This window comes from Aminobacter sp. GW821-FHT11F06 (assembly GCF_058808215.1).
Genome location: NZ_JBXARL010000005.1, coordinates 1 through 57671 on the forward strand (window position 1 = coordinate 1; position 57671 = coordinate 57671).

Consider the following 57671-nt stretch of genomic DNA (forward strand, 5'->3'; position numbering starts at 1 on the left):
CCCATGAAGAACCTGGCCCATAGCGCATCCCTTGATTCGAACGATAAGGATGCCCCATCAAAGCCTGGGATCAAACACCTAGGCTGCCTGCGAAACGTTCCGCCAGGCGATGACGGCGAAATTCCTCGGCAATGAAGTCGACGAAGACTCGTGTCTTGGCGGGCAGCAGCGTGCGGCTTGCATAGTAGATCGAGATCGGTCCGCTGTCAGCATACCATTGTGGCACGACGCGCACGAGCGTGCCGCGCTCGAGATGGGGCAGGGCGTGGGGGACCGCGATCAGCGTCACCCCGAGACCGAGCAGTGCCGCCCGGCACATCGCCTCGGGATCGTCGAATACGATCGTCTCCTTCAGCGTCGCTTGGAGTTCTGTACCAGCAGCGTTGCGCATTGTACGTTCCCGAATTCGTCCTGTCCGTAAGGAGCGCATGACAATGCCGTCGAAGACGGTGAGCTCTGAGGGATCGACGGCCTGCTTCTGGCCTTTCAGATAGGCCGGCGATGCGACGGCGATGATGTGCAAAGGTGCAAGTGTGCGTGTCACCAAGCCTGGTGCTAAGTCGATGCCGCCACCAATCGCAGCGTCGTATCCCTCGGCGATCAGATCGACTTGTCTGCTCTCGAAGCGCCAGTCAGGGCGGATGTTGGGATAGCGCGCAAGGAAGGTGGGCAGCATCGGCAGGATGTAGTCTGCGCCAAACGTCAGCCCCATGGAGACCTTGAGAACTCCGGCGGGCTCGCCGCGATCAGTGGCAGTGTCCGAAATGGCCGCCTGAAGTCCCTCCAAATGATCCTGCATTGCGAGCAGGAAGCGCTCGCCAGCCTCGGTCAGGGTCAACTTGCGCGTCGTTCGCTGAAACAGTCGGACGCCGAGATTGTGCTCCAGCATCGCGACATTGCGGCTGACCGCGGCAGGTGTCAGGGAAAGCCTTCGCGCCGCAACAGAGAAGCTGCGCGCTTCCGCGCTACGGGCGAAGGATTCGAGGTTGGCCAAAGTCTCCATGCGTCTTTCTTCAAGTGATGCTTGTAAGATTTGCCGGTTATTACAGGCTAATTATAGGCCAATAAAAGGGCGATAGCTACGTGGCAGACGATGAAGCGCCAACCGGAGATGACGCCCATGGCCACTCAGTCCAACGCCCCAAAGAACGGTCTCAATGCCCTGCTGACCCCTGAAGAGTCGGTGCTGGTGCTGATTGATCACCAGCCGTTTCAATTCGCCAATCTGCACAGCCACGAACCCACGATGATCATGAACAACGTCATCGCGCTGGCTAAGACGGCCAAGGTCTTCGGCGTGCCTACGATCCTGACCACCGTCCTCGAGGACCGTGGCGGCAAGCTGATCAAAGGCCTGCAGGATGTCTTCCCAGACCAGAAGCCGATCGACCGCACCTTCATCAACACCTGGGAAGATGCGCGCGTCGTCGACGCGGTGAGGAAGACTGGCCGCAAGAAGATCATCATGGCGGCGCTCTGGTCGGAAATCTGTCTTGCCATGCCGGCCATCCAGGCTGCGGGCGAAGGCTATGAGGTCTACGCAGTCACCGACGCGTCAGGCGGCGTGAGCGCGGAAGCGCACGACATGGCGGTGCGCCGCATGGGGATGGCTGGCGTCGTTCCAATCACCTGGATGGCGGTGGCCGGTGAGTTGCAGCGCGACTGGGCCCGCGAAGAGACAGCCAGGATGGGGGCTGGGACATGGCTTGAACATGGCGGTGGTACGGGTATCGCGCTTGCCTGGGAGCTGCAGCTGCTCGGCCAGAATGCGGGCGGCGGCGCGTGAGCGGCCGTCGTAACTGACAGAACGCAGGAGCATGCCCCGGGCGTTCCATCACATCCAGTTCCAACTCTGAAAGGATAAGCAAATGACCATTGGCATCATTGGCGCGGGCGCGATTGGCACCGCCTTCGCCCAGACGCTGAGCCGGGCGGGTGTCGAGGCCACCATCTCGAACAGCCGTGGCCCGGATTCACTCAAGGATCTGGTCCCCAAGCTCGGGCCATCCATCAAGGCGGGCACGCGCGAGGAAGCGGCACGCGCCGACATCGTCTTCGTGGCCGTGAACTGGTCAAAGCTCCCGGCGGCGATGACAGGCCTTCCAGACTGGGAGGGGCGCATTGTCATCGATGCCAACAACGCGATCGAAGCACCGCTGTTCAAGCCCGTGGACCTTGGCGAGCGCGCATCGAGCGATGTGTTTGCGGATCTCGTGCCCGGAGCTCGTGTCGTGAAGGCGTTCAACCACCTCCGCGCAGAGCTGCTGGCCACTGATCCGCGCTCGGATGGCGGAAGCCGCGTGCTGTTTTATTCCGGCAACGACACCGCTGCCAAGGCAGAGGTCGCATCCCTGATCGAGCGGATCGGATTCGCGGGGATCGATCTTGGCTCGCCGGCGATCGGCGGCAAGCTCGCTCAATTTCCTGGCGGCCCCTTTCCGAATCTGAATCTCGTCAAGTTCGGTTGAACGTAGGCCAGTCAAGATTTGCGCGGCGACAGAGCCACGACGTTTGTCGGGCGCAGCCGGGCACCCTCTTTCCCAATTGGGAATTCTGATGCCTTGTCATCGACACCGGCGTCGCTTGCGCGCTCGATATCCGACCAGGTCGCGGACGAGGTGATCATTTCAAGAAGCTCTTGGCGCAGACCGTCACCGCGCGCGGCGGCGATTGAATGCAGTGAGCGCAGTAATGTCATCATGGCTCGTGCCTCCGTTGCGATTTGACAGCGGCCTCTTCAGACCGCGTTGATGTTCCTCAGCGCCGTGACGTGCGCCAGATGCGATGGCGCGGTGGTTCGCCCCTCGGATCGTTGAGGGGGCGACTTCCGGAAACAGTTCCCGCTCCTCAATGTCTCGGAAATCCGCTCCGGACTGAGGATGCGTAGCGCCAAGCGCTTGCTTTCACGCTGGCGGGGGCAACTGCTGCCGGCGACCGCGTTCCTGCGGATCGTAGATGTCAGGATCGTCCATTTGCAGCTCCGATGGCTTTTTTGCCACCGACGATACAGCTGCTGCTTGGGCACGCGCGCGCTCCGAATATTGCTTTCAAATTGAATACAGTTGAGCGGTCAAAGCTGACGGCCTGTATTTCGATTTGAAAGCAAGGACCGGAGAGAGACGCATCGCGCCGGCTTCTATGTTCGACCAACAACGAGTTGAGAAGGTAGAGACGATGCGTGAGATTATTCGCTTTGCATGGGGGATCAGCTCCCTTGGCGGTTTCGTGGTCGCCATGTCGGAGAAGGGTATCGTGGCCCTCGAATTCAGCTCCATGCACACGGCGATGGAAGACGCACTGCGCATTCGTTGTCCGGAAGCAGAGCTTGAGCGCAGCCAGCAAGATCTGGCGAACGTGATGGAGGTGGTGGCCGGCGTCATAGACGATCCGGCGGCCGGCTGCGAACTCCCGCTCGATCTGCGTGGAACCCCCTGCGAGGTGCAGGTCTGGATGATGTTGCGGGAGATCCCGGCGGGACAGACGACCAACTATGGGGCATTGGCGGCCAAGCTGGGCTCGCGCGACCCGCGCGATGTCACGGCGGCGATCGCCAACAATCCGATTGCTGTGATCGTGCCGTGCCATCGGGTCATCAAGAAGGACGGTTCGATCTCCGGCTATCGGTGGGGCGTGCGCCGCAAGCGCGTGCTTCTTGCGCGTGAGCAGAGGGCCACGGAGCACTGATGTGTGGGACGTGCGTTTCCTTCGGAACGGCGCGCTGGGCGGCCAGCGCACCGCTATCTCGCGGCCTGGTCTTCACGAGGGCCTTTCCGAGCCGCTGGAGGTTATCCGGCTGTCACTCGCGTCCGCCGAGGCCGCACACGATCGCTTTCCCGGCTATCGCCTGACGCGGTTGGTCGGCGCGCGTCTCGAGCTGGATGAAGTCGATATCGGTCGACTTTCGGGCGTTCTCGGCGTTGATCTTTTGCAGCCGGACCCCGGGGTGCTGCGGCCTTTCGATTTCCATTTGCGAGACGTGATCGCGCGATACGATCTGGACACGCTGTTCCGTGATGAGAGGCATGCGCCCTACCATCATGCGATCCGGCCGACCGGTTACGATTTCTATCGTGACGAGGTCATCCCGACCGGCATGGAGCAATGGCGTAGCGACTATCGCCATATGTCGGACGAACGGCAGATGATCGCCGCCTCGATCATCTGGCTCTATCGGGCGGGGAAAGACAATGTCTGGCTGCGGCGAGTTCCTTGCGCCTGGCATGCCGCCGACGCGATCGCGTGCCTGAGCGCCGCTGGCGCCCTTGGAGATTGGGCACGGCTCTACGCGCTCTATCCGGGCTGGTAGGCGCGGCGCATCTGTGCCCGCAGGCTTTCGCGATCGATCAATCTTCAATGTGAAAGCAAGAACCGGAGCGTTCGAGCAGCCAACGGCCGGTACAGATTTCGGTACTGACGACTTGCGCGTAACCGCATTGTCGGTCGAGGAGATCAACAGAAGGGTGTCGCGTCATGGAAGACAAATCCTGCGCTGTGTCTCCCGAGGGCGACAAGATCATCATCGCGTTGCATGGCAAAGGGGGCGAGCCGCAAGAAGTCACGCTCTCGTTCGACGAGGCGAGCGCGCTGGCCATGACGTTGCCTCGTCTGTTGACGATGGCGATGAGCCGCCGGTTCTCCGACGCGGCGCTGCGACACGTATATCCGGTTCGAGATTACACAGTCGAATGCGCTTCCGATCGGCGACACGTCCTGCTGACGCTGTCCTGCGGAGGTGGTTTCGACGTGGTGTTCGGTCTCGACGTCAGCATGATTCCGATGCTGACGCGCGACCTGGCTGCGGGCCAGGCGCTTCTTGAAACACCGCCATCCCTGCGCCCGAACTGAGCGGTCGATATCGCGCAGACCTGAAGTGGGGGGATCTCCCCCAACTGAGGCGGCCGGTTGCGACCCTGCCGCAAAGACGCCGGCTGAATGGATCGGTGGCAGAATGATGGAAGACCGGCCAGCAGGCCCCAGCGGCTCGGGCCGCTCGGGCTATCTCTTTCCCTTCGGCGGCAGGCTGGATTGTCGTTGCTCGACGACCACACGGCGCTGAATGGCAGGATTTCGTTTGCCACGGGCCGTCGCTCGCTCATCGAGCGTCGTGGAATATGATTCCGACGGTGTGACGCGTCCCTGAGCGGACGCGGCTGACGCCATGACGCAGATTGACGCGATAGTTGCCCTTCGTTCCCTGGACCGGACGATTGTGGACAGCGAAGGCAACGGCATCGCCCTGTCGGAGCGGTACCACCTCAACCCGGCTCTGCATACGCGGCCGCTGTTCAGTCAGTGCGAATTCGCCACCTGTGAAGTCACGGCCCGGCTCGGAAAGCAGGATCGCCACCTGTATCGGGAATGCAAGGTCGCCGTAGAGGTCCTGGTGAAGGCAATTGAAGTCACCGGGAACATATTGCAGCAGGAGTGGCGTCGGCCGAGTCTGGCCGGCATCGTGGCACTGCTGCAGGAACGCGTCATGGTCGCCGGGGAACCGCTGATCCATTCCCATCCGCTCGCTCCACCCGTTGGCAACGCCTGCCAAACGTGGATAGAGCGCCGTGCGGATGCCGCCGATCAGGTTGGGTAGCGGATATTTGAAGTAACGATATTCACCCTTCCCGAAGCCGTGCCGCGCCATGATGATGTGACTGCGGAAATGGCTTTCGTCGGCGTAGAGCGCCGCGATGGCGCTACACTCCTCAGAGGTGAGCAGCTTCGGCAGAACGGCACAGCCGAAGCTGTCGAGTTCGCCGGCGAGCGCCTTCCAATCGTAGACGGCGATCCGTGCGTCAGCGGACATGTCCGCGGACGCACGTGAAAAGCTGGCAATTGGCTTGTTCATGCCATGGCTTCCTTCTGGATGAGAGTGCGCTTGCGCTCAATACCCCAGCGATAGCCGGCCAGGTCGCCATTGGAGCGGACGACGCGGTGACAAGGGATGGCCAGTGCGATCGGGTTGGCGGCGCAGGCGCCGGCGACGGCGCGCGGGTTCGCCAGCGGGCTGATCCACTTGGCGAGTTCCATGTAGCTCGCCGTCCGGCCCACCGAGATCGCCTTCAGCTTTTCCCAGACGCGGCGCTGGAATGGCGTGCCGCGCATGTCGAGCGTCAGATGAAGCCCGTGGGAAGGCTTGGCGATGTAGCGCAGAACTTTCGCGACGTCGTCCTTCACGACAGCTTCGCTCGCGATGAGCGTGGACTGTGGGAAGCGATCGGCGAGGTCAGCCGTCAGCTCCTTGCCGTAGTCGCCGAGCAAGATCGAGCAGACGCCCTTCGCGCTGCGCGCGACCAGCACCTTGCCGAGTTCGCAGTCGACCACCGCATAGGAAAGAACGTCTGCAGCCGTCGGAGTGAAATTCACCGACGGATCGGACCACAGAGTGTCAGGCTTGATCATGCGGTTCATTATCGTATCTCCTTGCTCTGTCTTCGCGTTCGAAATTACGTCCTTCGATGCGTAGCCAAACTCCGATCCTTGTTTTCAAATCGACGTTTTGCTCTCAGGGCCGGAGAAAAACGAAAAATGACGGGCGCTGGTGCGGCCGCTGATTGGCACATGGGCGCATGCACTGATGGCCTCAGAGCGCAGATCGTTGAAGCGAACGCTGGTGGAAAGACGCAGAATGCGCTCACACAACGCTCTTTTCGATCGGTCGATCAAGCAAGTCTGAGGATTGTTGTTTCTGCGAGAAGATAGGTCTCACCGGAGGTGAAGCGGACTTCGGCTTCTCCGTTGTCGAGCATTTTCAGATCAGCGTAGCCAGCGACCACAAGCTGACCGATGTATTTCATCACGAGCGCCTTATCCGGGTTGCCTTGGGCAAGCGCAACGAGCGCGTCGATGACTTCCTCAGCTCCAGGCAGATTGCGCCGGCTCGCCTTAGCGTCGAATCCGCCGCGCGAAAACATAGTTGCGGGTTTCCTTGCTTTAGCCGTTGCGGCGGGCAGACCGTGAGAACCCGACAATCGCATGTCGACTTTCGGATCGATAACTCATCTCGCCACAGGGCAGTGCTGGCGGCACTCCGGTTGTTGTCATCAAACTGAAAGAAGATTCGGAAGCTATGCGACTTGCGGCCTGGAGGCCGCACTGATGTGTCGAAGCTCAGGGTAATCGTCGTCGGTTCCGGTTTCCGGGGGAGCGCTCGGCACCGAACTCACGCGGTCTGAGAAGCCTCCCGATCGAGGAGCGCGCGCTTGCGATCGACACCCCAGGCGTAACCTGAGAGCGCGCCGTCGTTGCGCACCACGCGATGGCAAGGAATTGCGACCGCGATATTGTTTGCGGCGCAAGCTCCGGCGACCGCTCGCGTGGCACTTGGCGAGCCGATGCGGCGGGCGATTTCCGAATAGGACACGCGCTCGCCGACAGGAATCTGCTGCAGAACCTGCCATACCCGGCGCTGGAATGCCGTGCCGCGGACATCGAGCGGCAGATCGAGTCCGATACTGGGGTTTTCAACAAAGCCGCAGACACGAGCAATGAGGGCCTCGTACTCGCGGTCCATGCCGATCAGACGCGCCTTCGGGAAACGATCCTGAAGATCGCGAACCAGTTCGTCCGGATCGTCGCCGAGCAGGATCGAGGCCACGCCCTTCGTGCTGGACGCCACGAGGATAGCGCCGAGATAGGACTGGCCGACCGCAAATTTGATTTCTTCGTTGGCACCGCCCGCGCGGTACTGTGTCGGTGTCATGCCGAGTATCCCGGTCGACTTCTCATAGAACCGACCGCTAGAATTGAAGCCTGCGTCGTACATCGCCTCTGTGATGCTCGTGCCGGTTTCAAGACCCTCACGTACCTTCGTTGCACGGCGGCCGGCGGCATAGGCCTTCGGCGTAAGGCCAGTTGAGGCTTTGAACACCCGGTGGAAATAGCTCGGACTGCGATCAACGGCAGCCGCCAGATCTTCCAGCGACGGTTCTTCCTCGCTCTCCTCGATGATGCGGCAGGCCTTGGCCACCAGGGTCGCGTTCTCGGTGTCAAGCGATGGACCATCGGGATTGCAGCGCTTGCAGGGACGGAAGCCGGTCGCTCGGGCGCTCTCGATCGTATCGTGCAAGGCGACATTCTTCGGATTTGCCGTGCGTGACGGGCACGAGGTCCGGCAATAGATGCCCGTCGTCGAGACCGAATACCAAAGCTGACCGTCGGCAGACTTGTCCCGGGCAATGATACGCCCCCAGCGCGGATCGTCCGCTACGGAAGCAGGTGAGGTGAAAAGTGCTGATGAAAACTGGGCGCTCTTTGCCATTGTCTTCTACTCGGATTTGTCCTGCCTCCACCGTGCCTCTGATCAACGCTGGTCACACTCCGATCCTTGCTCTCAAATCAGATTAATGCCCACCCGATTCCCGCGCGAAGGCTGAGAGGGGCGTCCACCGCTGCAGGGCGGACGGCATGATGCGCGTGCCGCAAAGGCAATTGCGGGGGGCTGAGTGAGAAAAGGGGCCTTGAGCCCGCCGTTACCGTGCCAAATCTGATATGATGGGATCAGTCTGGTCGCGGCGAATTTTTGCGGCCGAGGCTGAAGATTTCACGACTGCCACAGGCATAAAGGGCGACAGCGAGAACGAAGATGGTCGCAATTGTTGGGCTGTAAAGCCATGGGTGTCAGGCCGCGCGCGCGACTTTCATGACGTCCATGTCGACATGGACCCGGCCTGCCAGCACATCGATGTTGTAGAGCGTCTTACGCAACGCGCTGCTCGATGTGGAGCGCGTGTAGGGGAAGTAGGCGACCTCGACGCCGACCGCTCCGAAATCGCGTTCGAGCTTGTCGCCCTTCTCGGTCCCGCGCCAATCGTCACCCTTGAAGAAGACGTTGAAGTGGAGGTCTTGCCAAATCTCGAGCTTGTCGTTCGTCGTGGCGGCGTGAGCGGCGTCGACAAAGCGGACGCTGCGGACGATCTCCAGTCGTTCGGCGAGCGGGATCACGGGGGATACGCCCTTGTGCTCGACCAGCACCTCGTCCGACACCACGCCCGCGATCAGATAGTCGCAATGCTCCTTGGCGCGGCGCAGCAGATTCAGATGGCCGATGTGGAAGAGATCGTAGGCTCCAGGGGCGTAACCGATGCGGACCATGGCGGTTGTTCCTTGTGGAATTCAATGAGAGGAAGTTACCGCCGCGCTCAACCTTCGACGCTCCGAATCCTGTTTTGAAATCAAGAATTTCTGCGGAATTACTTGGCTGTGAAAAATACATGAGGCTCGCACCAGGGTTCGCGCGAGCCTCAGTTCTCCATTCGGAGAGTGCCTACCCCTCGGCAAGCTATGTGCGGCTTCGATCAGGCCTTCTTGATCAGCCCAAGCTGCATCATCGCTGTCAGGCCGTCGTCGAGGCCGTGTTCCTCGACGATCATGCCGTCGACCACCTTCAGCACGGTCTTGCCGGTGAAGTGCATCTTGCGGCCGGTCGCAGCGGGAAGGCCTTCGTAGCCGGGCAGGAGATCGTCCCAGGCCGCGCCGGTATGCGTGCCGCCGCCTTCCCACTGGCCAACGACATAGTCGCCCTCGGCGATCAGGTCGGCGGTGCCCCAGAAATTGAGATCAGGGAACGCGGCGCGGAAGTCGGTCATGAAGGCCTTGATGTCTTCGCGGCCACGGCGCGGCTCGTGCAGAGAATATTGCAGGAGCATATCGGGCGCCGCGATCTCATCGATGACCGCAAGATTGACGTCCCTACCCCAGAATTCGGTGAACCAGCGGACGACGACGGCCTTGTTGTCTTCTTCTTTGCTCATGGAAAGAGTCCTTTCTTCAACTTCGGGCGACCATCGAAATCGCTCGATGACCTGATGAAAGGGATATTTGCCTGTCGCGTGCCTCAAACTCCGATTCTTGCCCTCGAATTGGAAACGGCGTCCTTGGTTGATACGGGCTATCGTCGCGGAATGCGAATGGCGGTTTTCTCTGCAATTTCGAATTCGAAGGCAAGAAGCGGAGTGCCAACGATGCGCGCGATCACATCGTGCGGATATGCTTTCCATGACACCACTGGGCTATAAGGTCGCCTATCAAACCAAGACCAATACAGGCACGATGTTGGAGATGATCCCGCAAGGAGAATCTCTCGATGGGTGGACCGAAATGCTGACGGTCCAGGTGATGCGCAACATTAAGGGATACACGCTCTCTGGCTTCTATGCCGGCATGGAGGAGGCATGGGCGGAGAGACTGAGAATCCCACGCAGCCCGCTGTGTCAGCGGCTGATCGACGACGTGAACATTCGGCGCTTCTCGCGAGACGCAACGCAACTACATCCGCTAGTTCGGGCGCTTCGCGACATTCCTGAGGCGTTCACCTGATACGGCGACCTCGGACGACGTGTGTCGGTTCCAGGTCAAACAGCGTGAGGCCGGAGTGCCCGTGCCGACCATGAACAGCATCATCTCGGCGCTACGGTTCTTCTTTGCCCACACGCTGGACCGGCCGGACCACGCAGGCAGGTGGTGCGCGTGAGCCATCCCCGCAAGCTGCCGGTCGTTCTGAGCTGCGAAGAGGCGACCCGCTTTCTGGACGCGACCACCTGCCTCAAGCATCAGGCCGTGCTGTCGGTCGCTATGGCGCAGGCCCTGCCTGAAGGCGCGCTGGCGGTGTCACATCGCTATCCGCATCCAGCGCCGCGAACAACGTTCGCCTCGTTGGAACATGGCATTGGCCCGGCAGCCTAGAATCCACCTAGAGGGAATCCCGTCGCGCGTGCGCTGCGCAGACGCTCGCACGATCTCCATGAGCTCGCCTCGTCTGTGTTCAAACTGTCAGATAAGACTGTCCCCTATATCCTTTCGAAATTACCATCTGGCTTTCGTTTTCGGCCATCAGCGCTCGTCAGCTCATGCTCGCCGTGCATAAGTAGCCAGACAAGTTCAGCCTGCCTGCGGACGCCGGTCTTCTCGAAGATGTGGCTGAGGTGTGCCCTGACGGTTGTGGCCGCAATGCCAAGCCGGGCAGCTGCTGCGTGGCGTCCGTCGCCTTTGAGTATTTCAAGAGTGACGTCGGCCTCGGCCTTCGTCAGCCCGAACCGGCGGTGCAAGTACTCTTTCGTTTCTGCAGGCGTCAGGTCGAAGTTTGCTACCATTGGGGGGCCGATGAATACGGCGGCCATTGCCTCGAACTGTAGCCGCGTACGCAGTTCGCTGCCGTTCAACGGCAGAACATGCGCGAGGATGGGCGGGACCTGCGGTTGGGTAAGGCGGATGGCAAGGCCAGTCTTGCCGAGCATCGCCTCGTCCGTGGCCGCAAGGCGGATCGCCTTGCGCAGCTCCTGCGCCGCCGCCGGCGCTTTTGCACTGAGGATGCCGCTTGTGCCGTGCACGGCAGCACCGTGCCGCAGCATGTGCTCCGCCGAACGGTTCGCATGCACGATGTTGCCCTCGCTAGTGGTTAATACGACGGCGCAGCGGAGCGCATCAAGCGCTTCGGCAAAGCGCGCGCGCTCGATGGCGCGAGTGTCTAACACATTACTGATTGTGACCGCGCGACGAAGATGCGGGAGCAAAAGTGCCGCGATCTCGATCTCCCGGTCGGTGATGGCGCCGTGCCGCTGGTGGCGCCCCACCACAATCTCGGAGAAATGTGTCGGCGTGGACATAAGAAAAACGTGCATGATGTCGACGATACCGAGCGGTTTCAGACAGTGCTGAAGGTAGGCCGAGTCCACCAAATAATCGGGTGAGAGCTGACGCGAGGCGATAAACGGTTCGTCTAGAGAGGGGCCCTTCGCGAACCATTCGGTCAGCCGTGCATGGATTTCCGGAATATGCTTCTGCCTCTCTTCGAGCCCGAACTGTCCCCAGCCCGCACTCTTGTCGATCAGGAGGCGATCTTTCCGTAGATCGTTCAGAGAAAGAATTATAGATTCGCAGGACATGGCGTCCTTGATCTCTGCCAGCGTCCGCTCCCACCGCGATGGATCGAGCGTGCAGTCGTAGATAGATCCGATCAAATCCGAAAGGATGCGGGGCGACATTTTAGGACCCTGAGCGGGTACTCCAGACTGGTTCTTGCCGATACCGCGAAGGTTATGCATCACCATCCGCTCCGTCTATTGAGCGCTCGGGAGCGCCCGCGAAAAACAAAAACGAGTCGATGAGCGGGGGCGCACCTTCTGCCCAGGCCATTCCACTGTCAGGCGCGAGTTGCACCTCGTGGATGCGCCGCAGTACCGCAAGAATCGCATTTGCACGTGCCATCAGCGCCCCGCGCCTGAGTTCTCTCAGAAACCCTTAAACTGCTGGAACTGCTAAACGGTATAGGACGAACGTCCGATGCGCCACCGCACAACCTATGAGATGAATTCGTTCGTAACTGATGCGTTGCCATGGGGATCACATGTCCAGGCCATCGTCACTGACAATCAAGCGTTTGAAGTGCAGTTCAATATTCGTCCAATCGGCCTCCGATGGGTCGGCAAATAGGCGTGATACGCAACGAGCTTATCAACTCGGAATGAGGCGACCATAAGAATGGCTACGGCTAGGATTTACATGATCTACTGCGTGCGGCATGCTTCGAGTACGGATTTCGGCGTGACGCAAGCGCTCACTAATCTCGCCGGCGAGTTGCTCGCCGGCGACTTCGGTGTTCCTCTGAGGGATGCCGTGGCCACATTGCCGGCCGTGATCGCGGCGGTCGCCACCGCTCGAGACGATCCCGACCAGTTATTCATGACCTTTGGAAGCGCTGAAGTGGACGAAGCCTTCTGGCCGGCGGCGGGCCAACATACCGATATTCACGCGAGTATGTCCCGCGAGATTCTTCTCGATTTCAACGTCGACTACTCGCAAAACGTATCGCTGTGGGATTGGGATGCCGAGCACTTCATTGGCGATCACGATCACTTGGGATCGGTGACGATTTACGCAGAAGAAGCCGGATATGGACAGAAGGCGAAACTCGCTAAAAACGACGTGGAAGGGTCGGCCTATTACGTCTTTTATGAGGTCTTTGCCTGAAGGGAATCGCTCTCCGCCGGCGTTGCGGTTTTGAATGGCGCTCTGGCGATTCTTCGACCATCGCCCCGTGGCGAAGTATGCTCTCATCGGGCAAGGTTGTTGCGCTGGAACTAGCGTAAACCGAGATTTCTTCTTTGATATGTTTTGGCGTTATTGTCGACACGCCGGAGTGCCTCGGGCGGAAAATCGTGTCAGTCCGTTTAGAGGCAAGACCGATAACGTACAACACCTGAAAAGAATACGCCTACGCCGAACCGAACGCCACAAGGAGAATGGGCATGCTCATATCCCAACTGTTCGCAGGCAATGCAGATCTGGAATTAATCGCGGCGGGCGGGCGCCGGATGTTGGCACCCGAGCAGTCTGACAGTGTGGCTCTTGTTCAAATTGCTCTTGTAGCCATCGGTTTTCCTCTGAAGACGGCTGGCATTGATGACGGTTTCGGCCAGGAAACCGGCGACGCGGTGGTCCAGTTCAAGACAGACAGGGGGCTTTTCCCAAACGACCCGGTGGTAGGGCCGGGCACCATTAAGCGCTTGGACCTCGAGATCGCCTGGCTTGAAGGTGGCGGCCTGTCGGGCGTACTGGATGCGACCGCGCTCGACACCAAAACGTTGGTGTTGGACCCCATTCAGGTCGGCTTTGTCGAGAACCAGCTTGGCGACTTCTCTCTCGGTCAGAGGGTACTAGACACGTTCGAGCTGGGTGATCGCATTTGCTTCCGCCCGTCGTTTCTCTTTGACCTCTTCATCGCAAGGACGTTTGGACAATATATCGAACGCCGCATCTTCGATGAGAGCTTTTGCGTCCGCAACGGACCTTGCACCAGCGAAGACTTTCTCGATGAGGCCGGCGCAACCAACTACACCGTGTTCCTCAAAGCGCACAATCCAGCAGTACCGCCGGGACGCATCGACGAATTGGCAGGCGAGCGACGGCCGGACATCATTTCTCACCGCGATCCCAAACAATGGTACGAGATCAAGCCGCACAGCATCTCTGGAGCGATCTCCGGCCGGATAAAGCTCAACGTCATTCCGCCGCTCTATGCCGCACGTGGCCTCTCTTATCTCCCAGGTACGAGCTACAATCCCGTCGACTTGGTGTTGGCCAAATTCAAAACGCCTGAAGGCGAGGAGTTGGACCTCATCCTGCAACTCGATAGGCCCACTCGCGGACTGGTTTTCTACGCTCTGTGCGTGAAGGGCAACTACGTCGCTTACTTCAATAGAGTCCGAATTGCAGTCGGTGTTGCTGCACTTCTCGCCGCAATGGTTGAATTCGCCCCCATAGCGGCGGAAGCGGCGGAGGTAGCGGCTGCGCTAGCTGCCTTGCGTGAATTGCTTGCGGGCTTGGGTGTCGCTCTCGAAACCTTGCCGCGTCTAGTTCCTCGACCGCTCTGACCGGGCATTCAAAAGCAAACGACGTCGCCAATCTGCTGCGCCAACGACAAACAATGTCAAAAGGCGAAATTCTTTGGCCACTTCGATGGCTGAGTTTCTAAATTCATTGCAGGGGGTCGCGACGACCAGGAGGAGCAAGTGCCTCGTACTTTGCTTGATATTGTTGGCCGTGATTTTGCTGTCCCGATCGACGCCGACTCCGATGGCGGACAGATACTCAGCAGCATGACGTTGGACGGCGCGCTCAATCCTCAATTACGCGGCAAGGCCCAGGTCGGCGCGCTCACGCTCAGCCCGACCGCGAGTGGGGTCAGCGCGCGCGCCGCGCAGGCGAACGACGCCATGGTGTTCAACCTGCCAGGCGGCGACTGGGATTTCACCATCGTGCCCCCAGCGCCTGACCATGCTTCACTCTTCGTCGAAATTGAGCTAATCGCGCCAAAATTGAAGCTGCCCTTTCTGCATCCGGCGGCAATCGCCCCCGATGGGACGCTGGACAGGCTACCTGCTGGGGATGTTCTGGCGGTGTTTCCAAAATTGCTCCTGGTGGTCGTGGCAACTCCGGGCACGCCCGCTGCCAGCGCAAAGCTGGCGCCATCGCATGATGCCGCCGGAGCGCTCGAAGTCTCGTTCGAGCCACCCCATGCGGCGTTTGGGGCGGGCGAGGTGCTCGGCTTCGGGCTGCCGCGCGCGACGCTAAACCTCGATGCTCCCGGTGGCGGAGAACTGCGGTTTCCCGAGTTGACGCTGTTTGTGGAACCACCCGGCGTGCCGGCGCTCACCATGCGCGGCGGCGGACAGGGGCTAATCATCGAACTGGGCGGCGGCGGTTTTACCGGCGATTTGCAGGTGGTGGCTGCCGGTGGCGAATTCGCCCAACGCCGCCCGCGCTTCATCCGTGATCTGGCGGCGCGCTTACGCCTACTGCGCAACAGCGTGCAGCTGCTCGAGCTGACCGGGCGTATCGAGCTCTCGGCGGAGATCAGCCGCAGGCTGGGCGCAGCCATCGAGGAAGCGCCTGGAGACGTCGACTATCGGTTGGCGCTGGCCCTGGACAGCGGCTGGACCACGTCGCTGAAGCTCTCGGGCAGCGGCGGCCACAATTATCTCTGGCGTACGAAGCGCGGCATACCCCATGAACGTGAGCGGATCCGTGATACGCTAGGCGCTTACAGCGTCTTTGCGCCTTTGCTGGCGCCGGAGCTGCCGGGCGCTGGATCGAGCGGCTATGTTGACCTCGGGCTGAGCGCCGTCGCGGCCGAAGGCGTGGCGGAAAGCCGCTGGATCACCGCCCAATTGGTGACTGTCATCGGTGCAGAACTGACCGTGGCTTCACCCGGCGGCGTCGCCCCCCAGGGCGTTCTGTTTTTCGACGTCGAGACGGAACTTAGCCTCGATGCCCATGTGGGAGGCAGCACGCTCATAAGGACACTGAAGCCTCTGAAGGTTCGGCAGAAGGCCGTGGGCCTCAAGCTCGATTTCGGGCCGGACGGAAACGCGCCGCAGGTTTCTCCGGTTTTTGATCCACTCCAAGGGTTCAGCCTAGATCTCTCTGATCCAGGTACGTTCGACATTCCGGGGCCACTGGGCGAATTCCTGCAGCCGGATTCAGCGCGGATGGCGCGGGACAATCCGCTCGTCTTTGAAGTTGACCTCATCACCAAGGTTGATCTTGGTATCGTCACCATCGATCGGGCCAGTATCCGCGTGCCCCTCGATGATCACGAACCGACATTGACCGGGCTGGGTGCTCATATCGACATGGGCGTGGTTGCGGGCGATGGCTATATCCGCATTCTGAAGGGCGGGCTGGCAGCCGGGTTCGACGCATCCCTGGCTTCGCTCGGCGTGCGGGTAGGGGCCGACCTGCAGATCGAGACCGAACACCCGACAACCCACGAAAAGCTCATTTCGCTGCTCATCGGCATCGATGCCGAATGGCCGATCCCCATTCCTCTCGCCAATTCGGGTATCGGTCTGTTCGGCTTTCTCGGCCTGTTGGCCACCAATCGCCGGCGCGATCTGCAAGCGGGCGAGACCGCGCTTGATTGGTATGCCCAAGCTGAAGGCAATCCCCGGAGAGGCGCCTGGGAGCTTGCCCGCGGCGATTTTGCGCTCGGCCTCGGCGCCGTCCTCGGTACGGTCGAGGGCGGTTTCCTCATCAACGCCAAGGGCATGGTGATGATCGAGCTGCCAGGCCCACGGCTGCTGATCATGATGAAGGCCAGCATCATGAAGGCTCGGCCACCCAAGGAAGGGGCAGGCACAGGCACGCTGCTGGCGGTAATCGAGATCGGCTCCGATGCCATCTCAATCGGCATCATCGCAGAATATACGATGAAGTTCCTGATCGAGCTGCGCGTGCCGGTCGATGTGAGGTTCGATCTGCAAAACCCGTCCAACTGGCAATTCGACCTCGGTTCCATCGAAGTGCCGCGGCTTGTCTCGGTGCGGTTCATGTCCTCGATCCGGGCCAATGGCTATTTCATGATTCACGGCAACGGCATCGCCTCGCCTTTGCATCAACTCAACGGCTTTTCGGTCGCTGCCGGCATCCAGGCGGCGATCACCTGGGGACCGGTCGATATCGGGCTCTACGTCAAGGTCGGTGTCGGCGCCGACGTGGCCATCAGCTTCAAGCCGGCGGTGATGATCGGGCGTATCACCCTTGAAGGCGAGTTGCATCTGTTTATCGTCAGCATCGGCGTGCGCGCCTCGACACTCCTCAAGATCACCGACGATTCCTTCTACGTGCGGGCGCGGATCGAAGGGCATGTCGATTTCTTCTTCTTCGAGGTCAGTGGGGGCGTCACCTTCGAACTGGGTGATCCCGGCCTGACCTTGCCCGATCCCGAGCCGCTATTGCGCGCGGTATCGCTCCACAGCAGAACCCATGCGTTACTGCCGGGATCGGGCGCCGGGCAGCAGATCGATGGCAGCCTCGGCGAGGCTTCCACCGACGGCGGCGAGCCGACCCTGATAGTTCCGATCGACGCCATCCCGGTGTTGCAATTCGAGATGCGCCCCCATGTGAGGGACGGCGTGACCTTCCTCGGTCGGGAGATCCCCTCGATGCTCGGGCCGACAGGCTGGGTGCAGCGGGGTGAGCGCTTCTATCGCTATGAGGTCAAGTCGATCAGGCTCGCCGCAGCTGGCGCCGCGGAACCGGTGGAAGAGGGCGACACACCGATCGTCTGGTGGGACCGGCAAGGCAGCCCGGCAGCCTATGACGATAGCGACGTGCAACTGGCGCTCCTCGATTGGATACCCGATCCGACACCGGCGGCGGCATTGCGAACCCAGACACGCGACACCGCCACGCTAGAAAAATGGGGGACGGTATGCAGCGATATCGCCGAGGCAGCCGGTGTTTTCTGGACCTTTCGGGGCAAGGCGCCTGGGCCTTCGGCCACAGGCTGGAAGCTGGTGGGCACGCCGTGGCCGGACAAGCCGGGAGCCATACGTTCGGCGCCGCCGGCTGAAATCTTGCAGGTCACCGAACCTTGGCGTACCGGCACGCTTGCCGATGCGCTGGTGCGCGTTGGTCCCGCTATCGTTGTCGGCCCGCCCAGCATCCGCGTCGCCTTCCTCGCTCCGCCCAGCACAGGGCAGGAACTGTTGTCGCGGGTGGCGGGCGACGAGGCGATCGGGAAGTTACTGGCGATGAGTCCGCCGGCTGACCTGCGCGGCCTAGCCGATGCCATCCGCCTCGATACGCACGGCATGCGCAAGATCCGGGGGCTCTACTTCATCCAGGAGGTACTTCACTTCGCAGTCGGCCTTGGGGGGAGGCGGTTGGTAATCCGCGGGATCGACCACCAGGGTGAGGAAACGGGGTTCATAATCGGTGTCGAGTCGAGGGCGGTAAGCTTTGCCGAGCTTCCCGACCACTGGAATAATCTCGACGGTCCCTGGGCCCAGATGGTCTCCGACTTCTACAATGCCTTCCCCGCTGAGACCCCGTTCTGCTTCTTCGATATCGACCTGCCCGCCGGCACGGCGTCGGTCGAGATCGGCATAGATTTGGCTCCGCACGAGGAAGTGCAGCGGCGATACTGGTTCCTGTTTGCGGTCGAGGTTGAGACCGAAGCCGAACACGCCCGGCAGAGCTTTGATGAACAGCGCAAGACAGACCGGACCAGCACGATCAACGGCGCATTGGGCGCCGATCAGAGCAAACGGGCGCTGTTGCGACCTGACACCGTCTATTCGGTCGCAGTTGACTATGAGGTGACGACCGCCCTGGCTGACGACCATGGCAATCCCGACGTCCAAAGCGTTAGTGGACCGGTGCCCGGGCCTGCGAAGAGTTTCCGGTTCAAGACAGACAATGCGCCCCCGGATAGCCTCGAACATCTGGTAATGGGAGCTGCGCCCGGCCAGAACGAGGAAGCCTTCTTTTACGCCGACCCGATCCGCGTGGTGTTTTCGACCGGCGAGACGCGCAGGCTGTTCAAGGCTTATGACCGCGAGCTTTTCGCCGTGGTCAGGGCCGCCACCGGCAAGCATCCGCGCACCGCACCGGGCGCCGCCCCCGGCCTCGTAGCGCTGGACCTGGCGGCAGTAACCGCGATCTCCGCGCTGGCGATGACGCCGTTCGAGAATTCTGCTCGCGAGACTCTTAGTCACCTGCCTTGCATCGACATGGAGTTCGTCAACAACTGCCATGAGATAGTGACCATTCCGTTGCCGCTTGAGCCGGTGACGGGTTACGTGCTGGATATCGAAGCCCACAAGCGCGGGGAGCCGCCTGCGGCCAAGCTACTCTATCCCCTGTTGCGGCGCTCCTTCAGAACCTCTCGCTATGCCAGCGCCGACGCGTTCGCCCGCGATGTGCTGAATAGTGGCGTCCGGCACCGTCACTTGCCTGACCTGGCGGCTCTGGCGGCGCTCCCGGCCGGCAGTGTGCCCGATCTGGCGTTCGAGGCGGCGCTGCGCGGCGCCCGTTGGGGCGAGTTCGGCAAGGCGAGCGAACCACGAGTGACGGTAATATGGCAGGGGGCGGCGCCTTCGCAACCCTTTGCCGTGCTGATCGAGACGCCGGAACAACATTGGCGCGAGCGCAGCGTTCCCGAAAAGCAGACGCGCGACGGCATTACCTTTTATGGCCTGGTCAAGCAGCGATGGTTGGGGTTGGCCAGCCAGGGTGGCGCCGGTGTCTTCTCGCACTTCGTGCACAGCACCGACGGCAGCCGGACCCTCGCCATGTTGCTACCCGGCGGACGGGGCAAGACGCTCAATGTGAGCCTGCAACGCAGTAACCACCTGCTCTACGAAGGAAATTACGACCTCGAATTCCGCAAGATGGTCGAGATCAACCTTTTTGCGCCATGGGAGGCAAATCCATGAGCCAGCGTATCGTCGTCGACGGACAGAACGGTTGGCTCAACTTGCGCACCATGAGCATATTCTGGGGCGAGGAGGGTGGTGGCCTGGTGATTGCCGACTTCGCCTCCACCCAACTGCGGTGGATGATCCATCCCTCCATCGGCCTGCCGCTTTCCCAATTCAAGGTCTGGTATCGCCCCGGTTCGCCTGACGGCAACAGCAAGCAGCAATTGGCCAATATGGATGGCTGGAACCTGCTCGAAACAGTGGGATTGCCGATAGGGGACGACTGGGATGGCACTGGCTATTCCCTTGAGGCTCAGGGGCCGCTCCCGCCGCAGCTGTCGCCGGTCGAAGCGGCGCGCCAGAGACTGAAGAGGGGAGCCCCGCCGACGGGATGGCGACCACAGCACATCAACGGTCGCCCGTTGCCCCAATGGGAACGGCCTGACAACGATGCTTTTTTGGAACGGCTCTGCAAAGGGCCAATCCTGGATGGGCTCCGCGACATGCTCCTCGCCACCCCGGCCCCGCGCCAGCATCACAACTTCGTCCGCGAAGTTCCACAGGCCGAAGTATCGACCCTCCTGCCGCACCTGGTACTGGACCAGACCATCGGGAGCCTCGGCGGTGGCGAGAACCCGCGGGGCACGTGGCAACCGCTGAGTCTGATGGCAATGAGCGCCGGATCGGACCCGCTGGCAGCCCTGGCGCTCGGCTTCGGCACGGCGCTGGAGGCGCCCACCGATGGCGAAATCCTCTACATGGTCACGGTGGAGCACGAACTCGAGCCGGGTCTCTGGATCGATATCGCCGATATCGCCCGCGCCAATGCCGCGACGACGCGAGTGCTCAAGTCGCAAGGCTTGTCTGCCAGCCGATCGAAGATTACAAGGGCTCAGGCGATCGACGGTCCGACGCTCGAAACAGTGGCCGTCAGATGGACGCGCCCGGTGCTCCCGCCATCGCCGCCACTGGCGCCCGAATTACCGGTGGCCGTCAGCTATGCCCTCGCTCGCTTCGGCTGGCCACCCGAAGAGATCTTGCTGACACGGCGCCCCGATGGCGTAGGCGGTTGGCTCTCCTATGTGCCAGGCTCTTCGCCCGACGACCCGTCGATTTCGTTCCAGGACCATGTGATCCGAACTGATGACGGCACACGCTTCGGCACGCCGTATCCGCTGCCGATGAACCTGACCTATGCGGTGGCCGGACAGGATTTGTTCGGGCGCTGGAGCGATTGGGAGGCGGTCGAATTCACCAGCCCGATCGAAGAGCCGCAAGCGCCGATCGTTTTCTCCGTCGAGCTTGATAGCGATAGGCACCTTACCGTTGATTTCGGCTGGGATTGGTCCGATCGCAGCCCGGAATTCATCGAACTTGTCGGCGCCTGGACCGACGAGCCGGGCGTCGTCCAAGTCTCGGCACGGATCGATTTTGGAGGCGGGGACCAGGGCGATCCGGGCCTGGCAGATATTGTGCCGTTATCACCTGACAAACATCCATCGGACTGGGGCGCTGTCCAAGATGCGCCACTTTATGAGACGGGATCGCGCTTCTACCGCTGGAAGGCACAGGTCCCGCCAGACCTCAATGGCGCGGCATGGCGGGAATTCGGAGTAAGCGCGCGCGGTCAACGCCATCTCCACCAACAGGCCGACGATGGCTTCGGCATAAGTCCGTTTGGCCAGCCGACGGTGACGCGGGTGTGGAGCAAGCAGAGGCTAGATTCTCCGAACGTGCCCCCGCTGGAAGCCCCTTATTGGGCGAGCTTGCCCGATGCGAATGGCATCAGCCGCTTCACGCTGGAGTGGAACAGCGTTCCGGGGGCGGGCGGCTACATCGCCTACGAAGCCACGGAGACGGCGCTGCTCAGCACCCTGGCACCGGCGATTGCCGTCGATACCGCTGTTGCGCATACGAAACGCCTGTACGACCTGCGCGCCGCGAACATCAGTTCGGCCCAGAAGAGCTTCCGGCGTCTGACCAGAGAGCCGGTGCCCCAGGCGGCCGGCCAGGTGCGATACGAGGTGAGCCTGCCGCGTGGCAGCAAGGTTATCCATTTCTTCGCCATCACGACGGTAACCGGGAACAACATGGAGTCCGACTGGCCCATGGACAGTGGCAAGTTCATCGCCGTCGCGGCTCCTCGCCTCGATCCGCCGCCGCCGCCGCCGGGCATTGCTGTCGACGCCGATCCGGATGACCCGCACCGGATCATCGTCAGGGTCGACCGCAATGCCGCGACCGGCGGCCCGATCGAGCTCTATCGCACCAATGTGGCCAACGCCGCCCTGGATGTCGGCTCGATGGGACCACGCCTGGGCGAGATCACCGCCGATAGTCCCACGGCGCAGTTCGTAGACGCTACGGTGGCGCCCGGCTGGCTTCCGCATTTCTATCGGGCCGTTGCATGGTCAGTGCCCAATAATCTGGAGGGCCTGATCGAGGCACGTTCGGCTCCTTCGCCTGCGGTTTCGATTCTCGTGCCGCCCCTGGCGCCCCCGGAGATCCGCAATGTCGTCGGCAATCGGCCATTTTCGACCGACACCAAATGCCTCGTGGGGTGGAGCAGTCCCGCGCCGCGGGCGCGTACGCCGGCGGGATCGCACTGGGCCGTCGTCGAAGCAAGCACAGAGGCTGGTGATGGCTTGCCTTGGTACCGGTTTACGCTAGCGCTCGACGAAATTCCTCAGATCGAATTCGATACGGATGTGGCTGACCTCAATGAAGGTATCTTCGTACGGCAGTTGGGCGATATGAGCCACTACGTCGCTTGGGTACCCCGAGCCGGCAATGAAGGGTTTCGACTCTGCGTAAAGATGATCGATCCGGTGAGCCGCATGGGGGTCGAACTTCTCGATGTGCCGCCTTTGGAAACGGCGCAGCGTTTCGTGACCGTTCCGGCCTGGGCGAGCAAGGTGGAGGTGGAGCGGGGCGATGACATGGGTATGGCCGTGTTCCCCGCCCATGAGCTAGGACTGATCGTCGTTTATGACACGGCGCGGCAGGAGCCGGGCTTCGACCATGAGCAAGTGATCTCGATCAACCCTCCGGCCGGCACAGTAGTGCCTGCCGGTACTGCAGTGACAGTACTCCTCAACCTGCTGGGATGATTGGGATGAAGGTTTCTGCCTCGACAGCCCCCCCGAACTCGGAGTTGACGTCCATCAACCGCGCTAGCAATTCAGGCGGTTCTGGTCGGCGGTCAACAAACTTCATTGTTGGCCGAAGGGGCGCCTCCGGCACCGCATCGGACTGCTTTGCGCCCCACGCACGAGCCCGTTTCGCGGGAGGGTCGCCTGGTTCTGAGATGACGCGTATTCATAGTGCTTGAGCAGATAAAGCCTGTGATCTGACCATGGAGTTCCCTTCAACGAGAGGAACGTTCCATGGCTAGCCGATCTCCTTCAGCAACCGCATGATGAGGTCCGCGACGTCTCGCTGACGCAGAATGCGAGTGTCTCGATCGGAATCCTCTCCCAGTTCGAAGTTTGCTACGGCTACAGGGCCGTTGGCAAGCCGGCGGCCCTTGGACGAAGTGGAAATGACAACCGCGGCTTCATTGAAGCGGTGCTGTGGAGTCTGCGGATGTGAAGACCGTAGTGCGACCTTCCAACTGTACATAATCTTCAAGCTCTTCAAGCGATAACGCGTCTGCATCAAGGGCGATGTTTTCGTTAGGCTTTTGACGCCTGTTCGGACGGGCCGGACTTGGTCGACACCACCATCGTCAAGGTCCACGCCACAGCCAGGGCGCAAAGGGTGGCTCAAAGCCTGCCATAGGCCGCAGCAATGGCGGCATGATTACCAAGATCCTGCGCTCACCGACACGCTCAGCAACCTAGTCTGCTTTGTTTCTGCCCTGCAAGCGGTTCAACACGGTCGGGGTTGCTCCTCTCATCGCCTGCGATCCTATGGAGCAGCTAGGCGACACGAGATGCCGGCTGTCGAACACCGCTCGCAGAAGGGGCTGAACAATCGAGCCGAGAATTCGCATCTGCCACTGCGAAAACGCGAAAGGACGTTGCAGGGTTTCCGATCGCCAGGAAGCCTCCAACGCTTCAACTCGATCTTCTCGGTGGATCGCGATCTGTGCGTCCCGCCCCGCTCAAAACGCTCTGCTCTCGCCATCCACAATCACCGCCTGCAAGCGATGGCGGAATGGAAAGTTGCGGTTGGGAAACCCGCACGACTTGAGCACCACCAGGATCAGCACGAGCATTTTCAGATAACGTGACAACACCGAAATGGGTGCATGAGGTGTCCGTCGAAAACCGCATGAAGGGCGATGGGGTCTTCTTCGACGTTGCTGGTAAGTTCTGACCATAGAGGTGGCGCGACTTAGGTCAGTCGGCGGTCCAGCCGCCGTCGACCAGAAGCGACGAGCCGGTCATCAGCGACGACGCGTCCGAGGCCAGGAACAGTATCGCTCCCATGAGGTCTTCCACCTGGCCGATCCTGCCAAGCTTGATCTTTGCCGAGACGGCCGCCAGCGCGTCAGCATCGAGACCGTATGAGCGCGTCATGGGAGTGTCGGTGAAAGTTGGCGCAATCGTATTGAAGCGAATACCCTTCGGGCCGAATTCGGTGGCAAGAGCCTTGGTCAAACCTTCGATCGCAAATTTCGATGCGACATAGACCGATCGGCTCGGTGCACCAACGTGGCCTAGCTGCGAAGAAATATGTATGATTGAACCCTTGCGACCTGCAGAGACGAGGGCCTTTGTGACAGTCTGTGCAAGGAAGAAGGCGGCCCTGACATTGATGCCGAAAACGGCATCAAAATCGTCGGCACTGACATCGGCGAACGCAGCGGGACGATTGGCCCCGGCATTGCTGACCAGGATGTCGTATGGCTCCCTGCCATCCAGCGCCTGACGTACAGTGTCAAGATCGGTGACATCCAACGCCAGTGCGTCGGCGATCCCACCCGCTGCCCGGATGGCTTCTGCCGCTGCCTCAACCTCGGATGCCGTTCGTGCGCACAAGGTAACGCTGGCGCCAACCTCAGCCAAGCAAGCGGCAGCGGCGAGACCGATGCCGCGTCCGGCACCGGTGACAAGGGCGCGGCGTCCGTCGAGACGAAATGACGGCGTCGAAGGGAGTGTGATCGGGTTCATCGCAAGCTTTAGCCTCCGAGTTTGTCGCGGAGCTGGCCAAGGGCCGTTGCGGCACCCTCGACCTCGGTGACCTCAAAGCCTTCCGATAGCGTAGGGCTGTAGGCGGCAAGCGCGTTGCGGGCACGTTCGGAATAGGTCACGCGCCCCGTCGCCGAAATGCTGACGCCGTCTGCGTTTTCGAAGCCTCGGTTCCAAAGGATTGCGCCATCACGGGACAGGCTTTTGGGAAGGTCGAGGGATACCTGGCCTTCAGACACATGCACCGGGTATCCGCCCGGCAGTCCGCCCGGCCCCGGCGCATGCGTCCGGATATCGCCAAATCCCGCCAAGGCGAGGAGCACCGGCACGGCGGATGCACCCGAGATGACATTGAGGTCTCTATACGGAAGCACGATGTGACGCGTCCGCTCATCGACATTCGAGATTTCGGCATCCCCGATCCAGGCACGAACCGGAGGGCCTGCACGCTCGCTGCCGATTTTTCGCCATTGCACGAGATGCTGATGATGCGCCAGAACGCGCACCGACGCGCGCTGCTCGGGCTCCAGCATGCCGGCAATCACCGCAGAGAAGATGCCGACGTTGCCTACGCCTGTCGTGATGGGCAACCCGGCCGCATGGAGGACCTGGTTCACGCCGTCGGGGTAGCAGGTGTTGACGAAGGAAATGTTGCTGTCCATCTGCAAGATTGCAGTGGCTGTTCGCGTCGGGAGGACGGAATGAAGCGCCAGTGTCAGGCCGAACCCGCCCTCCGCGACGAGACGCGACCATCGTGTGTCATTGCGGTCGACCTTCCAGGGCGACTGCAATGACGCGGAATGGACGACGACCCGCGGACGTATCGCATCGAGACTTGCGGCGACGCCCGACGACGAGGTGAAATCGACTTTCCCGATCTCGAACGTCACGGGCCTCCCGAAAATGGCCGCCCTGGCACGGCCAGCCTCGGCCAGCCACTGGAGCCGCTCTTCGTTGCGGCCCCCGATCGCGACACGAAGCCGTCCTGTTGCGGTGGAAGCCAGGTCGCCGATCATGACTTCGGCGTAGTAACCGGTGCCAATGATGAAGATGTCGGCTGTAGTCATGTATGACCCCACTTCAGTGGCCCGCAAGGCGACTATTTAAGAAACTGATTTGTAAACGCCTTGGAAACGTCGATACTGTTCTTCAGAAGACCCATCTCGACGAGCTGGCTCTGGAGTTCGTTCCACCCTGCGAGCGTCGACGAGCCCAATCCGTTTGCCTTCACGTCCGGCGACTGGGTGAGCTTCAGAACCTCCGGGAGTTTCAGCTTGGCATAGACCTTGTCCGTGCTGGGATTGGCTTTCACGAAGGCTTCGTAGGCCTCGTCGGGGTGCGCGATCGAGTAGTCCCAGCCGCGCACGAATGCTTTGGTAAAACGCGCTACCAGATCGGGATTCTCCGCGATCAGCTCGGCATTGGTCATAAGCGTCGTGGAATACATCTTCATGCCGAGATCTTCGAGTAGAATCCAGCTGACATTCTCGCCGGTCGCCTTCAGCTTCAGTGCGTCGTTGAAATAAAACCCGACGCCGACATCGATGCGATCCGCAGCGATAAGCGACACCAGCGCGCCATCCGCCGGTACCTCGGTCAGCTTGGCAGGATCGAGTTTCAGCGTCTTCTTGATCGCCTCCCACTGACGGCCGGTGCTGCTTTTGAGCTGGATGCCGAGCGTCTTGCCGTAAAGATCGGTCTCGACATTCTTGATGTTCTGCGACGTCTTGAAAATGAAGGCCGTCGGATTCTGCTGAAGCAGCACCGCCGTCGCAACTACGGGCAGGTCGCGTGAGGCGCCAAGCAGCACCTGATCGGCCGACGCGTAGCCGAAGTCTGCATCCCGGTTGCCCACCAGTTTCGTCGTAACCGACGAACCCTCGCCCGGAAGGAGTTCGACCTCGATGCCCTCCTCCTTGAAGAACCCTTTTTCAAGCGCCAGGAAAATAGGCGCATGTTCGGATCCGAACACCCAGTCGAGGCGCAGCTTGACCGAATCCGCCGCATCGGCCGAGGTGCCGAATGCCACGAAGCCCAACGCCGCGATCGCAGTACGACTAATCCACGACCCAAAACTGTTTGACATCTTCATCTCCCTTTTGCGTAACCCATTCGAAAAGCAGTCATCACTCACCCGTCTCCTCACATGGTCGCTGATGCCCCTGACGCGTCATCCTGGGCGTTGACCACGACCATCCGCTCGGCGGCAACGATGACGAGAAAAAGCAGGATCCCGAGCACGCTCATGCATACGATGGCCGCGAACATGAGTTCGGTATCGAGCGATATGTTCGAGGAATTGATGATGTAGCCGAGGCCTTCACCTGCAGCGACAAACTCTCCGACCACGGCACCAACGATGGCCAGGGTGATGGATATCTTGAGCGCGGCGAAGAAGTAGGGCATCGCCCATGGCAGGCTGATCTTGGTGAATTTCTCCCAGCCGCTGGCGCCGAGCGAATCCATGTATTGCAGCAGCTCCTTGTCGACCGAAGTCAGACCCTTGGCCGTGTTGATCACGACTGGAAAGAAGGCGATCAGCGCAGCAATGACGATCTTCGGTGTCAAACCGAAGCCGAACCAAATGAGAAACAGCGGCGCAAACGCGATCTTCGGCAGAATTTGTGCAGCGACGAGGAAGGGATAGGTCAGTTCACGGATGATCCTCGAATAGGCGATGCCAATCGCAATGACGAAACCCGCCGCGACCGCGTAGAGGAAGCCAAGCGAGATGGCGACGAAGGTCGGCCATGTGTTGGCGAGCAGCAACTCGCGGTTCTGCCATGCAGATACCGCGATGCGGCTGGGGGGTGGCAAGATCACCGGCTTGATCTGGAGAAGATGCACGAGCACCTCCCATGCAGCGAAGAATACGATGAAGACCATAGCTTGGCCGGCGACGACGCTGAGGCGGTACATGTATGGTCCCTTTTCAAGCCGTCACTGGATCGCGGTGACGCAGGAGGCTGCGGATATGGCTGGCGAGCGCCAGGAACTCGGGTCGCTCGCGCGTCTCTTCGGTACGCGGCCGCTCGAACGGCACCGGGATGCGTTCAAGAACCCGACCAGGACGGGCGGACATGACGACGACCTGTTCCGACAGCAGCACGGCTTCTGGAATCGAATGCGTGATGAAAACCACAGTGGTTTCTGTCTGCGCCCACAGCAGCAGCAGTTCCTCCTGCAACGTCTCCCGTGTGATCTCATCGAGAGCGGCGAAAGGCTCGTCCATCAACAGGATCCGAGGCTGAAACGCCAAGGCGCGGCAGATAGAGACACGCTGCTGCATGCCACCCGACAATTCGTGCGGAAAGCGCTCCTCGAAGCCCTGAAGGCCAGCGATCTTGAGCCAGCGCCGTGCTTCAGCCTCACGCTCGGCGCGGCTCATGTTGCGGCGCGCCACTTCCATCGTCAGCATGACGTTGTCGAGGGTGGTTCGCCACGGAAGCAGCAGCGGACGCTGAAAGACGTAACCGACCTGGCCCTGAGTCTTGAGCCGGCTGAGCGGCTCGCCGTCAAACAACACCGTACCACTCGTGGGCTGAAGAACACCTGAGAGGATCTTCAGAAGCGTGGTCTTGCCGCAGCCAGACGGCCCGACGATGCTCAGGAACGATCCTGGCGCAATGTCGAATGAAACATCATCAAGAGCCGTAACGGTGCTGGTCTTCGTCCTGAATGAAACCGCGAGATTCTTGATCGAAATACCGGGCGCCTTGCTCATGAAAAGTCGAACCGACCTGACTGGCTGTGATCCGATCGTTCCGATGGAACCCTTACGATAGCGACGACCCTAAGCATTCACGCTCCCCCAAACTGTGACAACAATACGTGATCACGATATGTGATCTTTGTCAATTGAAGTCCGTGCCCGACGTGCATGAGGAACGGATTGCGTCTTACGGCGGTTACTGATGAAGCCTCCGCTTCTCTATGGGCGAGACGGTTCACTTCCTGCTCCCACCCATCCCTGCGGCCTGTTTCGATGCGCAAGGGAGGTTGGCATCATGAATCGTCTACTTATCGTCCGCCACGGCGAATCCGAGTGGAACGCCACTCGCCGACTTCGAGGCCACGCTGATATCGGGCTTTCCGCGGAAGGCCGTAACCAAGCTAAGGCGCTACGCGCTACGATTAAGGCGTTGGCGCCTGACCTGGTGGCGACGTCGGACCTAAAGCGTACTCTTGTTACAGCCAAACTGCTCGGATTCGCGGATGCCGAGCGACTTGAGGATCTGCGCGAACACGATGTAGGTCTGTGGACGGGGCAGGCGATCATGAATCTCAAGACGACGAATGGCGAAGCCTATGCCGGCTGGCGTGCGGGTACCTATACCCCGCCGGGAGGCGAGAGCTGGACCGATTTTCGGACGCGGACCCACAATGCTGTGTTGAGGCTGGCCAGCCGAACCACCTCCACTTTGCTCATCGTCGCTCACGGAGGCGTGGTGCGGGCACTTCTTGAAAGCTTCCTCGCTCTTACACCATCGCGTATAATCCCCGTTGGATCTGCCAGTCTGACAGTTCTTCGCTGTCACAATGGGGACGTGGGCGATATGCGTCTCGAGCTTTTCAACTCCAGTCCGGCCGGACCAAACCTTGATGCGCCGGACTAGGTGGTCTTGGAGCAGCCGGCTCATGCGCAAGATGACTGCCCCCCAGCAACGGGCTGAATGCCAGGGAGATTGACCTCGATGCAGAGTTCAGATGTCTCATTGGTCGAGCGCTCGCAAACTGGCCAATAGGAGAGGCGCTCCTATTGCACGCCACGTGTGGAACGTTGGCCCGTCGCTGACGCGACCTATGACATTGTGTGGCTGCCTAAGGGCTATCGGTCGCCACCGAGTGTGGTCGCGAAATTCTTGAGCTGCAGGTAAGCCAAGAGCGCTTCGAGGCCATTTTCGCTGGTCGGCGCACAGCTTTTCGCCAAGGCCAAGCGCGAGCGACTATACAATGTGCAGCTGTTGTTTTTTTTGGCGTGACATAATCCGGCCTTAGCATAGCACAAGTACCGTCCGCCCTCGGTGGGGATGACAGTCCTATTGGGCAATTGGCCGTACGTACGTTTGCCATTTTTCTGCGCCCTCTAGTAGGTAGCCAAGACCCTCTCTCCGGGAGAGGCCCGCCGCGATCCCGGTTCTGGTTGTTGCCCCTCCTGTTTTTCTCACCACTTCACCCTGAAGCCGGCGGTGCCGGCAAGGGCGTAGCTGTCGCCGAAGTTTTCCAGCGAACTGTTGACCGAAACCTCGCCATAGATCGAATATTTGTCGTCGTTCCAGTTGTAGGAACCGCCAAGGCCGAGCCCGCCCCACAGCCTGTCGGGCCGCGTTTCGAAGCTGACGCCTGAGACGTCGACCTGGGTGGCGTCGAGGAACTCGTAATAGAGATTGGCGATGCCGTAGAGATGGCTGCGCCGGGTCTTGCCTTCCTCGTCCTTCCAGTTGCGGTCGTGGTCGGCCGAGATGCCGAGGCGGCCGCGCAAGGAGTCGCCGCTGTCGAGCGAGACATTGGCGCCGAAGACATCGGTGAAGCGGCTGAAATGGACATTCGAATAGACAAGCTGGGCCTGCGGGGTCAGCGTCCAGGCTTCGTTGAGGGCGATCTTCTTGCCGGTTTCGAGCGACAGCGCATAACCAAAACCGCCATTGCCATCGGTCAGCGTCGGTGTCGCAAGGCCAAGCGCCTTTGAGGTCAGGTCGCTGTTGAACCAGGTCAGCTGGGCCTGGCCGTCGACATAAAAGCCGTTCTGGTCATACCAGGTCAGCGTGCCGCCGAAGCCACCACCTGTCGTGTCGATGCTGCCATCGCCGAAGAACGAGGTGACGTTGCTCGAGGCCTGGCCGAGATGCACGGTGATGCCGCCGATCAGCTTCGAGCCATCTTCGGCCTCGTGCAGCAGCCCGTCGAGACCGGCCTGCAGCTTCCACACATTGGTGTCGTAGTCGGTGCCCGAGGTGGTGACGGCCGGCTCGATCTTGCTGTGGCTGCCTTCGATGCGGCCCCAGATCGCCCGCTGGTCTTCGATCAACGCCCGGGTGCCATCAGCATTGCCGGCATAATATTGCGCCTGTTCGTTGGACACCGCGCAGCGGAAGTTCTGCGAGGCATCCTTGCAGAACACCGTCTCGGGGGCTGGGGCGGGCTCGGTCCAGTAGCGGTTGCCGACACGCTGCTGCAGCGTCGGCACGCCGTTCAGCGCCAGAAGGTGCTGCGGATAGGCTTCGTAGAGGGGCACGCCGGGCTGATAGCGCGGCTGCGGTGGGATGGGTGGAATGGGCGGCGGAACAATTTCCGAACGCAGATACCAGTCGCTGTCGGAGGGATCGGTGACGCCATTGTGGAACAGAGTGTAGGCAAAGGCACCGCCGACCACCGCCTGCTGGCCGTCCTTGGTGACATAGTCGCCACGCAGGACAAACGATCCGTTGGCCGTCGTCGCGCCATTGATGGCGTCGACAACCTTGATGCCGTCGGAAAGCGTCAAGGCGCCCAGACCAGTGGTGTTCCTGACGACTAGGGACGTCAGGCCGGTTGCCGTCCCGCCATTGATGACGAGCATATCAGAGGGCGAGCCGTCGGCGCCAAGATAGGTGTTGAGCGCAATCGTGCCGCCCTGGCCGACATAATTCTGCGTCGTCAGCGTCTTGTAGCTTGCCAGTTGCGTCGGATCTCCGACCGGTGCGACGAATTCGATCAGCCCGGCATTGGCCGTCTGCTGCGTGACGTTCGAGCTTGCCGGGATGGTCCAGATGCTGGTCGGGTCGACCGAAACATTGGTGACGTCGAACGCCGCGCCGGTCCAGTGCGAGCCGGTGGCGAGGTCGATGTTGAGCGTGGTGAGCGCCTCCGCCAGGGCGTGGCCGTTCAGCACGCTGCCGTTGGACGCGTCCAGTTGCACGGCGGTTGCCTGCGGCGCGAATGTGTTGGCGTAGGCCACTAGCATGTAGCCCCCGCCGCCGGTCACCACCGCTCCGTCGGTCACCACCATGTTAAGCGGACCTTCGGCGCCGATGGCGATGGACTCGGTGCTGACCAGGCTGCCGCCGGCCAGGCGCACATTGTCTATCCCGCTTGCCGTGAGGTTCAGCGAATAGAGCCCGAACGTACCCGCTCCCGTCGCCAGCACCGGCGTGTTGGTGAGGTCGATCGTGCCTGGACCGAAATTGAAAAACAGAGCGGCACCGCCGCCGGAGGTAGTAACGCTGGAATTGCGACCGATCACCGTGCCGCTATCTACCCTGATGCCGAACGAATCCGTGCCGGTTGTGGTGATGGTGTTGGCCGTCATGTCGACGGCGCCGTTGAATGATGTATTGACGCCCGCCGCGCCGTTGCCTCCCGTCACATTGATCGTGGTGCCCGTGCTGGTGATCAGGCTGTTTGGGCCATCTGACTTGAGCCCGGCGGCAGGGATCGCGCCTGTCACGCTGAAGCTCGAACCAACCGGTCCATTGGGTGTCACGAGATTGGCCGTGGCCAAAGTGTAATATGTCGGGTTCGCGGGTGCTGCGATATTGATCACGCTGTTGCCCGACACCGTGACACTGCTGTTGGGACGGGCCCATACCCCGACCGCGGCGTCTGGCCCGGCGACTGTAAGGTTCTCGATCGTGACCGTTGCGCCGTTAAAAGCGACCAGTCCCGCGCTGCCCGCTTGTCCGGTGGCGTGAACGCCATTGAGGTTGATAGTCAGGCCGCTGCCGATCGTGCCCGCCGCGACAGTGCTATTGTCGACCGAGACGCCGATGCTGTTAGTGCCATTCATCTGCAGGGTTGATCCAGGCAACAGCGTCACCTGGCCGCCGTCATGCAGATAGACGCCCATCGCCCCATTGCCGTTCATCGTCACTGGGATAAGCACGTCTGCGACGATGCGGCTGCCGGCACCAGACGCGCCGAGCCCGACCGAGTTGAACGCCGCCGTCGTGATGCTAGTGCCCGAATGCAGGAAGATCGTGCCGCCGCTCTCGGCGATAGCGCCGTGGCCAGCTGAAATGTTCGTGCCCGCCGTGGCGGTGTTGTTGATGGTGACAGCGGTGGCGTTGATCGTTCCGCCGATCGCTGCCAGCCCTGCACCGACGCCGGTGGTGGTGATTGCGGCACCGTTGAGAGTGACGCTGCTCGTCGCCCCGTTGGCGAGCACCGCGTGGCCGCCGACGGTCTGGATGCCGAGGCTGCCATTCGGCACGCTGATCGTTCCGCCGCTGGCCTGGAGCGCGTTGCCATCGACGGTCTGCAACGTGATCAGACCCGGGCTAGGACTAGCGGAACTGTTCAGCACAAGCACACCGCCGGTGACGTTGGTCGCGGGCGTTGCCCCGGTCGTGCTTATGATCGTGCTGCCGACGACGGTGGTGGTTCCAGACGCAACGTTGATCGTCGTCGTGACCGTTGGTGGGCTCGGCCCGACAACCTGGCCCATCGCTGGTCCTTGGGTCGACAGCATGGCGCTCAGCGCGGACGTGACAGCGACTAGCGTCGCCGACAGATTTTGAAATATTGGTGGGGTTGTAGATTTTTGCCGAAACCGAAAGCGGGGCAAAATCATTGGGCTCACGGAACGCCTCCGTTGATGCCCCAACAGCCCAACATGAGCATGAGCTTATATCTTCTTGCGTGCAAGTAAGCCGGTATTCAGGAATCCATTTTGACGATTGGATGTGGCATTTGAGCAATTGCTAAAAATTGCTGATCAAACCAGCCGCGCGCTATCGTTGTAGCGCGCGAGGATCTTGTAGCCGGTCTTGCGCGAGATATCGAACTCCCGGCAAAGTTCGAATGTGTAACCCATCTATCCGGAATGAACTGTCACCGATCTCTCGGGAAGGGCACATCAAATCGCTCATGGTGGCGATCTGACGGCGCCCGAGCGCGTAGCGTCCCGCGCGACGAATGCCGCCCGGGACGCCGCGGCCTGCTGCTCAGAGCGGGGTCGACCACTGGCCGCCCTTGTACAGGCGGGTAGCGGAGTTGGTGGTGGTGAGATCCACCTCCACCGACATCGAGCGGGCCGAACTGAACATCGTCGACGTCGCGATGTCCTGCTGGAACCAGACGAGCACCGTGTCGATCGGCGTCAACGTCACTTCACCTTGCACCATCCCGCTGGGCGCCACGTAGAGCGGCGTCGTATGCGGGACGCCATTGAGCGTGGAGATCTGGCTGAGCGCCGGGTGGATCAGGCCGAACTGGTTTTGCATTGTCACGCCGGTGACCGGCCCTCCGGTCGAGGGCGGCTCCAGGATACCGTTCGGATCGAGAAGGCATTCCTGGCCAAGTCCGAGAGACCGCTGGTTTGTCGTCGCCGTCACCGTCACCGTGTCGGCAAAGACATTGGTGCCGAACAGCGAAAACTGCGGCGTCCAGGAGAAGGAGGTGCTGTAGACAAACTTGGACAGCGATTGCCAGACGACGTTGTAGCTCCCGCTGTCATCGTCGGATGCGACCTTCTTGGCGAAGCACATGGCATAGTCGTTAGCCTTGAGCGTCGTCAGATCGTCCAGATCGACCAGGATCGTCACTTCCTTGGACACGGCAGCCAGCGCCGAGTAGAAGGCGCCGAGATTGTTCCTCGCAACCTCCAACTCGTGGATGTCCACGCCGTCTGCGCTGGCCGCGCTGAAGGTTGCCTTCTTGTCGGCGACCGAGGTGCAACTGCAAAGTTCACCGGTCACCGACTGCCCTTGCCTGACGTCGTAGGTATTGCCTTTCGAAACGGAACCGGACGTGATGTCGATCTTGAACGGTTCACTGGTGCTGACGGTGCCGTCGCCGCTGGCGACCTTCGTCCACATAATCCCAACCTTCTTATAAATGTGCAGCTTCGCCATGTTGGTCTCCTCGAACCTTTGCTGATATCGATTCAGATACGCAGTACACACGCGCCATGCAGGATAGACTCCTAATGTTATCGGCAAGCATCGCCACTAAGATAATCCTTTAACATTTTCAGTATTTCATACGGTGGCGCGACGCTTAACTTGCATTACCTATTTGTATTCGTCCTGAGGCTGGCGTCCAAAAAACCTGTCCATCCGTCCCGGCGCGGGTAAGGCAGGCGGATGGCAGGGTGGGGACACCTTCAGACGGCCATCAATTCCCTGAGCCAGTGTTCCAGTTGGTTGCTGCCGGGGGCAGGTCCCGGGATCGCGAGCCATTCGGCTTCTCCGCGACGGAAGGCTTGCCGCGCCGCACGAGGCGACACGCCAAAGGCTTCATGGAAGATCCGGCCGAAATGCGCATCGTTCCGGAAGCCGAGATCGTAGGCAATGTCGCTGATGCGGCGATGGTGAAACTTCGGGCTGCAGATATCGAACATTGCACGTCGGAGACGGCGAAGCCTGATGTAGTGGTGAACGCCTCCGCGCGCCTCGAACAATCGGTAGAGTTGGCTTCGCGAGATATGGAATTCGGTGGCCAGTGCTTCAGGCGCCAGGTCCGATTGGTGCAGACGCTCTTCGATATAGCGTCGAATGGTGCGGACAAGTCCGTCGTGCAGATCCGTTGCTGAGGCGGGCGAAGCGACGGTGCCGATCGCCAGACATGCATCCGCGAGCGTTGCCGTCACCTGAGTGAGGACTGCCGCTTCATGGAGCCAAAGGCGCGGGGCCTGTTGGCACAATGTCATGATATGCTGTCCCCGCAGGGCGCCCATGGCCGTGTCGCCACTGAGAATGCGGGCAGGTCGGCCACCCGGCCCGCCCGCGGCCGGAGACAGCAGCGACCGCGGCAGGACCAAGCTTACGCTTTCGCCGGGATGCGCGACGAAGTCGAGCGGGCTGGCCAGATCGATGATCCCGACATCCAGGCGACGTAGACGCTTGTGGCCGGACCGGCGCAGGAACCCGCCATCATGAGTGCAGATGTGGATGACGAAGTGATCCAGGTCGTCGCGCCGGAGCTTGGTATCGGTCCTCGTATAGCGGGCGAAATCGCTCTTGCCGTGCATGACCAGCGCCAGGCCCAGGTGGTAGACGGTCAGCGACGCGAAAAACCCTTGCTTTCGCCGATGAAACGGCAACGTTACCTTGAACAAACAAGACAAGAGGTCTTGCCAGAAAATCAGGCGATCTGTCTCCGCAACGTCTGAGGTGGAGTAGTTGAGTGTTTGTATTCGTGTTCCGATAATTTCAGGCGCTTGTACGGCAGTAAAGAAATTTGACGAAGGCATATCAAACTCCAACATAACCGATGGAGATCGACTATTACCAAGTCATCTGTAAATCGGGAGCAAAAAACCAAAATATATCAACCATACTGTTGCCGGCGCTTGGGTCGGTAATGGCCATTTTGGGTCCGCCAGACTTCAACCGGACATTATCCCTTACGTTGAATGCCGCGTGAAAACTCCTCTTTTTTAAGTAATCAAGGTAATCAGAGTGGCGGCATTTTTTTTGATCGCGCCCAACGGCACCATCTCACGCAACTGCTATCGTCTGATCGTTCTCCTGGTTTGTGCGTTCGCCATAGTCTTCCGCGTCCCGAACGCCAGGCTGGACGAGTGCCGGCCACGTCGCACTTTTCGCTATGGTCCAACTGAGCGCGTTGCCGTTCAGCCGGCGTAGCGAGCGGCCGGCTGGCCGGTCTGGGTAGCGTTGAAGAGGGCGGCGGCCGAGGCCTCGTATTGGTGCCAGAGCTCCAGGTTGGACACGGAGGGCCAGGTGACGGCCTCACCCTTGTCGAGCCCGGCCAGGGCCGCCTTAACCATGTTTTCAGGCGTCATGACCAGCGCTGGCGGGATCTGGTCGAGCGGCAAAATCGAGCCGTCGTAGATTTCGGTGGCGACAGCGGCTGGCAGCACCACCTGCACCTTGACCGCTGTGCCCTGCAGCTCCTGTTGCAGGCCGAGGCTGAACAGCAGCACGTAAGCCTTGGTGCCGCTATAGACCGAGGTGATCGGCAGGACCGCCACCGACATGGCTGAGGCCAGGTTGACGATCGTGCCCTTGTCGCGGGTCCGGAAGGACATCACCGCCGCGCGCGACAGGCGCGTCAATGCCGTGATGTTGACATCGAGCATGGCGGCGATTTCGCCGGCGGAAAGCCTGTCGGTCGTCCCGAGACCAGAGGTGCCGGCATTGTTGACGAGCAGGTTTATGCCTGCTTCTTCGGCGAGGATCGCCTCGATCCGGGCCACGCCTTCGTTGGTCGAGAGATCGGCCACCACCGTTTTCACGCCGATACGGTGCTTCGTCTCCGTTCAAATGAGTGACGAAGATCTAGCACTCGAACATTCCCATGATTAGGCGCTATAATCCCATTGAGCTTATGGAAGGAGCCAATGAATGCGGCGCGAGGAACTGGGAGAACTGGCGGCTTTTGCCGCTGTCGCTCAAGAATGCAGTTTTACCAGGGCCGCCGCGCGCCTCGGCCTTTCCCAATCGACCCTCAGCCAGACAGTCTCGGCGCTCGAAGTAAGGCTTGGCCTGCGGCTTCTGGCCCGTACGACCAGGAGCGTGCGACCAACGGAAGCGGGGGAGGAATTGCTGCGGACGCTGCAGCCCGCCTTTGAGGATATCGAAGAACGCCTGCGTGCATTGACCAATCTTCGAGACCGGCCGTCGGGGACGATCCGGGTGACGACCATCAAGTCGCCCTACCTGTCCATCGTCTTGCCCAAGCTCACCACTTTCCTTGAATCCTATCCGGAGGTGAGGGTCGAGGTGGTGATTGACGACAGGTTCACCGACATCGTGGCGGCAGGGTTCGATGCCGGCATCCGGTTTGGCGAATATGTGGAAAAAGACATGGTCTCGGTGCCGATCGGTCCCGATGTGCGAGCTGCCGTCGTCGCCGCCCCATCCTATTGATCACGCCATCCATTGCCGGCATCACCCGGCGACCTGGCGGAGCACAATTGCATCAATTTCCGCATGGCCAGCGCCGGCGAAATTTTCCGCTGGCGCTTCTGGGACGAGGGGAGGCCGCTCGATGTCAAGGTCGGCGGCGCCCTGACGGTGAATGAGGGCGACGTGCTCGAGGCTTCCGCCTTGGCGGGGCAAGGACTGGCCTATATCTTCGAGGATCAGGTGGCCGAACACATAAGCGCTGGCCGGCTGGTGCGCTGCCTCGAAGCGTGGTGTCCGCCTTTCCCAGGCTATTATCTCTACTATCCGAGTCGGAAACAAAAACCCGCGGCCCTCTCGGCCTTCATCGATCTCTTGCGCTATCGCGCCCCGTAATGCGCGCAGAGGTCCAACGACGCTTTCAGTCGCCTCGGTTGACCAGGTCATTTAGATTGAGAAACCCATCGCGGACGAGGGTGAGGACGCACAATGCGTTGACCGTCCTGCTGAGCGACAGCACAGCGGGTCTATCCTGTTGACCAGTTGTAACGGCGCACATGCTCAACCAATGAGCGGAGCTTTGGCGCCATGTTTCGGCGTTGCGGATAGTAGAGATAGAATCCAGGAAAGGGCGGCAGGAAGTCTTCGAGCAGCCAGACGAGCTCGCCCCTGTCCGCATAGGGCAGGAACGTCTCGCGTATCGCGAAGGTGATCCCGGCCCCGGAAAGTGCGGAGCGTAGCATCAGTCGAAGATCGTTCGTTGTGATCTGCGGTTCGACCGCGACGTCGAAGGCAACGCCATTTTCCTCGAATTCCCATCGATATGGAGCGACATTGATCGCTGGGCGCCAGCCGATGCAGCGGTGGCGAACGAGCTCGCGCGGGTGGGTGGGCACACCGTGGGCAGCCACATAGGTGGGCGAGGCTACGACGGCTTCGCGCCGGGTACCTCCGAGCGGCACGGCGATCATGTCCTGCTCAATCACCTCGCCAAGCCGGACACCCGCGTCGAACCCGGCCGCTACGATGTCGAATTCCTCGTCCGTTACCGTCACGTCGATGGTGACGGCGGGATTGGCCTCGGCAAAGCTGGAGAGAAAGTGCCCCGACAGGAAGTCTTCGGCGATGGAGGTGACGGCGATTCTCAGCAAACCACGCGGCCGATCTTCGGCCGCCAGTTGCTCCAGCGCGGCCATGATGTCCGACAGGGGGCGCGACAGGGCCATACGCAGGCTCTCCCCCGCCTCGGTCAATCGAACCGAGCGCGTGGTGCGCGTCACCAGCGCCGTGCCAATGGCGTCCTCAAGGCGCCGGATGCCTTGACTCACGGCAGATCGCGTGACCCCCAGGCGATCGGCGGCTGCGCGGAAATTGTCCTCCTCCGCCACCGCCTGAAACAAGGGCACCAGGTTGAGGTCGATCTTATTTGTCAAATTCTACTAACCACGATGTCCATGATTGAAGGGGTACTGGCGATAGTTGGAAAAGTCCATCTTTCCTAGGCAACAAGCAAGGGACAGATCTTGAACAAGATCACTTTGATCACCGGTGCTTCGAACGGGATAGGCGAAGGCATCGCCCGCGAGTAAGCATGATGAATGGGAACGCATGGTCGAGGTGAATATCAAGCGCGTGCTGTGGGGCATTGGCGCGGTTCTGCATCGGCAGCGTGGAGATGGCCTTGCGCTGCTTCAAATTGGGAGACAGACGATGAAAAGACTTCTGGTGACGTCTATGGCAGTCGCCTTGCTCGGTCAGGTGGTGAGCGCAGAAGAGACCGATATGGCAGCAGAGCACCCTTATGTCGGCATGTGGGTTACGGCCGACGGCAGCATTCGCCACGAATTGTTGGCCAATGGCCGTTACGTGGAGGCGCGGGGCGCTCGTGAGAGCGCCTATGAAGGGCGCTATGAGGTGACCGGCGATCATATCGAATATTGGGACGATACGGGCTTCACTGCGGATGGCGATTTCGTCGATGACGTGCTCTACCACGCGGGCATGGTGCTTTATCGCCGCTAGAAAGAGTGCGACCGCGCCGCAGTCGTCACGCATTTCCGGCAGCCACTGCACGCTCGGCAATGGTTGAGAGCCTGAGCCTCGCGAACTCTTCAGCCAAGGTGAGCTCCGCGCGGCTGAATGCGTCCACCAGAGCTGCATTCGTTGCGCGTTCCACCGGGCAGGAAGGGTGATCCTTCGACACGGTTGCGGGCAGAAGCTGTCCTTCATCCAATGCCTTCTGAACGTCAAGCACGGTCAATTCATCGAGGGACCGCAAAAGCATCCAGCCGCCTCCGCGACCACCCTCCGAATCCACCACGCCACTGCGTTTCAGAGCGCCCATCGTGCGGCGCACGACCACAGGATTGGTGTTCAACATCTTTGCGATCGTTTCCGATGTTTCCCGCCCACCGAGCAACCCCATGTGGATGAGCACATGGATCATCCGTGCCAATCGGCCATCTCGTTTCATTTAGCCTTCCCTAAAGCGTAACAATTATTGTTACGCATGCTTGACTCTTCTCCATTCTGTAACTTAGAAAATTACGAACTCAAGGATGTCGGGATGCGAAGACGAATTATGTTGGCCGGCATGTTGGCGGCAGCATGCCCGGTGAAATTAGTTCGAGGCGATACCCACGGCAAAATATCGACAGCAGGAGGATCGAAATGCGCACTCGGATCGTCGAAACACGAACCATTCGTATGAACGTCGTCGAGCAAGGAGACGGGCCTCTCATTCTCTTGTGCCATGGCTTTCCGGAAACGTCTCACGCCTGGCGGCATCAAATACCGACACTTGCTGCCGCAGGATTTCGCGCGGTTGCGCCCGACATGCGCGGGTACGGGCAAACAGAGTGCCCCTTGGCCGTCGACGAATACAGTGTGTTTCATCTCGTCGGTGACATGATCGCGCTGTTGGACGCGCTTGAGGCGCAGACCGCCATCATCGTGGGCAACGACTGGGGCGCCACAGTTGCCTGGCAGGCGGCGCAGATGCGGCCGGATCGTTTCCGGGGCGTGGTTGCCATGAGCGTGCCGATGATGGGCCAACCACCCGTACCGCCAACCCGCATCTTCCCCCAGACCGCCGAAGCGCAACTCTACACGCTCTACTTCCAGGAACCCGGTGTCGCGGAGACGGAACTGGAACGAGACATCCGGCAAACGCTGCGGAAGGTCTTTTATGCCGCCTCCGGAAACGCTGGCGCGCGGCTGACGGGAGACCAAACGCCAAACCCGTTCGGCATGGTATCGCGACGGGATGGACTGCTTGCGCCACTCCCCGACCCGCAACAAATGCCGGATTGGCTCACTGTTGCCGACCTCGACGCCTATGCAGGCGCCTTCATGCAGACCGGATTTCGCGGAGGGCTGAATTACTACCGCAATCTGGACCGCAATTGGCAGCTACAGGCTTCGTTCGCCGGCGTGAAAATCAAGGTCCCGGCTCTGTTCATGGTGGGCGAACGTGACACGGGGTTCAGCATCCCCGGAATGCGGGACATCATAAATGCGATGCCGGCGCTCGTTCCTCAGCTTTCCGAACCGATCGTCGTGCCAGGCTGCGGACACTGGCTTCCACAAGAGTGCCCCGAACTCGTGAATAGCGCCCTCATCAAGTTCCTTCAGCGCATCTGAAAGCGCTCATCGGGCATGCATGTCCGCCGCAGTCAGTTTTCATCCCGCAGGCCAACGGCTTAGCGGAAAAAACGATGGAGAATGCAATGGCAACGCGCAGATCATTCTTGAAAGGCGGTGTTTGGCTTCTCACCATTTCGGCGGCAAGCCTGGCCACCCAGGCCAGCTTTGCCGCGGCGCGTCGAATGGCCAATCAGGTCGATGAGATCCTGAGGGGGACCGAGCCGGGTGATATTCCTGTCCAATACGTTCGCCGTCCCGAACTAGTCATCAATCTGAACATTGCTCGGCAAATGGAGGTCTCGCTTCCAACCGACCTGGTTGGTTTGGCTGACCAGGTGATCGGATAGAGCCATAGGCGACATCCCTTTATGGACGCCTTCCTCTCGTTCCGATCACGACGGACAGCAGGTGACTAGTCCGTTGCGGACACAGCACGTTTCTGGATACCAATCGGGTATCCATTTCGAACATGGCTTTCACCCTCACATAAGGATCCTCATCATGTCGGACAAACCGCACGAAGGCCTCGATCGCCGTGATTTCATGATCGGGTCTATTGTCGCAGTCGGCGCGTCGGCGGCCCTGGCAATCAAGGCTGGCACTGCGAATGCCCAGGACACTGGGACATCCTCTGCCGGCGCGGCATCGGGGGCGGCGCAGGGAACGGTCTACACAGGTGATGTGATCGAGGGGAAGAAAGTCGTCAGCGCCCTCGACGTCAACGATCTCGAGCCTGGCAAGAGGCACAGGCTTTATTTCCAAGGGGTGCGAATGCCGACGGGGCAACACTGGCATGTTTCTGTGATCGTCGCCAAAGGCGTCCGGCCAGGCAAGCGCGTTGTCCTGGTCAGTGGTGTGCATGGCGACGAGATGAGTTCTGTGCATACGGTCCACACCGTCATGAACCAGCTCGATCCGGCGGAGATGTCAGGCACGGTGATGGCGGTCACGGACGTGTCGCGTCCCGCCATGGAGAGCATGCAACGCAGATGGCCCAATGCGGGCAGGGGCATTGATCTAATCGACATGAATCGGGAGTGGCCCGGCAACGAGAACGGTGCCAGTGCGCCCAGCCGACACGCAGGGCTGTTGTTCAACCGGCTTCTCCGACCGAACGCCGATGTCGCGATCGACTTCCATACAGGCACAACTGGCTTCGATGTCAGCGCATTCAATCTCGCCAGCATGGATGTGCCCGAAATCAAGGCGATGGTGGAGCTTTACCCCGTCCGCCAGATTTTTGACAATCATGTGTATCCCGGGGTCCTGCATAACGCGTTTGTCGACGTCGGCATCCCGGCCTTCACCCCGGAGATCGGCGCTGCGCGTGTCCTCAATCTGGAGATGATCCCCCAGTTCGTCGAAGGCACGATGAACGTCCTCAAACGTCACGGCATCCTCGCCGGGCCAATGGGGCGTACAGGAAAAGACCTGGGTGTCTTCATCGGCAACAGTGCGGTCCCGATCCTGGCAAGCCAAGGCGGTTTCGTCGAGCATCTGGTCAAGCTCAACGACAAGGTCGAAGCCGGACAGAAGGTGGCTATCCAGCGCAACAGCTTCGGCGAGGTGGTTGCTGAATATACCAGCAGCGTGGCGGGGGAGGTGACTGGCCTGCGCAGTGATGCATCGGCAGAACCCGGCACGCCGTTGGCCTTCATCCTCTATAAGAACACGCCTCCGGTGGACAAAGAGACTTACCCCGAGTGAGGAGAAGCTGATCACCATTGCACGCGCCCCCGCGTCGATGAACCCGCAAAGCGATTGATGTACAGCGTACATGGTTGCCCGGTTCCTCGTCGGAACTCTACGCCGGCGCCATTTCCACCTGCCTCCTGGGGAATGGCCGGAACGCCATGAGGATCAATACCGCCACCAGTCCCATGCCCGACGAACCGACATACATCAGCATGTAGCTGTTGAAATGATCGTAGATCAGGCCGCCCAGCAGTGGACCGGTCGACATGCCAAGGCTGCCGGCCATCGCAGTGCCGCCGATGATCGTCCCCATCATCGTCAGCGGAAAATTCTCACGGACGATCACGGCGTAGAGTGGCATCGTGCCGGCATAGATGAACCCGACCAGTGCTGCCACCGCGTAGAACGGGCCAAGCGTCGAGACGAAGACGTAGGCGAACACACCGAAGGCCTGCGCCAGCAGCCCGAACGCCAGCACGCGCTTTGCGCCGAACTTGTCACCGAAGATGCCAAAGGCGATGCGCCCGCCCATGCCGGCCAATCCCTCGACGCTGTAGATCGACACGGCCAGGATCATCGGGACGCCACAGGTCACTGCGTAGCTCACCGTATGGAAGATCGGGCCGGAATGGGTGGCGCAGCAGAAGAAGTTCGCCAGCATCAAAATGATGAACTGCGGCGAGCGCACCGCCTGCCTGACCGTCATGTCGGTTTGCGGCTCGTCTGTCATCGCCGCCGCCTGGGCCCCGCTCAACGCCGGCGGGCGCCGAACGAGCAGCGCGGCGGGGATCATCACGACCGCCGTGATACCGGCTATGATCAACATTGCAGTGCGCCAGTCATGGATGGTAACCAGCCAGGCTGCGAGAGGTGCCATGGTCATCGGCGCCATGCCCATGCCCGCAGAGACCAGTGAGACGGCGAGGGCGCGCTGCGTATCGAACCAGCCTGTCACGCAAGCCATCATCGGTGCGAAGATGGCGGCGGTCGCCGCCCCGACCAACAGGCCAAACAGCAGCTGGAACTCGGCCAGCGATCCCGCCTGGCTGGCAAGCGCCAGGCTTGTGGCCAAAACGACCGATCCGGTGAGCACCACCAGACGCGGCCCGAACCGGTCTGAGAGGGTGCCCCAAATCATGCTTGCCGCCGCCATGGCGAGGAAGCCGATCGTCATCGCCGTCGATATGCCGGTGACGGACCAGCCGGTGTCCTGCGACATCGGCCGCAGGAAGACAGGCAGCGAAAACATGGCGCCGATCGCGATGCAGCCCAGCAGGCCACCCGCCGCGACGATCACCCAGCGATAGGAATGGTTCATGACACTCTCCCCGACGTTGCCAATGGCTCCCGATGCGCCGTTTCAGATGCCGGACGCGCGATCGATGTGACAAGGACGTATCAGCGCAGCCTGTCCCGACATCTGGCTGCATTTTAGTGTCAGTATTTTCGGCAACCCCTTCAGCCGCAACAGCATTGTGTCGCTCCGCCGCAAGGTGCGCAGGGCAGGGAGGTTCACGAGGTCAATATCGGTTTCCAGCAAGTGACGCATAGAAAGAGCAGCCCCATCATTCGAACGGAGCCTAGTTGTTTGGAGGTGGGGCCATGGCAGGCATCGCCGTCAGACCGGAAAATGCTGCGCTGGGAAAGCTCGCAAAGGCACACGCAATCGCCCATCACGGCGAGCTCCGGCAAGGCGTATTCGAAGACGACCATGGGCGCTCGCACCGCGGATTGGTAACGCTTCCATTCGTGGGTACGGGATTGCCGAAAGATGTATCCGCGCGGAAGGTTGGGGAGACCGCCCCGGACGGCGCCGGCTTGCCGGCGCTTCACCGTTACCCGCGCGAGGGCGCAGCCCTTCCATGTCCTTTTTCAAGTGCAAAGACGAGTGAACTCTCCGGCATGCCTTTGGCATGGCGGTCGAGGCTGTTCGAAGGTTCCTCAGGGTCGAGGGCGGAGCGGCGTTGTCGAAGACTTGGGCGTGAACCCGCCCGGAGTCACCAACGCATTGCATGACGAGGCCCTGGGGCTGCGCCGGACGTCTCCTCACAATCGGCCGCGTCGCGGATCACAATTTAGCCGGTCGCCCACCGAAAGCCGAAGCGTCGCAGAATACGAGATTCTGCGACGCGGAAGTGCGTTTCAGTTGTCAGTTGGCAGCAGCGAGGAGGAGGTCTCGTATGACCTGTCCGACGCCGCTTGCCGATTGTGGATTCTGTCCGGTCACCAGGCGGCCATCGACAATGACCCTGCGTGTCCAGTCCGGAGCCGGATGATGATGGGCGCCACGCGCCGTGAGTGTGCTTGCCAGCAGGAAGGGCACGATATCCTCAAGCCCGACAGCACGCTCTTCATCGTCGGTGAAAGCGCTGACGTTCTTGTCGGCAACCAGGTATGTCCCATCGCTGAGCTTGACGTTCACGAGCGCCGATGGCCCATGGCAGACTGCGCTGACAATCCCTCCGGCCTCGTAGATCTTCCGGGTTGCCGCCTGCACATCGACGCTGCTGGGGAAGTCCCACATCGCGCCGTGACCGCCGGCGAAAAAGATCGCTGAATATCGCGCCGTGTCGACGTCGCCAAGCCGCGTCGTTTGCGCAACGGCCTTGCGGAAATTTTGATCGTTCCAGTAGCGGGCATTGATCTCGTCGTTGAGATCCAGCCCGTCGACCGGAGGTTCGCCGCCTTGGATCGACGCGAATTCCACCGCGATGCCAGCAGCATCGAGGACGGCGAGCGGGTGCGTGACCTCGCCCAGGTAGTAGCCGGTTGGTTCGCCGGTCTTTCCCTTGGTCGCGTGGCTCGTCAACACGAATAGGACCGGCTTGATCGCCGGATGGTCTGTAGTGCTCATCGGAATGCCTCCTTGGGTTCTCGTCGAATGGCTGGAACTTTATTCATTCCTTGAAGGATGATAAATGACCTGTAATTCAATTCATTTGTTCGCATGAGGCAAAGATGGCGCGTCGGTTCGATTACCTTGCCGATGTAGAGGTCTTCGTTGCGGTGGTCGAGCACGGGTCGCTTACCGCTGGCGCGGTCGCACTTGCGACCACGCCTTCCGTCGTCAGCCGTGCCATCGCCCGCCTCGAGGCCCGTTTGGGCAGCCAGCTTTTGCGTCGGACCACAAGGCGCATCGGGGTTACCCATGATGGACAGCAGTTCTTGGATCAGGCACGGGCGGCATTCGCCATGATCGGCGACGCTGAACGGGCGATCCAGGGTGGCAGTGGTCAGATGACTGGCCGCGTGAGGTTAAGCGTACCGACGACCTACGGCCATTTCCGCCTGCCGCCGTCGCTGCGGGCATTTACGTCGGCCTATCCAGAGGTCGATGTCGAACTGAACATTACCAACCGCAATGTCGATCTGGTCGCCGAAGGTTTTGATCTGGCGATCCGGATGGGACAACTTCCCGATAGTGGCCTCGTCGCACGCAAGCTCGAGGATGCATCGATGTGTCTCGTCGCGTCACCCGACTATCTCGAACGTCACGGGATCCCACAGTCCCTGAGAGATCTTGAGCGACATGCCTGCGTGCCCTTCCTCATGCCGAGCACCGGCCGGCTGGCGCCCTGGATTTTCTGTGACGGCGACGAAGATCTCGATTGGGTGCCGTCAGCGCGCACGCATGTCTCCGAAGATGTGCTGGGCGTCGTGTCATTGGCTGAGCAAGGCGCCGGCATTTGCCAGACCTATGATTTCGTCGCTCATGAACGCGTTCGGCAGGGAAGGCTGATCGAGCTGCTGCCACAACTGAAGGGGCGGACACGGCCATTTTCTGTCGTCTACGCACCACATCGGCGCCTATCGGCAGCGTCGCGGGCGCTGATCGAAGTGCTGGTCCAAAGGCCGGCTGCGAGCACTCGTCTTACGTCGGGCCAAGATGGAACAACAGGATGCTAGGCCAAACGAGAGGGTTCATGCGCGTGATTGCGTGGGGGAGCGCAGACACTGCGCCCGTCAGCGCTCCAGGATCGTCCGTGGCGCGGCCAGGACTGTCTGCAGCAATGACCGCACGATACCTGCGACATGCCGCACACCGGTATCCTGGTCGCGGCGGAATGCCAGGCGAGGTGGAGCGGAAACCCGTCCACCGCAACCGGCGGCTTGAAGACTGCGACTGTGTTGCCAGCGTCGGGCGGCACGGCCGTATCCCCAAACCGCGGTCAGATTCCTTCCATCTTCTTTGCGGGATACAAATCCTCGGACTGTAGATCCTGTGTTTCGAGGTTTCGTATCGATGCGCGAGCCTGTTTCTCAACGCCAAATCGCCCGGACCATACCGACAGCGTGCGGAAGGGCGCGTCTTGCTGGGGCTCCCCGACGGGTGAGTACCGAAAACCTCTCCCTGTCCTTAACCTGTTACCGCAAATCCGGCCTGAATTCTCCGTGAAGGACCTTGTCAGCTTCGGCGTCGATCTGCTGGGCGCTGGCTGGCGCCGCGATCAGCCCCACGACAAGAATGCACGCAACGACGATTGCCGAATGTCGCGGAGCGATGATTTAATGCGGCGACCACCATTTCTGACTTCTCCCTGTCTTTGTCAAAAGCGAAGCACTGCGCCCAGGATCGGCCCGTGCTGAACCACATCGTAGACAAAGCCTTCGTCTTCATAGTCGACGCCCGCCGCGCGATAACCGAGCACGGCCGAGAAGGATTCGGTGAACTGATAGCCAGCGCCGCCCATCAGGTCCCATACGATTTCCGACGAGGCGCCGCCGCCTACCAATCCCCAGCCCGTCAGGTAGAGCTGCGGGGTGACAGAGACGCGCCCCTTCAGACCGAAGATGGGATCGGCCCAGGTTTCTGTCGCAGACAACTCAGTGCCCCCGATCAGTCCAGGTGGATTGAAATCCAGTTCGCTTCTGATTGAAAACAGCCGGAAGCCGGCGAACGCATCGATGCTGGCATCGGGCTGGTCAAGCAGCCGATACTCGCCCGCGAGAGTCCACATCAGGTTTTTCACCGTGACGTCGGCACTGCTTGCCAGCAGGCCGAGTGGCGTGTCTTGCGATGCCGACAACTGCACGTAGTTTAAGTCGGTGAACACGCCGAAACGCTGGAAGCGTGCTTCTGCCAGGCCCGTCACCGCGACGTCGAAGTTAGACAATATGCCGCCGATGCTGGCGTTAACATTGGCTACACGGCCGCCGGCACCAACATTGCCCTCAATGCCGGCCAACCAGCCATAGGCGGAAACGGTAAACGTCCAACCCGAAGGGGTCTGGTACTCCACCGTGTCGGCGCCGGGATATATTTGATCTGCAGCAGCAGCGAGGCTCATCGAGCCCATGAGAAGTGCGCCTGCCGCGCAAGGCATTTTGAAATTCATAAGTTGGTCCCCTCAATCAGGCCGGACGCAGAGCCTCACGTTCATGCTGCGTCGTCCCGTGGTTGTGGTGCGAATACGGCGGACAGAAGCGGCGTACGGACCTCGGTCACTTCTTAGGAAAGAGCAACGTCAGTGTCGTGCGGATGCCCCACTCGGGACCACCCTCCGCCGCTTCCGCGTAATATTTGCCGCCGACCTGGAAGCTCATCGCCTGGTCACCGATCTTGAACACCTGCGATACGGCGAGGTTGATCGGCACCGTCCATTGGTCGTCGGCCCAATCGTAACTTGATTCAGTGTTCAGCGAGATTGTCCTGCCATGGCCGAGACCATAGGAAACAAAGGGCTGCAGATATGTCTGGTTGACGTCCTCGCGGCCGCCTTCTCCGGCGACCGACCAGATTTGGTTGGCGAGCAAGCCGATCGTCCATCGTCCGGTTTGCGTAAGGGCGACCCCAGTCGGCCCAATTCCGAACTGGCCGGTGCCGAGAAAATCGTTGGTGGCCGTCGGTAGCAGGAACACGGGCCCGACGCCCCAGATCAGTCCGCCCGGCCCAGGTGCCTTCGGCGAAAAGAACAGGCTCTGGGTGATGTCACCCAGGCCAAACGTGCTGCCGTCCGGCGGCGGCAGGTAGTCGCGAAAGGCGATCGGCAGGATAGTTCTCGATATCAGGTTCCAGTCGTCGCTGATCGAGATCGGGATGACAGGCTGGATGTTCAGGGTGTAGGCGAAGCCGTTGCCGTCAACGCTCGCGCCCGATTCAAAGTTGCTCTGCAGCGGCACGCTGATCAGACTGGCGATCGGGTTGGAGAGTTGCTTGGCCAGTTCGTCGGCTTCCTCCTGCGCCTCGGCGGCGCAAGCCGCCGAAAGCACGCCCATGACGGTCGCCGGCAAGCCCAGCAGGCAGACTCGTTTCACTTCCTTCCCCTCCTCTTCTCGGCCATCCGAATCGTGCTCGTGCTGCTACGGCGCCCGACGGAACACGCCTCAGCGATCGGTCTTGAGAACCCTGCTATAGTCGGCCTCCAAGAGGCGCAGATCCCTCAAATCTCGACTAGAGATCAGACGGGCCAAGATAAATGCCGCATCACTGCACCAGTTCGAACTCGCCCGGCTTCCAGGTCTTGTCGAACCATGACTCCAGCGGGCCATAGAGGCGAAGAAGAACATTCCAGCCCTTGCCGGGAACTGTCTGGACCCAGTTGGCCTCATGGCCTTCCGGCGCTGTCGGGCCGAACCAGACATCGACTGAGGAGTCCGCGTTGATCACGATGTCTTTCTTGTCGCTGCCGATGCTGGGAAATTGCTGGTCCGACTGCAGCATCGAACGCGTCTGATTGTCATACGCGACGAACGACCAGAATTCCTTGGCCGGAATGTTTGGCGGCAGGTGGATTTTGTAGGTCTTGCCACCGTCGAACGGCTTGCCGTCCTTGTCGGTCGTGGCGACGGCGTATTGCGAACCGATGCCGACGCGCTTTATCGCCATGGCCGGCGTGATGCCCGTCGCATAATAGTGGAACAGGACACGGGCATCCAGATTGCGGACGCTGGGCTGCAGAAGAAACTCGTAGCTGCCGCCGACAAAACCGGTGAACCAGGCGCTGTCGGGATAGTAATAGGCGTCCTTCATGCGGGGCTTGAAGGTGATGGTGCGCGCCGTCGCATTGCCGACGGCCACGGCTTCCGTAAGGATCTTCTTCATCCGCTCGTCGGGTGCAAAGGGTTTGCCCTTTTCGATGCCGATGGCGGCGAGCTGTCCCAGCACTTCCGGGTGATAGGCCTCGTTCGGCTCGTATTGGACGATGTCGTTTACTTCCTCGTAGAAATGGAAATCATTGGCATGGATGGTGTTGAACTCCTTGCCCGAGACGTTGACGATCTTCATCGGGGGCGGATTGCCGGCTTCCGAAAGGGGATAGACCTTGGCGAACTTCCTGGTGTTTTCGACCGCGGTCGCGGTGCTGCCATTTTCGAGGAAGCCGCGCCAGAAGAACAGATTTCCGTAGGTCGAGGTTCGCAACACGAAATAACCTTCGGGTATCTCGCCCTCGTAGCCCGGCGGCAGGAGCAGGTACTTCCCGCCCTTGCCCTTGTCGGGGCCGGCATTGCCGACATCGCCGACATATTCGAACCAATGGTTGTCGATCATGCCAAGGATATTGGGTGGTGTTTCGATGACCAGCGGGCCGGCCTTGGTGTCCAGCCACATCAGGTTGTAGATGCTTTCGGTGTTGCCGGTTAGGAACAGCGAATGCGAATCCATGAGGTTTTCGAAGATCAGGATGGTCTGGTTGTTGTCGGCCCCCTGACTGGCGATGCCAACCCGGAGAGCTTCGACGGATGCACCGGGCATGGCATTGAGGAAAGCGTCGACGCCACGCATGAAATCGAGATTGTCGTAGACCTTCTCAGAAGTGGCGTCATCCGGGAAGCCATCCAAAAAATTCAGCTTGCCAAGCCTAGTGTCCACACTCTCCGGCGTCACGATTGAATCCGGTATCGGCGTCGTCATTTTCATCGTCGGAGCCGTGTCGGCAGAAGCCGCAGCCAAACCCATCAGCATCACTGTGGCGGTGGTGTAAAGCAGTCTCGTCACGCGTATCATTGCTCTCTCCTCATCGACATCAGGCATCACGCATCAGAATAGCCGGCGGGCTACCCCGTTTCAGGCAGATGCTAGTATAAAACAGCCCGTCGGAAGCCACGCCTTGCCACGCCCGCATAGGAAAGCGGCGTCAACGGCATGCCGATGACGTCGATGAACACGGAAACCTCGGAGCCCTTCTCCGGCATTTCGCCGCCAACCACCTTTACCGTGTAGGTCAGGTTATTGGCGTCCAGTTCCGGGTTCTCCAGGACGACAACAACCTGCTGGAGCTTGTTCGCTTCGAGAATCGACATGTCGGCGTTCGGTGGATCGGAAAGGAAGCTGTCCTTGCCCTTGCTCCAAAACGGCACGAAAGCCGTCGTATCCATGTTCCCGGCTATACGCTCGGGACGGTCGGAGAAAAACAAGGTCGTGGCGCCAATACCTTCGAGCGTCAGCTTGCTCGTCGCCTTGTCGAATGTCATCGCGCTTGATGTCTGGACAAACAGGAAGTCGGCCACCTCATCGGCTGCCTGCGCCAGCTGCGGTCTACGCAGCACCGCCGTCGTCGTGACAGCTGTGGCGGCCAGCAGCAGGTTCCGTCTGGTCGTCATGGCCCACCCCCTTTGTTGCTGCAGTAAGACTTTCGCGCCGCCGCAAAACTGGCCAATTTGGTTGCGCGACGCTCATGTTATACGGCACTAAACAGTATTAGGAGTTCCAAACCACTCATTTTGCGCCACAGTTGGGTCATTTCTGGAAAGTTGCCAATCTGGGTGCCGCGCCGCAGCCTTCGAGCGGGCCGACTTCACCTTCAACCACTTCAGACGGATGGCGTTATGCTCCCGGTGCTTTGCCAATTGATGTTCGCTTTGCCGAACAGCCGGCGGCCGTATCGCCAACGCTATATATTCTCGCGAAACTCCCGCGGCGCGTTGCCAGTTGCCTTTCGGAAAGCTCGGGCGAAATTGGCGGGGGACGAATATCCTAGTTCCGCCGATACGCGCGTGATCGAGCCGTTTGTGTGCTGCAGCAATTCAGTGGCTCGCTGAATCCTTACCGTGCTCGCCAAGTTGCGAAAATCGGTGCCCGCCCGATTGAGTTCACGTTGGAGGGTTCTGATGCTGGTGTCGATCGATTGCGCGGCACTGTCGATCGACACGCGGCCAGTGAGAACCTGTGCGCGGACGTGTTCCATGACAACGTCGAGCAAATCCCGTGGAGCACCGCCTCGTCGGTCCCGCGCCACATCCTCGATGGTAACAATCGGCGATGGAGCGAGCTTCGGAGCAGCCGTCAGATGGTGGCGTTCCGTAACAACCGTCACCGCGGGTGCGTTGAAAAGGACCGGGCACTGGAAGACGTCTTCGAAAAGACCTGTCTGGGGCGGCCTGTCGGTATCAAGCTCGATGCGCAGCGGTCGCCAGTTTGGGGGCAAATAGGCCTTGAAGAGGCTAAGCAGTACGCCCGCCGCCGCGCACCCGGTGTTGGCGTATCCGGGCCGGCCGGCCAAAGCGAAAACATAGCTGTATCGCACCTCGTCGCCAACGGTAGCGACTGACATCCTGTCAACCGTACTATGATAACAAAGACCAGAGATGGCGCGCTCGATGGCTTGCCCCAAGGTGTCGGCGCCAACCACGTAGCGTCCGAAGCTGCCGTAGTTGGCAACATTCATCATCGGAGTGATCAGAATGCCGAAGTTGGCCTGGCCGGCGGCACGTGCGGCCGCTTCGACGAAGCCGATCACCGCCGCGTGCGGGATGAAGCAGTTCTCTCCCCCGGTCAGTTCGAGATCGAAGCCGATGGCGCGATTGGCCTGCAACAGAGCCCTTTGCCCCATTTCACGGCGTATGAAGGCCGGCAGGCCATGCAGTATGGTGCTGGAGATGACAGGGATCTCAGCCATGTATGCAACGCTCCAGAAATGATGCGGCTGTGGCGCGAAATGAGTGGTTGGAACTCCTAATACTGTTTAGTGCCGCAAAACATGAGCGTCGCGCAAGCAAAGACCCGAACGGTACTGTTCCATCGGCGCGCTGAAGTTCAGTTCTGTCGAAACAGGAGTGAATAGTTGACGCGCTACCCACCCCTGAGAGCCAACAATGGCGCGAGTGCAAGGCGCCCCCATATCGGCCATTGAGGCAAACGTTGCCTTCGTCCGGAAGCAGACATCGCAGGTGACAATGCTGGAGGTCGTGGTCGCGCCGACAGCGGTCGTCCTGAGGAACAAAGCCGGAAGTCTGCAATCTCGCTCATTGCTGTCACAAGATGTGCGAAGTCGTGGCAAGGGTTTGCCCGCCGACCAGCCGGCAACGGGTCAAAAGCAACTGCAAGCCGACCGAAGAACTGAAGGTCGCTATGTGTCGCGTTTGCCGATTTCCGTTGCCGGCCAGGTGTCAGAACTTGCCGGCAACGTCGAAGAAGACCGCATCGCCCTTCATGCGGTTTTCGACGGACACTTCGTGCACTGCAGCTCAAAATAGCACGGTTCGCCGGATCAGGCGTTTCTTCGATTGCCTCGGCGTTGTCGACGCCGCCGCTATTAAGGCGGCGGCGTATTTGTGCGAGGCCATTGGGGCTGCCCGTTATCTCAGTTCCACCGTCACCCGGCCAAGCTTGCCGGTAAACTTGAACGGCGGTGTGTAGCTGAAGTCGATCGGCGAGCCGCTGTCTTCGCCAATATCCTGCCCTTCATAGAGCGAGTATTTGAAGGGTGTCGTCTTGTCGACATGGCCTTCGCCGATCTTCTTGCCGTTGGCGAGCAGCGAAATCGTGCCACCCGCTCCCATGTCGCCGCCGTCATATTTGAAATCCATCTCGAGCGTCACCTTGCCTGTCGGCACCGGCTCGGTGGAGACGACGCGGTAGCGTTCGAGCGCCACATGGTTGTGCAGGCCGACGAGCTTGTCCTTCTCCATGTAGAAGCCCCAGCCACCGGTGAACCCGCCCTGGGTGAAGATCATGCCTTCCGCGCCGCCTTGAGGTATTTCCGCCTCGGCGGTGATGGCGAAAGACTTGTTCTTGAGGTCGGGCGCCGAGGCTTCGGGCAGTGCCGCAAGCGGCGTCTCGTAGACGAATGTCTTGCGCCCGGCGGCAAGGCTGGGCTTGCCTGTCAGTTCGGTCGACATGCGTTCGGGGCCACGCCAGTCGAGCGGCAGGATGTTGTTGCGCGCAGCTTCCGCCCACCACAGGTCTTCCATGGCCCTGAGCTTTTCCGGCTCTTTCGCGGCCAGGTCGTCGGCCTGCGAGAAGTCCTTGTCGATGTTGTACAACTCCCACTTTGCCTTATCGATATCGAAGCCGGTGCGCACCGGCTGCCAGGGAACGAAGGACAAGGAGGAAGCCATCCAGCCGTTCTGGTAGATGCCGCGATTGACGCCCATCTCGAAGACCTGGGTCTTGCGGCGGTCGGGCGCCTTTGCGTCGCCGAATGTGTAGGTCATGCTGATGCCGTCGATCGGCTTTTGCGGTACGCCGTTGAGAACGTCAGGCGCCTGTACGCCGGCCACATCAAGCAGGGTCGGCATGATGTCGATGACATGGTGGAACTGGCTGCGCAGCCCGCCCTTGTCGGTGATCTTCGCCGGCCAGCTGATAATCATCGGATTGCGCGTGCCGCCGAAATGCGAAGCGACCTGCTTGGTCCACTGGAATGGTGTGTCCATGGCCCAGGCCCAGGCTGACGGGAAATGATTGAAGTGCTTGGGGCCGCCAAGTTCGTCGATGACCTTGAGGTTGTCCTGCCATGTCTCCAGGATGCTGTTGAAGAAGGCATTCTCGTTGGTCGAGCCGTCGAGGCCGCCTTCCGCCGACGAACCATTGTCGCCGACGATGTAGATGATCATCGTGTTGTCGGCGTCGGGAAGCTTTGCCACCGCGTCGAGCACGCGGCCCATCTCATGGTCGACATGGGCGCCATAGCCGGCGAAGACCTCCATCATCCGGGAGTAGAGGCGTTTTTGGTCGGCATTGAGCGAATCCCACGCCGGCAGGCTTGCGGGACGCGGCGTGAGTTTGGTGTCAGCGGGAATGACGCCAAGCTTCTTTTGCCGCTCGAAGGTCATTTCGCGATAGCGGTCCCAGCCCATGTCGAACTGGCCCTTCAATTTGTCGATCCACTCCTTCGGGGCCTGGTGCGGCGAGTGGGTCGCCCCGGGAGCGACATAAAGGAAGAAGGGCCGATCCGGGTCGATGACTTTCTCCTTCTGCATCCAGGCGATCGACTTGTCGGCGATGTCGGTCGAAAGGTGATAGTTGGGATCGGTCGAACGCGGCACGCGGTTGCGGTTCTCGTAGAGGATCGGCTCGTACTGGCTCGTATCGCCGGAGTTGAAGCCGTAGAAATAGTCGAAGCCAAGGCCATTGGCCCAGCGATCGAACGGGCCGATCTCACTGGTTTCCCATACCGGCGTGTTGTGGTTCTTGCCGACCCAGGCGGTTGCATAGCCGTTCTGGCGAAGGATTTCGGCTACGGTGCCGGTGCTCTTTGGAATGATGCCGGTGTAGCCGTCATATCCGGTCGCTGCTTCGGTGATGCTGCCATTGCCGGTCACATGATGATTGCGTCCCGTGAGCAGGGCGGCCCGCGTCGGCGAGCACAGTGCTGTCGTGTGGAAGCGATTGTAGCGCAATCCTTGGGTTGCGAGCTTTTCCATGTTCGGCGACGACACACCGCCACCAAACACGCTGAACTGTCCGAAGCCGACATCGTCGAGAAGGATCAGCACGATGTTGGGCGCGCCCTTGGGCGGGCGAACGATCTGCGGGAAGGTTGCGGGATCGGAGTCCAAGTAGGTGCGGCCGACCTGTCCCTTGAAATGAAAATCCGGCCTTGGCAGCGACAACGTGCCGGTAGGCGGCCCTGGAGGAGGCGAGGCGTCCTGGCTCTGGGCGTGGGCCGCCTGGGCGAGCGCAGCGATACTCGCGGTCGCAACCACAGTCATCACATGGCGGAGGCGAGAGATAGCAGTCGTGAACATCGGACTTCTCCTATCTTGGCGTGTCCTTCACAGCCGGCGACCGTAGACTCGGGTCAAATGCTGCTCATTGCTGTACCGCGATGGTCACGCCGTGGATCGTGCCGCCGAACGTGAATGGCGGCTGGTAGTCCGGGCTCACGGCCGAGATGTTGTCGGCGCCGATATCGAGGCCCTCGCCGCTGTAGGCGACAGGCACCGTCTTTTCCACCTTGACGGCACCGGTCTGCTTTCCGTCGATGAACAGCTTGGCGTCGGCTGGTTTGCCGTATCCCTTTTCTTCGGGGGTGACCTCCACGCGCAGCGTGGACTTGCCGTTTGGAAGCGGCGTCGAGGACTGTGCGCGGTAACCGGCCACCCCAAAGAAATTGTAGTAGAAGGTCGGCTTTCCGTCCTTGATGTAGAGCGACCATCCGGCCGACTTTCCGCCAAAGGCGGCAATTGCGCCGTCGCTATTGCCGGTCGAGGTGTCGATCTCGGCAGTGATGGTGAAGGGTACGCTGGCGGTGCTGAAGGTCGCGTTCGGACCGATATAGGAAACGCCCGGGCCATAGGTGATGCTGGTGAGGCCGCTCAGCGGGGTCGGCCGATTGGCCATGTCGAGGCGTCCTGCCATCCGGTCGTCGAGGGGAAGAACGTTGTATGTGCGCGCTTCCACGTCGAAGACGGCCTGAAGCTCCTTGAGCTTGTCGGGGTTTTTCGCCGCCAGGTCATCGGCCTCGGTGAAGTCCTTCGACAGGTCGTAGAGCTCCCACACATCGCTGTCGAAGCCGGTCGCCTGGCCGGCTGTCAGCCAAGGAATGCCGTGGCGCGTCGCGGCGATCCAGCCGTCCTTGTAGATGGCGCGGTTGCCCATCATTTCGAAATATTGCGTGGTCCGAACTTCGGGCGCCGATGCGAAATCGAAGGTGGACGCAAAGCTTGTCCCTTCGATCGGCTGGTTGCTTTACGCCGTTGACGGCCTCAGGCTGTGGAATGCCCGCCACGTCGAGGATGGTGGGCGCGACATCGATCAGATGCAGGAACTGCGAGCGCAGCCCGCCCTTGTCGGGGATGCGCTTGGGCCAATCGATCACCATCGGATTGCGCGTTCCCCCAAAATGCGAGGCGATCTGCTTGGTCCATTGAAAGGGCGTGTTCGCAGCCCAAGCCCATGCGACGGGGACATGCGGCTCGGTATCGGGACCGCCGATATCGTCGAATTTCGCCAACAGGCCCTGCAAGCCGAGCTGGATGCCGTTGAGGCTTGCAATCTCGCTGACGGTGCCCTCGAGGCCACCTTCGGCGGACGCGCCATTGTCGCCGACGATGTAGATGACGAGGGTGTTGTCCATTTCGCCATTGGCGGCTACCGCATCGACCACGCGGCCGATCTGGTCGTCGGTGTATTCGAGATAGCCAGTGAAGTTCTCCATCAGGCGGGCGTAAACCTTCTTGGCGTCCGCCGACTGATCATCCCAGGCCGGGATCTCCTTGGGGCGTGGCGTCAGTTTCGCATCCGCCGGGATGACGCCAAGCTGCTTTTGCCGGGCGAACGTCTCTTCGCGGTACTTGTCCCAGCCCTGGTCGAAACGCCCCTTGTATTTGTCGCGATAAGCCTGGGGCGCCTGGTGCGGGGCATGCACGCCAGGGGTGGCAAAATAGAGCAGCCACGGCTTCTTGGGGTCTGACGCCTTGACGTCGTTGAGCCAGCCGATTGCCTGGTCCGCGAGGTCCTCGGTAAGTTGATACCCCTGCTCGGGCGTGCGCGGCGCCGCGACCGGCGAGGTGTTTCGATACAGCACCGGATTGTACTGGTCCGTCTCGCC

48 protein-coding genes and 2 pseudogenes (1 of these 50 running past the window's edge) are annotated in these 57671 nt (G+C 60.7%); 21 read left to right on the forward strand and 29 right to left on the reverse strand.

The window, feature by feature from the left end; translation table 11 throughout:
• Positions 1–70: 70 nt before the first annotated feature.
• Positions 71–1003 (reverse strand): LysR family transcriptional regulator, encoded by a 933-nt coding sequence (locus AC1RTB_RS13710; RefSeq protein ID WP_492881816.1) that lies wholly within the window; start codon positions 1001–1003, stop codon positions 71–73.
• Between the two features lie 117 nt (positions 1004–1120).
• On the opposite strand from AC1RTB_RS13710, the gene AC1RTB_RS13715 reads away from it, so the two are divergent.
• Complete coding sequence (locus AC1RTB_RS13715) at positions 1121–1786, forward strand: hydrolase (protein ID WP_492881817.1); 666 nt, start codon at positions 1121–1123, stop codon at positions 1784–1786.
• Positions 1787–1868: 82 nt separating this feature from the next.
• A complete protein-coding gene (locus AC1RTB_RS13720) occupies positions 1869–2468 on the forward strand; it encodes an NADPH-dependent F420 reductase (protein ID WP_492881818.1) in 600 nt (199 codons plus the stop codon).
• An 11-nt stretch (positions 2469–2479) separates the two neighbouring features.
• Here AC1RTB_RS13720 and AC1RTB_RS13725 read toward each other — a convergent pair whose 3' ends face one another.
• The gene (locus AC1RTB_RS13725; protein WP_492881819.1) at positions 2480–2701 is read right to left on the reverse strand and encodes a hypothetical protein; all 222 of its coding nucleotides are present in this window, start codon (positions 2699–2701) and stop codon (positions 2480–2482) included.
• 473 nt (positions 2702–3174) lie between these two features.
• Between AC1RTB_RS13725 and AC1RTB_RS13730 the strand changes: the two genes are divergently transcribed.
• The 3 genes from AC1RTB_RS13730 to AC1RTB_RS13740 all read left to right on the forward strand — a co-directional run bounded on the left by AC1RTB_RS13730 (position 3175) and on the right by AC1RTB_RS13740 (position 4845).
• Positions 3175–3684, forward strand: coding sequence for a methylated-DNA--[protein]-cysteine S-methyltransferase (locus AC1RTB_RS13730; protein WP_492881820.1), 510 nt, complete (start codon positions 3175–3177; stop codon positions 3682–3684).
• A 1-nt stretch (position 3685) separates the two neighbouring features.
• Positions 3686–4306: a hypothetical protein gene (locus tag AC1RTB_RS13735; protein WP_492881821.1), complete on the forward strand. Its 621-nt coding sequence runs from the start codon at positions 3686–3688 to the stop codon at positions 4304–4306.
• Positions 4307–4470: 164 nt separating this feature from the next.
• Complete coding sequence (locus AC1RTB_RS13740) at positions 4471–4845, forward strand: hypothetical protein (protein WP_492881822.1); 375 nt, start codon at positions 4471–4473, stop codon at positions 4843–4845.
• A 247-nt stretch (positions 4846–5092) separates the two neighbouring features.
• Here the strand turns inward: AC1RTB_RS13740 and AC1RTB_RS13745 are convergent, their stop codons facing one another.
• The 6 genes from AC1RTB_RS13745 to AC1RTB_RS13770 all read right to left on the reverse strand — a co-directional run bounded on the left by AC1RTB_RS13745 (position 5093) and on the right by AC1RTB_RS13770 (position 9746).
• Positions 5093–5842, reverse strand: coding sequence for a 2OG-Fe(II) oxygenase (locus AC1RTB_RS13745; RefSeq protein ID WP_492881823.1), 750 nt, complete (start codon positions 5840–5842; stop codon positions 5093–5095).
• Positions 5839–6405 (reverse strand): methylated-DNA--[protein]-cysteine S-methyltransferase, encoded by a 567-nt coding sequence (locus tag AC1RTB_RS13750; RefSeq protein ID WP_492881824.1) that lies wholly within the window; start codon positions 6403–6405, stop codon positions 5839–5841. Before AC1RTB_RS13750 ends, AC1RTB_RS13745 begins: the two co-directional genes overlap by 4 nt.
• 251 nt (positions 6406–6656) lie before the next feature.
• The gene (locus tag AC1RTB_RS13755) at positions 6657–6908 is read right to left on the reverse strand and encodes a hypothetical protein (RefSeq protein ID WP_492881825.1); all 252 of its coding nucleotides are present in this window, start codon (positions 6906–6908) and stop codon (positions 6657–6659) included.
• 248 nt (positions 6909–7156) lie between these two features.
• A complete protein-coding gene (gene ada, locus AC1RTB_RS13760; protein ID WP_492881826.1) occupies positions 7157–8254 on the reverse strand; it encodes a bifunctional DNA-binding transcriptional regulator/O6-methylguanine-DNA methyltransferase Ada in 1098 nt (365 codons plus the stop codon).
• 359 nt (positions 8255–8613) lie between these two features.
• Positions 8614–9087 carry an FAD synthase family protein gene (locus AC1RTB_RS13765; RefSeq protein ID WP_492881827.1) on the reverse strand — a complete coding sequence of 158 codons (474 nt, stop codon included), beginning with the start codon at positions 9085–9087 and terminating at the stop codon, positions 8614–8616.
• Between the two features lie 203 nt (positions 9088–9290).
• Complete coding sequence (locus tag AC1RTB_RS13770; protein ID WP_492881828.1) at positions 9291–9746, reverse strand: ester cyclase; 456 nt, start codon at positions 9744–9746, stop codon at positions 9291–9293.
• 244 nt (positions 9747–9990) lie between these two features.
• Here AC1RTB_RS13770 and AC1RTB_RS13775 point away from each other — a divergent pair, with 244 nt between their 5' ends.
• The 3 genes from AC1RTB_RS13775 to AC1RTB_RS13785 are packed head-to-tail and all read left to right on the forward strand — an operon-like array spanning position 9991 to position 10677.
• A complete protein-coding gene (locus AC1RTB_RS13775; RefSeq protein ID WP_492881829.1) occupies positions 9991–10311 on the forward strand; it encodes a hypothetical protein in 321 nt (106 codons plus the stop codon).
• 19 nt (positions 10312–10330) lie between these two features.
• Entirely contained in the window at positions 10331–10465 is a 135-nt protein-coding gene (locus AC1RTB_RS13780; RefSeq protein ID WP_492881830.1) for a hypothetical protein, read from the forward strand.
• Positions 10462–10677, forward strand: a complete 216-nt coding sequence (locus AC1RTB_RS13785; RefSeq protein WP_492881831.1) for a hypothetical protein — start codon at positions 10462–10464, stop codon at positions 10675–10677. The genes AC1RTB_RS13780 and AC1RTB_RS13785 overlap by 4 nt, the downstream gene beginning before the upstream one ends.
• A 104-nt stretch (positions 10678–10781) precedes the next feature.
• Here AC1RTB_RS13785 and AC1RTB_RS13790 read toward each other — a convergent pair whose 3' ends face one another.
• A complete protein-coding gene (locus tag AC1RTB_RS13790) occupies positions 10782–11975 on the reverse strand; it encodes a helix-turn-helix transcriptional regulator (protein ID WP_492881832.1) in 1194 nt (397 codons plus the stop codon).
• Between the two features lie 517 nt (positions 11976–12492).
• Between AC1RTB_RS13790 and AC1RTB_RS13795 the strand changes: the two genes are divergently transcribed.
• The 5 genes and pseudogenes from AC1RTB_RS13795 to AC1RTB_RS13815 all read left to right on the forward strand — a co-directional run.
• Positions 12493–12960: a hypothetical protein gene (locus AC1RTB_RS13795; protein ID WP_492881833.1), complete on the forward strand. Its 468-nt coding sequence runs from the start codon at positions 12493–12495 to the stop codon at positions 12958–12960.
• A gap of 278 nt (positions 12961–13238) precedes the next feature.
• Positions 13239–14363, forward strand: coding sequence for a peptidoglycan-binding domain-containing protein (locus AC1RTB_RS13800; RefSeq protein WP_492881834.1), 1125 nt, complete (start codon positions 13239–13241; stop codon positions 14361–14363).
• 138 nt (positions 14364–14501) lie between these two features.
• On the forward strand, positions 14502–19712 hold the full coding sequence (locus tag AC1RTB_RS13805; protein WP_492881835.1) for a hypothetical protein: 5211 nt from the start codon (positions 14502–14504) through the stop codon (positions 19710–19712).
• Positions 19709–22807 (forward strand): PASTA domain-containing protein, encoded by a 3099-nt coding sequence (locus AC1RTB_RS13810; RefSeq protein WP_492881836.1) that lies wholly within the window; start codon positions 19709–19711, stop codon positions 22805–22807. The genes AC1RTB_RS13805 and AC1RTB_RS13810 overlap by 4 nt, the downstream gene beginning before the upstream one ends.
• Positions 22808–23595: 788 nt before the next feature.
• A pseudogene (locus AC1RTB_RS13815) lies at positions 23596–23931 on the forward strand (DDE-type integrase/transposase/recombinase); the annotation flags it as partial.
• A gap of 109 nt (positions 23932–24040) precedes the next feature.
• On the opposite strand, the gene AC1RTB_RS13820 reads toward AC1RTB_RS13815, so the two are convergent.
• From AC1RTB_RS13820 to AC1RTB_RS13840, 5 genes are all read right to left on the reverse strand, one after another.
• Positions 24041–24814, reverse strand: coding sequence for an SDR family NAD(P)-dependent oxidoreductase (locus tag AC1RTB_RS13820; RefSeq protein WP_492881837.1), 774 nt, complete (start codon positions 24812–24814; stop codon positions 24041–24043).
• A gap of 8 nt (positions 24815–24822) precedes the next feature.
• Entirely contained in the window at positions 24823–25848 is a 1026-nt protein-coding gene (locus AC1RTB_RS13825) for a hypothetical protein (RefSeq protein ID WP_492881838.1), read from the reverse strand.
• An 83-nt stretch (positions 25849–25931) separates the two neighbouring features.
• A complete protein-coding gene (locus AC1RTB_RS13830; protein ID WP_492881839.1) occupies positions 25932–26918 on the reverse strand; it encodes an ABC transporter substrate-binding protein in 987 nt (328 codons plus the stop codon).
• Positions 26919–26974: 56 nt separating this feature from the next.
• The gene (locus tag AC1RTB_RS13835; RefSeq protein WP_492881840.1) at positions 26975–27751 is read right to left on the reverse strand and encodes an ABC transporter permease; all 777 of its coding nucleotides are present in this window, start codon (positions 27749–27751) and stop codon (positions 26975–26977) included.
• 13 nt (positions 27752–27764) lie between these two features.
• The gene (locus AC1RTB_RS13840) at positions 27765–28556 is read right to left on the reverse strand and encodes an ABC transporter ATP-binding protein (RefSeq protein WP_492881841.1); all 792 of its coding nucleotides are present in this window, start codon (positions 28554–28556) and stop codon (positions 27765–27767) included.
• A 283-nt stretch (positions 28557–28839) separates the two neighbouring features.
• On the opposite strand from AC1RTB_RS13840, the gene AC1RTB_RS13845 reads away from it, so the two are divergent.
• A complete protein-coding gene (locus AC1RTB_RS13845) occupies positions 28840–29448 on the forward strand; it encodes a histidine phosphatase family protein (protein ID WP_492881842.1) in 609 nt (202 codons plus the stop codon).
• A gap of 548 nt (positions 29449–29996) precedes the next feature.
• Here the strand turns inward: AC1RTB_RS13845 and AC1RTB_RS13850 are convergent.
• The 4 genes from AC1RTB_RS13850 to AC1RTB_RS13865 form a co-directional block, all read right to left on the reverse strand.
• Complete coding sequence (locus tag AC1RTB_RS13850; RefSeq protein WP_492943820.1) at positions 29997–33278, reverse strand: autotransporter family protein; 3282 nt, start codon at positions 33276–33278, stop codon at positions 29997–29999.
• A 475-nt stretch (positions 33279–33753) separates the two neighbouring features.
• A complete protein-coding gene (locus tag AC1RTB_RS13855; RefSeq protein ID WP_492881844.1) occupies positions 33754–34662 on the reverse strand; it encodes a hypothetical protein in 909 nt (302 codons plus the stop codon).
• A gap of 251 nt (positions 34663–34913) precedes the next feature.
• Positions 34914–36002 (reverse strand): helix-turn-helix domain-containing protein, encoded by a 1089-nt coding sequence (locus AC1RTB_RS13860; RefSeq protein ID WP_492881845.1) that lies wholly within the window; start codon positions 36000–36002, stop codon positions 34914–34916.
• A 381-nt stretch (positions 36003–36383) separates the two neighbouring features.
• Positions 36384–37013, reverse strand: a complete 630-nt coding sequence (locus tag AC1RTB_RS13865; RefSeq protein WP_492881890.1) for an SDR family NAD(P)-dependent oxidoreductase — start codon at positions 37011–37013, stop codon at positions 36384–36386.
• Positions 37014–37116: 103 nt separating this feature from the next.
• Between AC1RTB_RS13865 and AC1RTB_RS13870 the strand changes: the two are divergent.
• A pseudogene (locus AC1RTB_RS13870) lies at positions 37117–38013 on the forward strand (LysR family transcriptional regulator).
• A 131-nt stretch (positions 38014–38144) separates the two neighbouring features.
• Here the strand turns inward: AC1RTB_RS13870 and AC1RTB_RS13875 are convergent.
• On the reverse strand, positions 38145–39050 hold the full coding sequence (locus AC1RTB_RS13875) for a LysR family transcriptional regulator (protein ID WP_492881846.1): 906 nt from the start codon (positions 39048–39050) through the stop codon (positions 38145–38147).
• Between the two features lie 301 nt (positions 39051–39351).
• On the opposite strand from AC1RTB_RS13875, the gene AC1RTB_RS13880 reads away from it, so the two are divergent.
• Positions 39352–39639: an Atu4866 domain-containing protein gene (locus tag AC1RTB_RS13880; RefSeq protein WP_492881891.1), complete on the forward strand. Its 288-nt coding sequence runs from the start codon at positions 39352–39354 to the stop codon at positions 39637–39639.
• Between the two features lie 25 nt (positions 39640–39664).
• On the opposite strand, the gene AC1RTB_RS13885 is transcribed toward AC1RTB_RS13880, so the two are convergent.
• Positions 39665–40090 (reverse strand): RrF2 family transcriptional regulator, encoded by a 426-nt coding sequence (locus AC1RTB_RS13885; protein ID WP_492881847.1) that lies wholly within the window; start codon positions 40088–40090, stop codon positions 39665–39667.
• Positions 40091–40287: 197 nt separating this feature from the next.
• Here AC1RTB_RS13885 and AC1RTB_RS13890 point away from each other — a divergent pair, with 197 nt between their 5' ends.
• The 3 genes from AC1RTB_RS13890 to AC1RTB_RS13900 all read left to right on the forward strand — a co-directional run bounded on the left by AC1RTB_RS13890 (position 40288) and on the right by AC1RTB_RS13900 (position 42969).
• Positions 40288–41259 carry an alpha/beta fold hydrolase gene (locus tag AC1RTB_RS13890; RefSeq protein WP_492881848.1) on the forward strand — a complete coding sequence of 324 codons (972 nt, stop codon included), beginning with the start codon at positions 40288–40290 and terminating at the stop codon, positions 41257–41259.
• Between the two features lie 86 nt (positions 41260–41345).
• On the forward strand, positions 41346–41609 hold the full coding sequence (locus AC1RTB_RS13895; protein WP_492881849.1) for an ABC transporter substrate binding protein: 264 nt from the start codon (positions 41346–41348) through the stop codon (positions 41607–41609).
• A 154-nt stretch (positions 41610–41763) separates the two neighbouring features.
• Positions 41764–42969: a M14 family metallopeptidase gene (locus AC1RTB_RS13900; protein WP_492881850.1), complete on the forward strand. Its 1206-nt coding sequence runs from the start codon at positions 41764–41766 to the stop codon at positions 42967–42969.
• Positions 42970–43066: 97 nt separating this feature from the next.
• Here AC1RTB_RS13900 and AC1RTB_RS13905 read toward each other — a convergent pair whose 3' ends face one another.
• The gene (locus AC1RTB_RS13905; RefSeq protein ID WP_492881851.1) at positions 43067–44275 is read right to left on the reverse strand and encodes an MFS transporter; all 1209 of its coding nucleotides are present in this window, start codon (positions 44273–44275) and stop codon (positions 43067–43069) included.
• 831 nt (positions 44276–45106) lie between these two features.
• Entirely contained in the window at positions 45107–45811 is a 705-nt protein-coding gene (locus AC1RTB_RS13910) for a type 1 glutamine amidotransferase domain-containing protein (protein WP_492881852.1), read from the reverse strand.
• A gap of 104 nt (positions 45812–45915) precedes the next feature.
• On the opposite strand from AC1RTB_RS13910, the gene AC1RTB_RS13915 reads away from it, so the two are divergent.
• Complete coding sequence (locus tag AC1RTB_RS13915) at positions 45916–46863, forward strand: LysR family transcriptional regulator (protein ID WP_492881853.1); 948 nt, start codon at positions 45916–45918, stop codon at positions 46861–46863.
• 641 nt (positions 46864–47504) lie between these two features.
• On the opposite strand, the gene AC1RTB_RS13920 is transcribed toward AC1RTB_RS13915, so the two are convergent.
• The 5 genes from AC1RTB_RS13920 to AC1RTB_RS13940 all read right to left on the reverse strand — a co-directional run bounded on the left by AC1RTB_RS13920 (position 47505) and on the right by AC1RTB_RS13940 (position 52793).
• The gene (locus tag AC1RTB_RS13920; protein ID WP_492881854.1) at positions 47505–48293 is read right to left on the reverse strand and encodes a hypothetical protein; all 789 of its coding nucleotides are present in this window, start codon (positions 48291–48293) and stop codon (positions 47505–47507) included.
• Positions 48294–48399: 106 nt separating this feature from the next.
• Entirely contained in the window at positions 48400–49212 is an 813-nt protein-coding gene (locus tag AC1RTB_RS13925; RefSeq protein WP_492881855.1) for a transporter, read from the reverse strand.
• Between the two features lie 169 nt (positions 49213–49381).
• A complete protein-coding gene (locus AC1RTB_RS13930; protein ID WP_492881856.1) occupies positions 49382–50902 on the reverse strand; it encodes a DUF1254 domain-containing protein in 1521 nt (506 codons plus the stop codon).
• A gap of 71 nt (positions 50903–50973) precedes the next feature.
• Positions 50974–51498, reverse strand: a complete 525-nt coding sequence (locus AC1RTB_RS13935; protein WP_492881857.1) for a hypothetical protein — start codon at positions 51496–51498, stop codon at positions 50974–50976.
• A gap of 290 nt (positions 51499–51788) precedes the next feature.
• On the reverse strand, positions 51789–52793 hold the full coding sequence (locus AC1RTB_RS13940; protein ID WP_492881858.1) for a helix-turn-helix domain-containing protein: 1005 nt from the start codon (positions 52791–52793) through the stop codon (positions 51789–51791).
• A 277-nt stretch (positions 52794–53070) separates the two neighbouring features.
• On the opposite strand from AC1RTB_RS13940, the gene AC1RTB_RS13945 reads away from it, so the two are divergent.
• Positions 53071–53370, forward strand: a complete 300-nt coding sequence (locus AC1RTB_RS13945; RefSeq protein WP_492881859.1) for a hypothetical protein — start codon at positions 53071–53073, stop codon at positions 53368–53370.
• A gap of 102 nt (positions 53371–53472) precedes the next feature.
• Here the strand turns inward: AC1RTB_RS13945 and AC1RTB_RS13950 are convergent, their stop codons facing one another.
• Positions 53473–55866, reverse strand: a complete 2394-nt coding sequence (locus AC1RTB_RS13950) for an arylsulfatase (protein ID WP_492881860.1) — start codon at positions 55864–55866, stop codon at positions 53473–53475.
• A 707-nt stretch (positions 55867–56573) separates the two neighbouring features.
• Positions 56574–57671 carry the 3' portion of an arylsulfatase gene (locus tag AC1RTB_RS13955; protein ID WP_492881861.1) on the reverse strand. The gene runs 642 nt beyond the window's last position, so the window shows 1098 of its 1740 coding nt (coding positions 643–1740); its start codon lies off the right edge, out of view — the gene reads right to left on this strand; the stop codon is at positions 56574–56576.

What these genes read in the sequence shown, in the direction of transcription:
- AC1RTB_RS13710 (WP_492881816.1), bottom strand. Translation starts at nt 1,003, where the DNA reads ATGGAGACTTTGGCCAACCTCGAATCCTTCGCCCGTAGCGCGGAAGCG.
- AC1RTB_RS13715 (WP_492881817.1), top strand. Translation starts at nt 1,121, where the DNA reads ATGGCCACTCAGTCCAACGCCCCAAAGAACGGTCTCAATGCCCTGCTG.
- AC1RTB_RS13720 (WP_492881818.1), top strand. Translation starts at nt 1,869, where the DNA reads ATGACCATTGGCATCATTGGCGCGGGCGCGATTGGCACCGCCTTCGCC.
- AC1RTB_RS13725 (WP_492881819.1), bottom strand. Translation starts at nt 2,701, where the DNA reads ATGATGACATTACTGCGCTCACTGCATTCAATCGCCGCCGCGCGCGGT.
- AC1RTB_RS13730 (WP_492881820.1), top strand. Translation starts at nt 3,175, where the DNA reads ATGCGTGAGATTATTCGCTTTGCATGGGGGATCAGCTCCCTTGGCGGT.
- AC1RTB_RS13740 (WP_492881822.1), top strand. Translation starts at nt 4,471, where the DNA reads ATGGAAGACAAATCCTGCGCTGTGTCTCCCGAGGGCGACAAGATCATC.
- AC1RTB_RS13745 (WP_492881823.1), bottom strand. Translation starts at nt 5,842, where the DNA reads ATGAACAAGCCAATTGCCAGCTTTTCACGTGCGTCCGCGGACATGTCC.
- AC1RTB_RS13750 (WP_492881824.1), bottom strand. Translation starts at nt 6,405, where the DNA reads ATGAACCGCATGATCAAGCCTGACACTCTGTGGTCCGATCCGTCGGTG.
- AC1RTB_RS13755 (WP_492881825.1), bottom strand. Translation starts at nt 6,908, where the DNA reads ATGTTTTCGCGCGGCGGATTCGACGCTAAGGCGAGCCGGCGCAATCTG.
- ada (WP_492881826.1), bottom strand. Translation starts at nt 8,254, where the DNA reads ATGGCAAAGAGCGCCCAGTTTTCATCAGCACTTTTCACCTCACCTGCT.
- AC1RTB_RS13765 (WP_492881827.1), bottom strand. Translation starts at nt 9,087, where the DNA reads ATGGTCCGCATCGGTTACGCCCCTGGAGCCTACGATCTCTTCCACATC.
- AC1RTB_RS13770 (WP_492881828.1), bottom strand. Translation starts at nt 9,746, where the DNA reads ATGAGCAAAGAAGAAGACAACAAGGCCGTCGTCGTCCGCTGGTTCACC.
- AC1RTB_RS13775 (WP_492881829.1), top strand. Translation starts at nt 9,991, where the DNA reads ATGACACCACTGGGCTATAAGGTCGCCTATCAAACCAAGACCAATACA.
- AC1RTB_RS13790 (WP_492881832.1), bottom strand. Translation starts at nt 11,975, where the DNA reads ATGTCGCCCCGCATCCTTTCGGATTTGATCGGATCTATCTACGACTGC.
- AC1RTB_RS13795 (WP_492881833.1), top strand. Translation starts at nt 12,493, where the DNA reads ATGATCTACTGCGTGCGGCATGCTTCGAGTACGGATTTCGGCGTGACG.
- AC1RTB_RS13800 (WP_492881834.1), top strand. Translation starts at nt 13,239, where the DNA reads ATGCTCATATCCCAACTGTTCGCAGGCAATGCAGATCTGGAATTAATC.
- AC1RTB_RS13810 (WP_492881836.1), top strand. Translation starts at nt 19,709, where the DNA reads ATGAGCCAGCGTATCGTCGTCGACGGACAGAACGGTTGGCTCAACTTG.
- AC1RTB_RS13820 (WP_492881837.1), bottom strand. Translation starts at nt 24,814, where the DNA reads ATGAACCCGATCACACTCCCTTCGACGCCGTCATTTCGTCTCGACGGA.
- AC1RTB_RS13825 (WP_492881838.1), bottom strand. Translation starts at nt 25,848, where the DNA reads ATGATCGGCGACCTGGCTTCCACCGCAACAGGACGGCTTCGTGTCGCG.
- AC1RTB_RS13830 (WP_492881839.1), bottom strand. Translation starts at nt 26,918, where the DNA reads ATGTCAAACAGTTTTGGGTCGTGGATTAGTCGTACTGCGATCGCGGCG.
- AC1RTB_RS13835 (WP_492881840.1), bottom strand. Translation starts at nt 27,751, where the DNA reads ATGTACCGCCTCAGCGTCGTCGCCGGCCAAGCTATGGTCTTCATCGTA.
- AC1RTB_RS13840 (WP_492881841.1), bottom strand. Translation starts at nt 28,556, where the DNA reads ATGAGCAAGGCGCCCGGTATTTCGATCAAGAATCTCGCGGTTTCATTC.
- AC1RTB_RS13845 (WP_492881842.1), top strand. Translation starts at nt 28,840, where the DNA reads ATGAATCGTCTACTTATCGTCCGCCACGGCGAATCCGAGTGGAACGCC.
- AC1RTB_RS13850 (WP_492943820.1), bottom strand. Translation starts at nt 33,278, where the DNA reads ATGCTGTCGACCCAAGGACCAGCGATGGGCCAGGTTGTCGGGCCGAGC.
- AC1RTB_RS13855 (WP_492881844.1), bottom strand. Translation starts at nt 34,662, where the DNA reads ATGGCGAAGCTGCACATTTATAAGAAGGTTGGGATTATGTGGACGAAG.
- AC1RTB_RS13860 (WP_492881845.1), bottom strand. Translation starts at nt 36,002, where the DNA reads ATGCCTTCGTCAAATTTCTTTACTGCCGTACAAGCGCCTGAAATTATC.
- AC1RTB_RS13880 (WP_492881891.1), top strand. Translation starts at nt 39,352, where the DNA reads ATGGCAGTCGCCTTGCTCGGTCAGGTGGTGAGCGCAGAAGAGACCGAT.
- AC1RTB_RS13885 (WP_492881847.1), bottom strand. Translation starts at nt 40,090, where the DNA reads ATGAAACGAGATGGCCGATTGGCACGGATGATCCATGTGCTCATCCAC.
- AC1RTB_RS13890 (WP_492881848.1), top strand. Translation starts at nt 40,288, where the DNA reads ATGCGCACTCGGATCGTCGAAACACGAACCATTCGTATGAACGTCGTC.
- AC1RTB_RS13895 (WP_492881849.1), top strand. Translation starts at nt 41,346, where the DNA reads ATGGCAACGCGCAGATCATTCTTGAAAGGCGGTGTTTGGCTTCTCACC.
- AC1RTB_RS13900 (WP_492881850.1), top strand. Translation starts at nt 41,764, where the DNA reads ATGTCGGACAAACCGCACGAAGGCCTCGATCGCCGTGATTTCATGATC.
- AC1RTB_RS13905 (WP_492881851.1), bottom strand. Translation starts at nt 44,275, where the DNA reads ATGAACCATTCCTATCGCTGGGTGATCGTCGCGGCGGGTGGCCTGCTG.
- AC1RTB_RS13910 (WP_492881852.1), bottom strand. Translation starts at nt 45,811, where the DNA reads ATGAGCACTACAGACCATCCGGCGATCAAGCCGGTCCTATTCGTGTTG.
- AC1RTB_RS13915 (WP_492881853.1), top strand. Translation starts at nt 45,916, where the DNA reads ATGGCGCGTCGGTTCGATTACCTTGCCGATGTAGAGGTCTTCGTTGCG.
- AC1RTB_RS13920 (WP_492881854.1), bottom strand. Translation starts at nt 48,293, where the DNA reads ATGAATTTCAAAATGCCTTGCGCGGCAGGCGCACTTCTCATGGGCTCG.
- AC1RTB_RS13930 (WP_492881856.1), bottom strand. Translation starts at nt 50,902, where the DNA reads ATGATACGCGTGACGAGACTGCTTTACACCACCGCCACAGTGATGCTG.
- AC1RTB_RS13935 (WP_492881857.1), bottom strand. Translation starts at nt 51,498, where the DNA reads ATGACGACCAGACGGAACCTGCTGCTGGCCGCCACAGCTGTCACGACG.
- AC1RTB_RS13940 (WP_492881858.1), bottom strand. Translation starts at nt 52,793, where the DNA reads ATGGCTGAGATCCCTGTCATCTCCAGCACCATACTGCATGGCCTGCCG.
- AC1RTB_RS13945 (WP_492881859.1), top strand. Translation starts at nt 53,071, where the DNA reads ATGCTGGAGGTCGTGGTCGCGCCGACAGCGGTCGTCCTGAGGAACAAA.
- AC1RTB_RS13950 (WP_492881860.1), bottom strand. Translation starts at nt 55,866, where the DNA reads ATGTTCACGACTGCTATCTCTCGCCTCCGCCATGTGATGACTGTGGTT.